Consider the following 57,671-nt stretch of genomic DNA (forward strand, 5'->3'; position numbering starts at 1 on the left):
GTTTACTTCTATTGCAATGGGACTTCTTCAAATCATTTCACTAAAGTGTTCAAAGGATATAAATACTCAAAGTTTTAGGTTTTTAAGAACAAAATCTAAAGCAGTGGTTTCAGAAGCTACAGTTGCTTGTTATCTAAGAAAGAGTATTTTTTCGATTATTGAAAAACATAATAGATTTAGCATAAGTAGAATAATTAAAGACAAGCAAGTTGATCCATTTTTTCAAGAGGATCGACTAGCTTCTTAAGTGAACAAAACTTTTGACTGTCCAGTAAAAGAGAAAATTAAATAAATATAAAAATTAAGGGACAAAGGGGATACAGTTGAAATTTGAATATTTAAAAGGGAGATTAGTATGATAAAATTTATGACAAGAGGAATAGGCATATTATTAATACTATTAGTCACATCTGTAGTGGCAGATTGCAAAGGTGTGGAAATTGTTAGGGAAGAAAGTAAGGACACATATAAACTATCAGATAAAATACATGTGAATGAGGAAGTTCATAATGAGATGCAAAAACCCCTCTTTGCCTATGAATTAAATGAACTTTATAAGTTATGTGTTGTTAATGATAGTATAAATCCAGAATACGAAAATGTATTGATCATGAAAAAAATCAATGGCAAATTTAAAAAAATTGGAGAATTTGGTTTTGATTCATATGGAAATAATGTTATGGATACTAAGAATTATAAAATAAGTAAAATATCTGTGGAACACTCAAAGGAAAATAGTATAGTATATGTTTTTAGAGATGGGAAACTTTATGAAGGAGTAGATATTCTTATTTTAAATAATGAGAACATTGAAAAGAAATGGATATATAGAAATAAAGAGACCCCTAATCTAATGTTTGGACATACAATGTATAAGGATTTACTTAATCAACAGAGAACCTATATATATAATGCGAAAGAAATGGTAATTAATAAATTTACCCAGAAGTTAAAAAATGAAAATCGTAAGGTGCTATATGGGGAGTTTCTAGATGATTCTCATTATATATATGTGGTAACTAATCAAATGGATGAACAACAGGAAAATATATTGATTGTATATTTAAATGACAATGAAATAGCCGAGCGTATATTTGAAAGTGGAGATTTAACTAAAGATGGTGAACCTATAAAAGAGATCAATAAGGTTTCTATTAATAAATTAGATAATAGGGAAAAACCAAATATTTGTGTGATTAGACACAATGAAAAGTACACAAAGGTAGAAATGTTTCAATTCTATGAAAAGAAAACCCATCGTATAGGTGAGTGTAGAAAAGATAATAAAACAGGAAAATATGTGGGCGATGAAAGATATAGATATGTAATGAATGTATCATTCCCATATGACTATTGTAAAGAATCATGTGATTAAAAAAACGCCTTTCTGATCATTTTAGAAAGGCGTTTTTCTATTTTTTTCATTCTAAAAATTCCTTCATAGGTGAAGGGGTATTATATGGGAATTATACCATTTACATATTATCTACTATAGGCGGTTTTACTATGAAGGTTAAAATAGCACCTATTATAGCAAGGACAGCTGCTATCATAAATGTAGGTTTTAACCCCCCAGCATTTGCAACGATTATTGGACCAACTAACGCGGCTGCTCCATATGCTTGATAGACAACTCCGTAGTTGGCACCTAAATTTTTAATACCAAAGAATTCTCCTGTTATTGTTGGGAACACTGCTAAGAATCCTCCAAAGCAGAAGGCAATACCAGCTAGGCAAGCAAAGAAAGTAACATAATTTAATGTAACTATACTCATGGTAATCATGGATATGGCAGTTATTATAAACATCATTGTTACCACTCTTATTCTACCTAATTTATCTGAAAGGGTACCCCATATAAGTCTTCCACCAGTATTAAATAGTGCAATCATGGCAACTGCATTTGCAGCTACAGCAGTTTCTAATCCAGCCAATTGTATACCAATATCTTTAGCAAGTCCTATAACTAAAAGTCCACTCATACATGCAAATAAGTACATTGCCCAAATAAAATAAAATGATTTAGTTTTAATCATTTCCCCAACTGTAAAGACATTTTCCTTAGTATTATTAGGGTTCTTAACACCAGAGCCATATGTAGCTGGTGGAAGTATTAGGAATTGAGATCCAATTAAACCTAGTACAGAATAAATTATGCCTAGATAAAGGAATGTTGAAGAAACTCCCTTATTAACTATAAAATATTGAATTATAGATTTGAAAACTAAACCTCCTAGTCCAAAGGCACCAACTGCTATACCTGTAATGAAGCCCTTTTTCTCTGGGAACCATCTAACACAAGTAGATAAGGGACAAACATAGGCAAATCCAACTCCAGCTCCAGCTATAAGACCATAATAAATATATAATTGGGTAAGGGATGTGGCTGTAGAGGCTAGTATTAACCCTCCTCCATAAAGTATAGCACCAATAGTAGCAACTTTTCTTGGCCCTATTTTATCTTGTAGTCTACCAGAAAAGATAGTTGAGAAAGCAAAGACAAAAACGGCAATTGAATAAGTAAGAACAACCTCGCTTTTCCCCCAACCAAATTTATCCATAAGTGGCTGATTAAATAAACTCCATGTGTAAATAGCCCCTATACACATTTGTAATAATACAGCACCTAATACAACAAACCAACGATTCATTGTTTTGTTAGTCATTATACTCCTCCTTTTTAGTATGAATTTCTTGTTTAACAATGAAAATAACAATAGATTAGATATTTTTTATGCTACTGGTTATTTAAGCATCAAATTAATTTTATAGATATTATATGATTATTTTATGCACAAATGCAAGAAAAACTTATGGAATATTCAATGAATTTATAAGATCAGAGGTGAAAACTTAGAATAGTTAATTTATGGTAGTAGATTTTTTCATGTAATTAAATTGTTTGCTTTTATGCAGATATAGCTTCTAAAGTGTCATGAGTTATCATTATGGGTGTCATTTTTTATTAGAAGTTATTCTTATTATATCATAGGACAATATAAATCAACATATTTTCACATTTTGGTTTATATCTATAAACATGCATAAGTAAATAGTAGACAAATTATAACCTCCTAAAAAATATAGGAGGTTATAATTTGTCTTGTGAAGCGTTCATGTAGAGAATATAAAATTTAAAAATTATTGAAGGATACCTTTTAGTTATTCTTATGTTCTACTCCCCAGGCACACATATAATCTAGTACAGGTTCTAATGTCATACCCTTTTCAGTAATGCGATATTCTACCTTTGGAGGAATTTGCTTATAGTCTTTTCTATATATAAGTCCATCATTGGCTAACTCCTTTAATTGTTGACTTAACATCTTATTTGTTACAGTAGGTATGAATCTTCTAATTTCACCGTATCTTTGAATTCCATTCTTTGACAAAAACCATAGAATAAGGGGCTTCCATTTCCCTCCTACAACAGATAATGTATACTCTATTCCACATTCAGAACTAGTTAGATTTTTAATTTCTTCCATATTTTTTTTCACGCTATATCCCTCCATTTTCAACTGTTACTATTTGATTACAGTATCAAATAAGTAACTAGTAACTTTAAAGTACGTACTTCCTTTAATTATCATATGTATTATAATAATCCTAAATCCAGAAGAAAGCAAATATAAGAGGAGGGATAACTTTGTTTAAAGCAAACAATTTTAATGTGGCATTAGCATTTTTCAAACACATAGCTGGAGAACTAGTGGTACTTTTTATCGTAATAAGTTTTCTGGTAGCATTACTTCAAAGGTATATATCTCAAGAAACCATAAAAAGGGTTTTGACCAAACCACGTAAGGGTCTTCAAAACATAATGGGAGCAGCATTAGGTGCCTTAACACCATTTTGTTCATGTTCCACAATACCTATTCTTGTGGGTCTGTTTAAAAGTGGGGCTCCATTTGGAGGGACCATATCATTTTTAATAGCTTCACCAGTACTTAATCCAATGATTATTATACTTTTTACAAAGTTCTTTGGAATTAAAATCACAGCAATCTATGGAGCATTTACATTTGTATTTTCAGTTTTAATAGGAACATTATTAGAAAAGCTTGGAATGGAAGATCAGATAAAAAATGTTACAATCCAAGGTGGTCATAATGATGAAATAACTTATGATGTCTTAGAAGGAACAAAAATGGAAAAACATATGCAAGTTTTTAAATTTGCAATTAAAGATACTTTCTCATTATTTATAAAAGTGTTACCATTCTTATTTGTTGGTGCAGGGGTAGGGGCATTTATATATGGATTTGTTCCTCAAAGTTTTATTGCTAGAGTTGCAGGACCTGATAATTTATTTGCTGTTCCTGTTGCGGCAGTTATTGGAGTACCCATGTATGTGAGAACAGAAACTATGATTCCAATAGCAAAGGCACTTAATGCATCAGGTATGAGTATAGGTGCAATAATGGCACTTATTATTGGAGGTGCAGGAGCAAGTATACCTGAGGTTACGTTACTTAATACAATATTTAAGAAAAAAATGGTTATAGCCTTTGTTTTATCAGTTTTCTCAGTGGCTACCCTAACGGGATACTTGTTCAATATATTTAATGTAATAGAGTAAATAAAATAAGGGATTAATTTAAAGGAGGAGAAATAAATGGGTAAAGAAAAAAAATCAATCTTAGTCAAATTATTTGGAGGTTCAGGTGGATGCAGTTGTGGTGTTCAAATAGTTGAAGAAGAGAAGAAGACAGATAATAATAAGGGAACTTCAAAGAAAACAAAAAAATAAAGAATAAAGTTGAATCACCTTTCTGCATTAATGGAAGGTGATTTGATTTATGAAAATCCATTGATCAAAAGGAGGTGCCTTTTCACATGTCAATTTCAAATGATGAGATTGAAAATGTTTCTGTAAATCAAATAAAAAAAGCAATTAAAAGAGGTGCTATTTTATTGGATATACGTGCTAAAGAAGATTATAATGCTCTACATATAGAAAATGCCATTAATATACCATAATAAATTTATTTCTAGACGGAATGGAAGAATTAATATTAAAAACAAAGAATAATGTGTCTACTCTAGCCCTGTCAACTAATGAAATGCCTAGGACCGGTTTACAAGCTATAAATGGAATAAACCTTTATTAAGAATACCATAAGTGAATTAGGAGTTTTGATGAAAAGGTTTAAAATATGGACAAAAACACAAAAGGCCAGTATCTCTAAAGATACTGACCGCGCTTGGGCAAGCGTTAGTGTACGATTATTATATCATACTTATGTTGAGTACACAAGAAAATTTAGTTCCATAAATGAAAAATTCTTTTTAGTGAAGTAACCTATTGCCTATGAAAAGGCTACTTTTCTGATATAATATGTAATAAATAAGCAGATTGCTTCAAACAAGTTATATTGGAGGAATAGTATGAAAAAAATTATTATAGTGGAAGATACTGAAACCATAAGAGAAGAACTAAAAATATTTTTATCTAAATATGGTTATGAAGTTTATGCTCCAGATGATTTTAATAATATAATTGAAGATATATCCAGATCAAATGGTGATTTAATATTGTTAGATATAAATTTGCCTGTTTTTGATGGATATTATATATGTAGAGAAGTTAGAAAAAATTCTGACGTGCCAATAATAGTGGTTACCAGTAGAGATAGCCAAATGGATGAACTTATGAGTATGAATTTAGGTGCAGATGATTTCATAACAAAGCCCTATAATACACAAATACTTTTAGCACGTATTTCAGCAGTTTTGAAAAGAACTTCTAAAAGCAATCATGGTGATGTGCTCATGCATAAGGATATTCAGTTAAATATATTAAAGGGATGTGTTATCCATAAGGGAAATATGGAACAATTAACAAAGAATGAATTAAAGATACTTTCCTGCTTGATGAAGAACAAGGGAACCATCGTATCAAGGGAAAAATTAATGGAATATTTGTGGAATTCCCATGTTTTCATTGATGATAATACATTATCTGTAAATATAACTAGACTAAGAAAAACCCTCCAAAAAATAGGTGCAGAAGATGTAATAGAGACTAGGAGAGGCTTAGGGTATATAATGACATGAGTATGAAAGAGTACTTAAAAGAAAGATTTTTCTTTTTATTTATAAATTTCATTGGACTTTTAATTATAATTTCCATTATGGCCCTATTACATGTGGAAAGGGGAGTTATGTTTTTTGCTTTCATCATATGGTTTGGGCCATTAATGAGCTATATTCTTATGGAATTTTTTAAGCATAAAAAATACTATGATAATATGGAAGAGGTAATAGAAAGTCTTGATAAAAAGTATTTACTAGCGGAAATCATGGAAAAACCTGACTTCTTAGAGGGGAAACTATTTTATGAAATATTAAGGGAATGTAATAAAGAAATGCATGAACATGTGAATTATTATAAAAATCTTCAGTTAGATTATAGGGAGTATATAGATAAATGGGTTCATGAAGTTAAAACACCTATTGCATCAAGTATGCTAATTATTGACAATAACAAAAGTCCCATAATGGATAACATGGGTGAAGAAATAAAAAAAATAGAAGGATTTGTAGAACAGGCCTTATATTATTCAAGAAGCAATCATGTGGATAAGGATTATTTAATAAAGAAGTTTAATTTAAAAGAAGTAATAAATAATACTATTAGTAGAAATTCTAAGGATTTTATAAATAAAAGGATAGGTTTGCAAATAGATGACATAGATACTTTTGTCTATAGTGATATGAAGTGGGTTCAATTCATATTAAATCAGATTATAGGCAATTCAATTAAATATGTTAAACCTAAGGAAGGTAAGATAAAAATATATTCAACTACCAATAAAAATAATGTGACCCTTATAATAGAAGACAATGGAATAGGAATTTCACCAAAAGATATTAATAGAGTCTTTGAAAAGGGATTTACAGGAGAACAGGGAAGAAAATACAATAGATCTACAGGAATAGGACTATACCTTTGTAAGAAACTTTGCAATAAGTTAGGATTAGAGATAAATATTGCATCTGAATTAGGGGTAGGAACAAAAGTCCATATGGTATTTCCATTGAGCCAATTTAATTTAGGGATTTAAGGAAGTGTGAGTTTTAATACTTGCGCTTTTTATTTTATGGATGATTATATTACAAAAATGTAACCTTAATGAAAGATAATTAAATATGTAATATTTAAAGAATTTAATATAATGATTTTATTGGAAGGAGGAAATACCTATGGAAAATATATTAAGTGTACAAAATATTGAGAAGTATTATGGGAAAAAAGGAAATGTAACAAAGGCTTTAGACGGAATAAGCTTTAATGTATATAAGGGAGAATTTGTGGGGGTAATGGGACCATCGGGAAGTGGTAAAACCACATTACTTAATTGTATTTCAACTATTGATAATGTAACAACAGGCCGCATTATTGTAAAGGCAAATGATATCACAAAATTAAAACCTAAAAGATTAGATAAATTTAGAAGGGACGAACTAGGATTTATATTTCAAGATTTTAATCTATTAGATACATTAACGGCCTATGAAAATATAGCCTTAGCTTTAACTATACAAGGAAAAAATCCAAAGGAAATAGACGGGCTGATTAAAAAGGTTGGAGAAACATTAGAAATATCACCAGTTTTAAATAAATATCCCTATGAAATGTCAGGGGGACAGCAACAAAGGGTAGCTTGTGCAAGGGCCATAGTTACAGATCCATCTCTCATACTGGCAGATGAGCCTACGGGAGCTTTAGATTCTAAATCTTCAAGACTGTTGCTAGAATCCTTTGAAAGATTAAATAAGGAATTTGAGGCCACTGTGTTAATGGTAACCCATGATCCTTTTACGGCAAGTTATGCTAATAGGATATTATTTATAAAAGATGGTAAGATATTTAATGAATTAGTAAAGGGTAATGATTCTAGGAAAGAATTTTTCAATAGGATCATTGAAGTAATGACCCTTTTAGGTGGTGACGTGAAGGATGTATTTTAAAATAGCTATTAATAATGTAAAAAAGAGTTTTAAAGATTATTCCATATACTTTATAACCCTAACACTGGCTGTATGTATATTTTATAATTTTAATTCTATCCATTCTCAAAGGGCAATGGAAAATATTCATAAAATAGGATTTTTAATAAAAGTCATATCTTATATATCAGTATTCATATCTATTATCTTTGGAGGATTAATAATATATGCTAATAATGCCTTAATAAAAAAGCGTAAAAGGGAATTTGGAATATATGCCACCCTAGGAATGGCAAAAGTTAAAATATGTAAAATATTAATTTATGAAACCCTCATGGTAGGTACCATATCATTAATTGTAGGATTAATACTTGGAATTCTGTTATCACAAGGAATTTCAATATTGACAGGAGAATTATTTCAATTAAATATGACAGAGTATACATTTACTTTATCTATTTATGCTTTTTCTAAAACTTTAATCTATTTTGTAATCATGTTTTTAATAGTGATCATATTTAATACAATTCTAGTTTCAAAGGGTAAATCAGTGGATCTGATTAAGGGAGCAAAGAAAAATGAGAGTATAAAAGTGAAAAATCCAATATATTCATTTGTCATATTCATCCTATCCCTAATTCTTTTAGGAATAGCTTATTATATGGCATGGAAATATTCCCTTACTCCAAAGGATATAAAATTTCCCCTATCGATCCTATGGGGAAGTTTAGGAACTTTATTATTTTTCTTTGGATTATCTGGTTTTGTACTTATTGTACTTAAAAAAAGTAAGAAAATATATTTCAAAGGGTTAAATATATTTGTCATTAAACAATTTAACCATAAGGTTAATACAAACTTCATATCCATGGCAATCATATGTTTAATGCTATTTTTAACTATTGGAATATTAGGATCTAGTTTTAGTGTGAAGCATGAGGCAGAAAAAAGATTGGAAAATATAATGCCCTTTGATGGAGTCATCCAATTAGATATTAATCATAATAAGGGTGGAGTTAGGGATATAAAAGAGGCTTTAAAAATAATTAATATGAATTTTTATGAATCTTTTCAATATGTGGTTTTAGACTATTATGAATCAAATATGAAAATATATGACTTGTTAAATGAATATGGAAATGAAAACTTTAAAAAAGAGTTAAAGGATACTAATTGGAGGAAATTGTATGTTGTAAAACTATCACAATATAATGAAATGAGAAAATTAAGTGGACAAGGCACTGTTAATTTAAAGGAAAATGAGATCCTATTCATAACAAGGAATACCCATGAAAAAAAGGCCCTAGAAAAGTTGATGAAAAGTCAAAAGAAAATAAGGATCGGCAATATGGAATATGTAATAAAAGATAAACACATGAAGGAAGAATATAATGATTTAACTGCCATAGTGCCTGATGTAGCTGTTAAAAATATGGATAAAACTATTGCAATTATGCATATGAAAAGTGTAACTGAAAAGAATAAGGAAGAATTAGAAGAAAAAATTAGAGAGATTAAAGAAAAGTTTTATAGATCCCAGTATGAATCACATGAAGAACTATTAAATAAGTATGGATTTATTATAAGTGCAGAAAGTAAAAGTCAAATATATAAGGAAACCATAACAAGTATAGGACAATTATTATATATAGGAATATACTTAGGATTTGTATTTTTAATAGGAAGTGCAGTCCTATTGGCAATTCAACAATTAACAGAGGCAAGTGATAGTTTAAATAGGTATAAGACATTGAAAAAAATCGGAGCATGTGATCATATGATTAATAAAAGTATATTTCTTCAGATTTTAATCCATTTTATGTTACCTTTTACCTTAGGGTTGATGCATTCTGTAGTAGGGCTACAGATTATTAACCGATTACGAAAGAGTGTAGGTCTATTACTAGGGGTAAAGCTTATTCCCGTTGTAATAGTAATATTAGGTATTATGGTCATATATGGAGTATACTTTTATGCTACCTATTTGGCATATAAGAATATAGTTAAGAATAGTTAAAGATAAGCACATGGGTTTTTAATAGGAAGGACAATACCTAAGCAATTCATCATAATTGATGAAGCTCAAAATCTAACAAAACATGAAGTAAACACAATTGTATGGAGGGTAGGAGAAGGTAGTAAAATAGTTTTAGTAGGTGACCCAGAGCAAATTGATAATCCATATCTTCATTCGTGTAATAATGGACTCACATGTGATCATGAAAAAGTTAGATTATAAAAATCCAGTAGACTAATTTGAAAATTAGTTATACTGGATTTTTATTCTAAGAAGGTAAATTTTTCATAATTACCTAAATTTCTTCATATATATTTTTACAATTAGTTTCCTTTAAGAAGAATCCAGCAATTACACTTATTATAACAGCCACAAGGGTTATACCAAAGGCAACACGATAAACGGAAGCATAATTTTCTACTCCTGACATTTTGTCAAAGGACAATCCAACGGCTAAAGGTAATAGCATACTTCCACAAAAACCACCTATGTTTGCTACTGATGAAGATACTCCCACGTATTTAGGATTATTAACTTCTCCTACAGCAGACCAGCATACTACGTAAGCATAACTCATAAAGCCATTTACAAACATTAGTATCATCATGGCAGTTTTACTTAACTTTCCTATAGTTAATATTAAAAGTGCCCAGCTAAGTGCGTATATTATTCCAGATACGATCATTGGTTTTTTTCTACTAACATATTTATCTGACATGTTTCCAATAACTACAGCTCCTATAGCACTACCCACAACAGCAACAGTAGTAAAACCTGCAGCTTCTACAGTTGTAATATTATAAGCCTTTGTAAGGAAAGATGTTCCCCAAATTCCCATAATAATAACAGATGAACCATAAAAGCCTGCATATGCCACAAGGGGTGGCCAAGTTCTTGGATTTTTAAATACATGCCATACTCCAACTATGACCTCAGAGAAGGTTGTTTTAGTTTCATTAGGATTATTTGGGTTAACTGGTTCATAGCCTAATTCTTCTGGTGTATTTCTTACAATAATATAAATTCCAAAGGCAACAATAAAAGAAACAACACCAATACCTCTAAAGCTCATTCTCCAACCAAATGTTTCAACTAAAAATGCTAGAGGGGTTTGAGCTACAGCACCACCTAAAGTACCGATAAAACAGGTGATTCCTGTCATGGTACCAAGTTTTGATTGTTCAAACCAAGATGACTGTAATTTAAGGATACATACAAATATAACTGATGTTCCAAGACCGATTAGTGATCTTCCTATAAAAAGCATAGTAACAGAATCTGTTAGACTAAAAAGAGTGATACCTATTGCTGCTATAAAAGTACCCACACTTGATGTGATTCTAGATCCTAGAGAGTCCACCAGGATTCCTGTAGGAATTTGCATTATTAGATAAAGCATGGCATATGTGCTAGCAATAGACACAAACATAGACTCAGATAGACCAAATTCCATAATTATGGAATCCTTTACTACGCCCATTGAAAATGCATGAAAATAATTTATTGCATAAGATAGTACGATTATTCCCCAAGCAATCCACTTATAGGAGGATGCTTGATTTTTGTTTGCATTAGTTTTCATAATAGTGCTCATTGATTATTTTTCCAGCTCCTTAGTAAGGAAATCTGCTAGTCTGTTCATTCCTTCAATTATTTCTTCTTCATCTACTGTTGAGAAATTAAGTCTAATAGTGTTTTCATAACCAGGTTCAGTAAAGAATGAACCACCAGGTACAAAACCTACAGATATTTCTTCTATAGATTTTTCTAGAAGTTTAGTTGCGTCAACACCCTTAGGTAAATCTAACCATATAAACATACCACCTTCAGGATTTGTATGCTTAATTGATTTAGGGAATTTTTCTTTTATAATTTCTAACATCATATCTTTCTTTTTCCCGTATACTTTAACAATTTGTTCGATTTGCTCGTCTAAGTTATAAGCTTTAAGATACTCAGCGATTTGAGCTTGAGCAAATTGATTTGATTGAAGATCAATACCCTGTTTTAATACTTCAAAATGATTTGCAATAGCAGTATTACTTATTGAAAAACCTACTCTTAATCCTGGGAAAAGTATCTTTGAAAAAGATCCAAGATATATAACTCTATCTTCTGTATCAAAGGATTTTATAGTAGGTACATGTTCTCCTGAGAATCTTATTTCACCATAAGGATTATCTTCAATAATCATAATATCATATTTGTTAGCTAATTGGACTAATTTCTTTCTTCTATCTACAGACCAAGTCTTGCCTGTAGGGTTAGAGAAGTTTGGAACTGCATAAACGAATTTAACATTCTTTTCTTCTTCAAGGGCTTTTTCAAGTTCATCAATAAGCATTCCTTCGTTATCTGCATCAACACCTCTAAAGTTACACTCAAAGGGAGTATATGAGGATAGTGCTCCTAGGTATGTGGGTTTTTCTGTGATCACAGTATCACCTGGATTTAAGAAAGTCATGGCAGTTAAGAAAATACCCTGTTGTGACCCGGTAGTAATTTGTATTTCTTCTTTTTTACAGTGGACATGTCTTTTAGCCATAATTTTGCATATTTCATCTAGTAAAGGATCATATCCCTTTGTAGCTCCATATTGAAGAGCAACTGCTCCCTTTTCAGATAGGAGTCTATCTGTAACTTCTCTAATTTCATTTATTGGCATAAGAGCTGATGATGGTAAGCCAGCGGCAAAGGATATACAATTTTCTTTACTTCTAATTAACTTACCTGCAGCCCTGATAGCTGATGGTCTTAATGTATGGATTCTATTTGCAAAATTCATATTTTACTCCTCCCTAAATTCAACAAAAATTTTTTGGAGATTATAAACTTCCAGCCGAAGCTAAACATCCAAGGGCAATTGAATTTATTTTTATTTCTTGTGTATCTGAACGTGAACCTAAAATAATAGGGTTTGTAGCTCCTAATACTATACCAGCCCACTTAGCATTGTTAAAGTGTAACCATGATTTTCCTAAAGCATTTCCAGTTTCAATATTAGGGAATACTAACATATCACAATCTCCAGCAATTTTACTATCTATTCCCTTGTGATGGGCTGCATCTTTACTAAAGGCCACATCAAAGGCAATAGGTCCTTCTATGGTACATGGTAGTATTTCACCATTTCCAACCATATCCACAAGTCCCTTTGCATCTACAGTAGATTGAATCTTTTCATCTACCATTTCGTTAGCAGTAAGTGCTGCAACTTTTGGGTTAGTTACTCCAATACCTTTCATAGCGATTAAGGAATTGTTTAAAATATCTTTTTTCTGTGCAAGGGTAGGGGCAACATTTATACCACTATCTGTACAATATAATAACTTATGATATCCAGGCAATTCATAAACGGCAAGCATACTAATAAGACGGCCTGTTCTTAACCCCTTTTCTTTATTTAGTATGGCTCTCATATATACACTAGTGTTAACAAGTCCTTTCATAAGAACTTGAGCTTTACCAGATTTAACAAGACTTACAGCAACTTTAGCTGAATCCTCAGGAGATTCACCTGCTACAATGTCATAAGGTTTTAAACCAATTTCGTCACATATTGATTGGATTTTTTCCACATTTCCTACTAAAATAGGTTTAACAAATCCCATATGAGCTGCAGCTTTAAGGGCTAAAAGTAATTCCTTATCTTCTGCTGCTGCCACACTTATGATAAAAGGATCTAGGGATTTAACTTTCTCAATAACTTCTGAAAAATTTTTCAATGTAAAGTTCATTCCTCTCTATAACAATTTTACTTATACTCTTTTGCTTCTTCTTCACCATTAAGGACACGAAGTGCACCTAGTGCTAAGGCTTCCATTTCTGCTTCGCCAGCAATGATTTCCACAGGGGCTAAATAACCAACTCTTTCTTTTACAGCTTCTGTGATTAATTTTGAGTTAGCAATTCCACCTGTTAAGATGATCTTATCTACTTTTCCACATAAAGTTGCTCCGTATTGTGCAATCTCTTTACTTACTTGATAAATAAATGCATCCATAACTAATTTTGCTTTTTCATCACCATTGTTAATTCTTTCTTCAATTTCCCTTGTATCCTTAGTTCCTAGGTAATCATACATTCCGCCTATAGAACTAACCTTAGAAACCATTTCCTTATAAGTATACTTTCCTGAATAGCAAAGTTGAATAAGAGGGTAAGCTGGTAGTCCACCACTTCTCTCAGGTGAGAAAGGACCATTACATCTTCCACCACTTCCATCAACCATCTTGCCCTTTTTATGAGGTACAACAGAGATTCCTGATCCTAAATGGGCTACTATGAAGTTAAAGTCTGAGTATTTTCCACCCATTCTTTTAGCCATTAATCTACAAACGGCTTTGTGATTAAGTGAATGAAGCCAACTTGGGTATGTTAAATCAGATATACCAGTTATTTTAGACATATCTTCAAATTCATCAACAGAAACTGGGTCTACAATGAATGAAGGTATATTAACTTCATCAGCAATGCTCTTAGCAAGAACACAACCCAGGTTAGAGGCATGTTCTCCACGAATGGCATTTTTAACATCATCAATCATAATATGATTTACATGATAAGTACCACCTTGTATTTCTTTAAGTAGGCCACCTCTACCTACAACACAACCAAAATCTTTTATAGATAAGCCCTTATCTTTTAAAGCAGTTAATACAATATTCTTTCTAAATTCAAATTCATCAAATACAGTATGAAAATCTTTAAGATCTTCAGCCGTGTGACTTAGACTAAGTTTAAATAGTTCATCCTTATCCTCAAAGACGCTTACCTTTGTAGAAGTACCGCCTGGGTTTATAACAAGTATTTTCATGAAATCCTCCTTAAAGTTCATTATGGAACAACGTTCTAGTATCATGATACAATAGAAAAAGTCATAATGCAATAAATATTCAGTAAAACGTATGCGGAATTAAAAGACATGTCATGTTTTGTATTAGAAACTATAGAACAATATGTTCATAAAAGGGCAAATCGATAAAAATAGACATAATAAAACAGATATATACCATTGAAAATTGCAAGGTATTAAAGTATCATAAAGGTATTAATGAAAAAGGAGATTAGTTATGATTATTAATTCAGTAGATAGAGCCCTTGATATAATTATACTTCTTTATGAAGAAGAAAAAGAGATGGGTGTTTCAGATATAGCAGATAGATTGAATACATATAAAAGTACTATACATAGAACCCTAGTTACATTAGAAGGAAAGGGTTTTGTAAAAAAGAATCCTGACACAGAAAAATATTGGTTAGGGATGAAATTACATGCTATTGGCATGTTAATAAATAATAACCTTCCAATTAAGAAGATTATTAAACCTTATTGTGATGAGTTGCATAGAAAATTTGGTGAGGTTGTCAATGCATCTGTTTTAGATAAAAGTGATAAAGACCATCTTAAAGGACACATAATATATAAGGCCTATGATAGCACCCAACTATTAATTGTGAATCCTCCAGAAGGAGCTGGAAGCCCGTGTTATGGCTCGTCTGTGGGGAAATGCTTACTTGCTTTTAATCATATCGATTTTGAAAAATACAAGGATGTAAAACTCATGAAATATACAGACAAAACTATTGACAATTGGGATGAATTAATAGATAAACTTAAAGAAATAAGAGAGAAAGGCTATGCCATAGATGACGAGGAATTAGAAGTAGGATTGACATGCATAGGAGCTCCTGTTTTAGATAAAAATAATAGGGCAATAGCAGCCATAAGTTTGTCAGGTCCTACTCAGAGGATGAGAGCGGGAGACTTTGAAGAAAAAATAAGGGCAGTGGTAGAAACTGCACAGGAGATAAGTAAACAATTTAGATAAAATTTAAATTTTTATAAAAAAATAAATAATGTCTTTTAATCTAAATATTTTCATGAAAATATTTAGATTTTTTTATTTATAGTGAAAATTAAAATTGTAGGAGCAATTAGAAAAAACCCTATAATTCAAAGATTGTAAACTGAAATAATCTTTCTTTAGATTACCCCTAGAGGAGAAAAATCTATACTGAATAAATTGGATTAAGAAGGTTAAAAAATCCAAAGTTGCAGAATGGAGACTATTGACATCCAAATGTTATAATGATAATGTGAAAATAGAACAACGTTTCACAATAATAAATACACATGAAATAAGGAGGTGTTTATTAGGCAAAGTAAGAAAATAGTTAAAAATTTCAGATAAGAAAAAAGAGTAAAGGAGCTTAAAGATGAGTAGCGATAAAAAGGCTAAGGAATTTAAGAAACCGACCTTTGGGTTGGCATTATGTGCACTAATGTCAGTAGTCATAAGTTTAATAGTATGTATAATGGTTTTCAAAACTGTTTCAATTCAGACAGGACTATTATTAGGAATTTTCTTTGTTACTTTAATTTCCAAAACTTTAGGTTATACATTTAATGACCTAATGAAGTTTATAAGCCATAGTATTGGAGAATCCACATTTGGATTATGGTTTTTCTTTGCCATTGGAGCAATAGTAGCTTCATGGATGGCTGCGGGAACAGTGCCTGCAATAATTTATTATGGTTTAGGTATCATTTCGCCAAAGGTTTTCCTACCAGCAGGATTACTTCTATGTAGTGTTACTGCTCTCTGTACAGGAACATCTTGGGGAACTATCGGTACAGTAGGTATAGCATTAGTTGGTATTGGACAGGGTCTTGGAATACCTCTTCCTATAACAGCGGCTATGGTAGTTTCAGGAGCTGCCTTTGGAGATAAAATGTCACCTGTTTCTGATACGCCAAACTTAACATCAATGACTTCAGGTGCGGACTTATACGAATCTATTAAAGCTATGATACAGACCATGTGGCCTGCATATGTAGTTTCACTAGTGGCATTTACCTTTTTAGGATTTAAATATGGTGGAGGACAAGGAAATCTTGCTATCATTGAAGAAACAAGAAATGTCTTAGAAGCCAACTTTAATTTACATCCAATTGTAATACTACCAATAGTAATTTTACTTATATTAAATATTAAAAAATTCCCATCTCTTCCAGCAATGACTGTAGCTGTTATTTCAGGATTATTAGTAGCTATTGTATTCCAAGGAATGAGCATTCCTACAGCATTAGAAACAATTAACTCAGGATTCTCTATAGAAACAGGATCATCCTATGTTGACCCCATATTAAACCGTGGTGGAATTCAAAAAATGTTATGGACTTTCTCTGTTGCATTTATGGCCCTGTCTTTAGGAGGAATTCTAAACAAGGTTGGATATATGGATGCATTAATTTCTGGTCTTATAAAGAGAGCTAAAACAGTTGGTTCATTAAGTTTAATAGTTATGTTATCATCAATGCTATCAACTGCTGCTTTTGGAGAAGCATATTTATCATTCATATTAAATGGTAACCTATTCAAAAAGGAATTCGATAAGAGAGGTTTAAATAGAGCTATGCTTGCTCGTCTAATAAGTGAGGGTGGTTTAATGATGACTCCTCTTATGCCTTGGACAACATTTGGAGCATTTGTTGCTACAACATTAGGGGCATCAGGATTTGAGTTTGCACCATATGCATTCTTAAATTACTTAAGTCCAGTAGTATCAGTGGCCATGTCTTACTTAGGAATAGCAGTAGTGTGGAATAATAAAAATAACAAGGGTGTAAGAAATTTCTCTGATGTGGATTTATCAGATGAACCAGAATTAGCACAATAATAACATATTAAAAAAGCATAAGCCCATTACTATATAAGGTAAATCACTTTTTAATAATGGGTAGTGGGCTTATTTATTAATAAAAATAAATAGTTTAGAAGGTGAAGATTTGAAAGTTATAATTATTGGTAATAGTGCCGCTGGGCTAGCTGCAGCAAAGACTTTCAGAAAATATGATAAAAATAGTGAGTTAACAATAATATCTAAAGAGGCAGGACTGGCTTATTCAAGGGTTTTACTTCCCTATGTTTTAAGGGGAAAAATAGAATATAACAACATCTTCATTAGAGACAAAGAGTATTATGCTGAAAATAATATTGTGTATATGGAAGATGAAGTTTTAGAAATTGATACATTAGATAAGACAGTAATTCTTAAAGGTGACAATAAAGTTTCCTATGATAAATTACTTATAGCCACAGGATCTTATGCAGTAGCTCCTCCTATTGAAGGAGTAAAGAGTGAAGGTGTATATCATATGTGGACAAAGGCTGATTTAGATAAGTTGATTCCATTATTTGATACAAAGAAAAAAGTCGCTGTAATAGGGTCTGGATTTGTTGCACTTCAAGCTGCATGGGCAGCCAAATACAGAGGATTAGATGTAAATGTAATAGAGATAGCAAATAGAGTAATGCCTAGTGTATTAGACGTGGCGGGAGCTAATTTACTTACAGATAAAATAAAAGAAAGTGGTGTTAAGTTACATACTAACACTATAACACAGAAAATAGAAAAGTTAGAAGATGGAAGTTTTGTCCTTCATCTTAAAGATAAAGAACCGATTAAGGCAGATTTTATCATTGTAGGTACAGGAGTTCGTAGTAACCTAAGCTTTATAGAAGGTACAGGAATAGAACATGATAGAGCCATTTTTGTAAATGAAAATATGAAAACTAATATTGAAGATGTATACTCAGCAGGAGATGTGGCTGCAGGACCTACAACTTTTGGAGATAAACATTTAACCCATGCCCTTTGGCCAACAGCTGTAGAAATGGGTGAAGTTGCAGGAGCTAATATGGCAGGAAAAAATATAAAATATAGGGGAAGCTTAAATATGAATGTTACTCAAATGTATGATGTAACAGTTGCCTCTATGGGATTATTTAATGATGATCATATCCATAGTTCTTATGTGTTTGATATGAATGAGCACAAAGGCTATGTTAAAATATGCTATAAAAACGATTTAATAGTAGGAGCGTGCTTAGTAGGAAATTCAGAATCAGTAAAATTATTTGGAAAGCTTAGAACCATAATTAGAAAAAATATTAAGGCAGATTGTGTACCAGAGAAACTTGAAAATTACCTAGATATTAAAATATTTAGTAGCAGAGTATAGATGGAGGTTAGAATATGAAAGTTATAACCATGGACACCACAAAGTGCGTAGGTTGTAGAAATTGTGAGCTTGCATGTGCTTTTGCAAACTCTAAAGCTACTTGTGAAAGAAAAGAATCTAAAATTAAAGTAAATCATTATATAGATGAACATGCTGTTATTCCTATGACATGTCTACACTGTGAAGAAGCCTGGTGTATGAATGTATGTCCAGCAGCAGCAATTAGCAGGGAAGAAGAAACAGGAGCAGTTGTAATTGACAGTAGCAAATGTGCTGGATGTAAAATGTGCATATTAGCCTGTCCTTACGGAAATATACACTTTGATGAAGAAAAACTAGTAAGTACTAAGTGTAATTTATGTGATGGAAATCCAAGATGTGTTGGACACTGTGTAGCTGCGGCTCTTAACTATGAAGATATAGAAGAATATACTGAAAGAACTAGAAAAAAAATAGATATGAGAATTGCTGAGACGTTTAAACATTCATGTAAGTAAGGAGATGTTACTGATGGGAGAAAAGAAGGTAGTCAAAACAACCTGTAGAATGTGCGGAACCCTATGTGGTATAGACGCACATATAGAAGATAACAAAGTTGTACACATTGAAGGTAATAAAGATAGCGTTTTAAATAAGGGAAGAATATGTATTAAAGGAAGTTCAGCTGTTACATGGCTAAACCATCAAGATAGACTTATGAAGCCTTTGAAGAAAAATGAAAATGGCGAGTTTGAAGAAATTGAATTAGAACAAGCCATGGACGAAATAGCAGAGAAACTTCTTAATATTCAAAAGAAGTATGGAGACAATGCTATAGGTGTTTGGAAGGGTGAAGGTATTGACTTTGCACAGCAAGAAGAGTTAGCAAGAAGATGGATCCATGCTGTAGGATCACCAAACTATTTTTCAAACGATACTCAATGTTTTGCTAGTAGATACTTATCTTTCAATTTAGTATACGGTTGTTGGCCACAAGCTGATTATGAAAATTCAAAAATGATAATCAACTGGGGTACTAATGCACCACTATCTCACTCATATTGGATGCAACAAATAAATATGGGTAGGGAAAAGGGAGCCACTTTAGTTGTAATAGATACTAGATATACAGAAATTGCTAGACAAGCTGATATATTCATAAAGATAAAACCAGGTACTGACTCAGCATTAGCCTGGGGTATTATAAGAGAAATGATAAGAAGAGATGAAATCGATCATGAGTTTATAGAAAACTTCACAGTTGGTTTTCCTGAGCTTAAGGAATATGCACAAGAATTTACTTTCGAGAGGGTAGAGGAAATCACAGGAGTTGAAGGTAAATACATCACAATGATGGTAGATGCCATAGCTAAGGCTAGACCTTGTGTTTCAAGTTGGGCAGGTACTGGACTCGAGCATCAATCAAATGGAGTTAACAGTATTAGGGCCGTAACTATGATTGATGCAATAGCAGGAGCTACAGATAGAAAAGGTGGAATGAAAACACCTTCTGGATTTGGAATGAGAGGCCTAACAATTTATGATGAAAAGCCCCTATTAGAATTAAAGCCCATTGGAGCAGAAAAATATCCAGTTTTATATGAAAGAAGACAAGAATGTCACACATTAATGCTAATGGATCAAATACTTAGCTCAAAGCCATATCCATTTAAGGGACTAGTTATGACAGCAGCAAACCCTGTTTTAACTAATGCTAATTCAAATAAGGTGGAAGCTGCATTATCAGAACTTGACTTATTAGTTGTAAAGGACTTATTTATGACTGAAACTGCTAAGTTTGCTGATTATATATTACCAGCAGCTTCTTATTTAGAAAGGGAAGAAGTATTTTGCAACTCAGCAAAGCAAGCTGCATTCATAACAGGAAAGCATATAGACAATGGACTTCAAACTGAATATGAATTATTTAAAGGGCTTGCTGAAAGAATGAATGCAGGAGACTATTTCCCATGGAAGGATGACCATGAATTAACAGAATGGTTACTTGAACCTACAGGATATACAGTAGCTGATCTTAAGACTAATCCAAGTGGATTTATATTTGGTGAATATGAATATGAAAAACATATAAGAAAAGCTGCAAATGGAGAAAAACCATTTAATACTCCTACTGGAAAGGTAGAGTTATTCTCCCAATACCTGGTAGATAAAGGGATAGAAGGATTAGATGGAGTACCAGAATATCATGCACCTGCATATGTGAAAAATAACGAAAAAGAATATCCATATCTTTTAATGACGGGTGCTAGAAAGCAAAAGTACTTCCATGGAAGATACAGAAATATACCTCAATTATATAAATCAGAGCCCCATGGAGCTTTAGAAATCCATCCAGAGGATGCAAAGGAATTAGGTGTAAAAAATGGAGATAGAGTAAGAGTTACATCTAGGATAGGTAGTGTAGATACTTATGTGGAAGTTGTACATAAAAAAGAAATATACAAAGGTGCTGTACAACATACCCACGGTTTTGTAAATGAAAACATTAACAGAGTAACTTACGATGATGTGACAGATTCTATTTCAGGTTTCCCAAGTTTAAAGGCAGTACAGGTGAAAATTGAGAAAATATAATACATTTTATATATTTTATTTTAATATAAATTAATATTAGAGATTAAGAGCTTATTTTCACTAGAAAAAAATCTAGTGGAAACAAGCACTATTTTCCGGGAAATATGAAAGGAGAAACTTATGAGTAAAGTTAAAATTAATGCCAATAGATGTAAAGAATGTGGCTTATGTGTAGTAAATTGTCCTAAAAAGGCAATAAAGTTTAGTGAGGAAATTAACAATTCAGGATATAAGCCTGTAGAAATTAATGATGAACTATGTATCGCCTGTGGAATTTGTTATGTAACATGTCCAGATGGCGTATATGAAATAGCATAAGGGAGGAAGAGTCATGGCAGAAATGTGGAAAGGTAACCATGCCATAGCTGAAGCAGCAGTTAGAGCAGGTTGTAAGTTTTACGCAGGATACCCTATAACACCATCAACAGAGATTATGGAGTATCTTTCATATAGATTACCTGAGCTTGGAAGAGCTTTTGTACAAGCTGAGAGTGAAATCGCAGGTGTAAATATGATTATAGGGGGAGCAGCCTGTGGGTATAGATGTTTAACTGCTTCTTCAGGACCTGGAATCAGTTTAAAGCAAGAAGGTATGTCCGTACTTGCTGATGAAGAATTAGCAGCTGTAGTAATCAACGTAGTACGTTATGGAAACGGACTTGGAACACTATACTCAGCACAATGTGACTACCACAGAGAAACTAGAGGTGGAGGAAATGGTGACTATAGAGTAATCGTTTTATGTCCAGCTAGTATTCAAGAAGCAGTAGAACATGTATTCTTAGCTTTTGATTTAGCAGAAAAATATAGAATAGTAACTATGATTATGACTGAAGGTGCACTTGGTCAAATGATGGAGCCAGTAGAACTTCCAGACTTTATTGAGCCAAAGAGACAACCTTGGGCATTAGATGGACAATATAGCTATAAAAAGATTGGTATATTTGATAGAAATTCAATGACAGAAGCTGTTGAATTAAATGAAAAGCATGATTTAATTAAGGCTAATGAGCAAAGATGGGAAGATGGAGGACTTGAAGATGCAGATTATGTATTTGTTTCCTATGGACTTCCAGGACAAAGTACAAAGGGTGCTGTTGAGCAATTGAGAAAAGAAGGACATAAAGTAGGATTTATAAGACCTATAACAGCTTGGCCTTTCCCAGAAAAAGCATTTGAAAAGATCAATAAGGATGTAAAGGGTGTTATAACTGTAGAAGCTAATGCTACGGGACAGTTAATTGATGATGTGGCACTATTTACAAAGAAAGTAATAAATGACAAAAACGTACCAGCATATTGCTTACCATATGTTTATGGAATACCTGCTATGAAAGATATAAAGAGTGATTTTATGAAAATAGTAGCTGGGGAAATAAAGGAGGTATATTAATATGGCCATGAAGAGAAAGGTTCCTGAAATGATTGACAAGCCTATGAACTTTTGCCCTGGCTGTGGTCACGGAATAGTAATCAGATTAATATGTGAAGTTTTAGAAGAAGTTGGGCAAGACAAGAATGTAATATTCCCAATTGGGGTAGGATGTTCTTCAAACCTTGGAGGAGGACTTACAGCTGATAGATTCCACTGCCCTCATGGTAGAGCATCTGCAGTTGCAACGGGAATGAAAAGAGTATCTCCAGAAAATATTATAGTTTCATATCAAGGAGATGGAGATGCATACAGTATTGGTATAGCTGAAACTATCAATGCAGCTTATAGAAATGAAAAAATTACAGTTATAACTGTTAATAATACAAACTTTGGTATGACTGGTGGACAAATGAGTTGGACTACTATGCCTAACCAAAAGACCACTACGTCTCAATTAGGAAGAGATTGTGAAGTGACAGGAGTTCCAATTAAGTTCCCAGAAATGGTAGCATCACAGTTTAATCCAGCATATGTGGCAAGGGGAAGTGTACATACTCCTGGTGAAATCAACAAGTTAAAGAAATATATTAAAAATGCCATTGAAGCACAAGTAAATGGTGAGGGGTATTCCCTTGTGGAAGTATTATCACCATGCCCAGTTAACTGGGGAATGTCTCCAATAAAGGCAATGGAAAGAATAGCAACAGATCTTGTTCCATATTATCCTCTTGGGGAACTTAAGCAAAGGGAGGCGAAATAGATGAAGGAATTAGTATTTGCAGGTTTTGGAGGACAAGGGGTATTAACTTCAGGTCTTGTTATTGCAGATATAGCAGCAGCAAAGGATCTTAAGGTAACTTGGATGCCTTCCTATGGTTCAGCTATGAGAGGTGGTACAGCAAACTGTACTGTAAAGTATGGAGAAGGAGCAATCTATAATCCATCCTTAGAAGAACCAGATGTATTATTAGCCATGAATAATCCATCATATAGCATGTTTATTAACAAGGTAAAGCCTGGTGGAATAGTACTAATAAATAGTGAACTGGTAACATGTGACTTAGGAAATAGAGATGATATTACTATCTACAAAATTCCATGTAATTCAATAGCTAATGAATTAGGACATGGAAAGGGTGCTAATATAGTTATGACAGGGGCTATTATAAAGGCCACAGGAAGCTTTACAAAGGAAGAAGCTATAGAGGCAATGAACAATATGTTTGCTAAAAAGGGTAAATCAAAATTTGCTGAAATAAATACTAAAGCATTTGAAGCTGGGTATGAAGCCATATAATGAATATTTCAGGGAGCTAGACATTTGTCTGGCTCCCTTTTTAAAAAGGATTTGTATTTTTAGGTGAAATATTCAATTTCTCCATTTTCAAAGTTATCCTTAATAAGACCGATAATATATTCTTTCATTTCAGAACTTTCTTCCTTGGGATATACATGTTTAAATTTCCCATAGGGTCCCCACTTTAACATTCTTTTTTCTTCATTTAAGTCGAGTTCCGTATTAGGAAATCTAGTAAGTATCAATTCTTTGGCCGTGGCAGTGAACCTATGTTGAATAAGTTCAAAGGTAATTTTATCATTGTAGTTATCTAAGTGAGCCTTTAGTTTATGGACTAATTCTTTATAATCTTTTTTCCAATTATCATAAATCATTATGGGAGCAATGATAAAACCTAGGGGATAACCAGCACTTGCGATTTTTCTTGCCCCTTCTAATCTTTCTTCAAAGGTACATGTGCCATGTTCGAATTTATTTATTACGTATTTAGTATTTATACTAAATCTAAATTTGGTATGGTTATTATGTTTTATATTTAAGAAAGAATCCACATTATCATATTTTGTAATGATCCTAAGTCTGCCCTTTTCACTTTCTGCAAAAAATTCAATAGACCTTTTTAAATTTCCAGTTAAATGCTCAAGGGCCACAGGATCTGTAATACTACCTGATTCAAAGGTAGTTATATTTGGAAGATTATTATCCATATGATTTTTTAGCACACTAAGTATTTCATCAATATTTACAAAGACCTTCATAAAGGGCTTTTCACCTTGAGTTGTTTGCAAATAGCAATACTCACAGTGTCCAGGGCAAGAACTAGATAATGAGAATTGATAGTCGGCAGAGGGTTTACAGGGCCTCAATTTTTTTTGTCCATTTATAGTAACATAAATGGTCTTCTTAGCTTTAGCGTAGTTCTCAACAGGTGTTTTACCATCAATAATAACCTTTCTAGATTTAATAATAGGTACATTGTAATTTTCTAGGTGTGCTAAAAGATTTTTTCCCACATGATATTTAAGAATTCTAGGATCTATGTAAGCAATATCTGGTATAAATAATTTCATAGAGTTCACCTCTTTAATAGGTTTTCCATTTACTTATAGTACTATATAGGTAACATATAGTATAAATCCCATAAATATTTTAAAAGAATATGTGGGCATAATAATCATAGAAATGGAGGTGATTATTATGGAGAAAAAGGTTGTTGTTGAAAATACGTTAAAGCCTTATATTGAATTCCTTGAAGAAAGTGGATATGATGTGCATAAATTATATAAAAATGAAAATGCAAGTAGGATAGAATCCACTAAATATGATGGAGTTGTAGTATCAAGTACAAAGAGTATTCCAATAAAAAGGAATTCAAAACTTAATGTACCCATTATTGAAGCAGAAGGAAAAACTCCCAAAGAGGTGCTTGATATATTGATAACTAGCCATGATAATGGCATGAGATAAATATTAATTATAAAAAAAATAAATTAGAGCTAATATCCTATACCAGGTGGATGTTAGCTCCTTTGAGTTTTTATGAATACCTTTAATAAATATATACTCCTGTACCATCATTCATATTATCATATACCCACTTGGCATCATCTACACTTAATCTAACACAGCCATGGGAGAGAGATTGGCCTAGGCGTGAATCAACAATATTCTTTCCCCTAGAATCGAATAAAACCGAATGGAAATAATAATGTCCAAAGAATTTAACTTTGTATTTGGCCCTTACTTTTCCATTATATGAAGTAAGCCATAGAGCCCTTCCAGTAATGGTAAAATTACCTTTTATGGTTGGTGTGGAGGCTTTCCCATCTGTACATACCATTGTTTTAGTAAGATTCCAATTTTTATTTTCTCCCTCAAAAACATAAACCACATTTGCCTTTGTATTAATCCATATATAATAATTTGTTTTACTAGTGAAATCTCTTTCGTTTATAAGGGCTTCTAATTTTTCCTTTTCAGTAAGAACCTCTTCATATATTATAATTTCTTCTGAACATTTACTTGTGTATTTTCCAAACCTATCTTTAACATATAGGACAGCCTTATATGTTCCTGGATTCCTTGGAGTGTAATGGACCCTATCATCATCGCAAAGGAGGCTATCATATACTACAGTTCTATCCTTAAGTATATACCAATGATACCTTAAACTATCTCCTTGGGCTGAAGCTGAAAAGGTAAGGGGTGTATTAACAGGTTCTTTACCACTTTTATCTATCCAAATAGAATTTATTTTAATAGGAGTAATAATATTAATTTCCTCTGATAATTTACTTGTGGTAATTCCATTTTCATCTTTAATCTTCAAAAGAATCTGGTATGTGCCAACTTCATCCATTGTATAATCCAAAAAATTTTCTTCATCATAGTACTTTTTATATAATTCATCAAAATCTTTAAATATGGTCCATTGATAAATTAAATTTTTTCCCCTACATATGGCCTTAAATCTGAATGTAGTTCCAGTTAACTCCATATTACTTTTATCAAAACCTATTGAATCTATCTTTGGGTAAATTTCATCTAAATCTTTCAGATGTTCACTGGAACAACTTATTTTATCCTTTTCTTCAATGGGAGACTCATTGCTTTGTGCATATATTTCATTAGACCATAAAAGCTGTATTTGAACCAAAGATAAAATGAAAATCAGGGAAAAACAAATAATACCTTTAAGTTTACCTAACATAGTACCCCTCCATATTTAGATAATTTCTCTTTAAGGTAAATATATGTGTATTACCCAGGTCCTATGAAAGAATATGTTTTAAGTTTCATATGACTACAAATTTCCTGAAGTAGGCTCACGTGAAGCAAGTTTATAAACCATAAATCTATAATAGAAATAAGTGAAAAATTATGATATAAATATATTATGAGTATAAATATATTCTAAGTATAAAAATATAAGGGGCGGATAAAAATATGAGTAACTTTAAATTATCAACGTATGAACATTTAACAGGTGCAACTAAGCAAACTCCTGCATTTTCATGTGTGGCACAAGGAAGTGGATTTTTTTATGCTAAAAAGGGAGCCATGGTAGCAGATAAAGGACAATTTAAATACGAGAAAATATTACTAGATCCAAATGCTGGTACGGGTTTGGCTAGGGGAATCTTAAATAGTGTTACTCGTAGATTAACAGGGGAAAATATGGAAATTATGAAAGTTACAGGTAACGGAATGTGCATATTAGCATGGCAAGGAAGAAATGTAACTATCGTTCCATTACGACCAGGGGAAGATGTTGGAGTAGAATCAGAAAACATTTTAGCTTTCTCAGGAAATTTAAAATATAGTGTTAGATTCATAGGATCAGGAGTCTTATCTCAAAAGGGACTATTTACTACTAGTTTTAAGAATAATTCAGGTCAAGATGGATACGTGGCTGTAATTACTGATGGAAATGCAATTGTAATGGAAACTCCTTGTAGAGTAGATCCTGATGCAGTCATCTGCTGGACTGGTCCAGATCCAGGACTTAAAGCAGATGTAAATTGGAAGACATTCATAGGTCAAACATCTGGAGAGTCTTATATGTTTGAATTTAATCAAGGAGGACACCATGTAGTGTTACAACCTTCTGAAAGAAAATCTGGCCTTGACATTGGTATTGACAGAGGAGAACAGGTGGGTACCCAATCAAGTGCATTTGGCAATACTCAACAAAACATGAATGATACATTTGGTCAAGTAACAAATACACTAGGAAATTTCTTCGATAGATAAAAAAAGGAGGTAATAAAATGGGATTAAATGGTCTTGGTGGACTAGGAAGTGGAAATAATAACGTAGCACAACAACCTCAGGAACAAACAACAGGTTTAGGAGGTCTTGGTGGATTAGGTACAGGTATGGAGACACAGGCACAACCACAACCAACAAATATGAACACACCTGCTAATCAAAAGGTGTCCCTAAAAAAGGGTCAAAAGGTATCATTAAAGAAAATGGCAGCAGATGCAGGGGTAAATGGAGGAACTCTATCTAAGGTTAAAGTTGGCCTTGGATGGGATACTAATAGATATGATGGTGGGTATGAGTTTGACTTAGATGCATTTACTTTTGCTGTTAAAGCTGATGGTAAAGTAAGAAATGCAGGAGATTTCATATTCTTTAATAATATGAGATTAAGTGATGGTTCTATCCAATTGATGGGAGATAATAGAACAGGAGCAGGTTCAGGAGACGATGAAGTAGTAGAAGTGGATTTAAATAGTGTATCTCCTGAAATTCAAAAGATTGTATTTACTATCATAATAAATGAAGCAGAACAGAGACGACAAAATTTTGGTATGGTTGGAAATGCTTTTGTTAGGTTAGTTGATACAAATACTAACAAAGAATTTTTAAGATATGATCTTTCTGAAGATTATAGTACGGAAACAGCCGTAGTTGTGGGAGAAATATATAGACATAATGGAGAATGGAAATTCACTGCAATAGGAAGTGGATTTAATGATGGATTACCTGCATTATGTGCTTGTTATGGAGTAGATGCAGAATAATAATTTTTATGAAAAATATTAAAAAATTAGGTAGTGATAGAAAATATCACTACTTTTTTTGAAATAATATTGAATATGATTCCTTTCTTCATTATTACTGGGTAATCTCACCACTGTATTTTTAAAATGAGCCTTATGTTTAATTTTTAAAAATTGTTATAGATATTCAACTTTAAGATTTAATTTTATTTATAATTTAATTTAGATTATCCTATATTGTATATTTTGTGAGATCTATATTTTTATAAAATAATATATTTAATTTTCAAGTTGTTTATTTATATAATAAACTTAATAATATGAAATTATAGGATTAATGAGGTGATAGTGATGAAGAAAAATCTTTCTCTTCAAACTAAAATTACTATGCTAATAACCGTGTTAATTCTCGCATCAATAGGCATAAGTATTTTATTTGTAGGAAAATGGTCATTAGATAATATTCAAAAGAAGGTGGAAGATAATATAAAAAATGTATCATTAATATTAGCTAGTTCACCTGATATCAAAAGGGCTTTGAAGGAAAAGAATTCTACAAAGGTTCAAAATACAATCCATAAACTATTAGATAGATTAGATGGAGTAGATATTATTACTATAGCTGATATGAATGGAATAAGATATGCTCATCCAAATCCAAATAGGATTGGAAAACCTTTTGTAGGAGGGGATGAAGTAAGGGTAATAAAGGAAGGGGTAAGTTATATATCTCAAGCTAAGGGGACGCTTGGGATTTCCATTAGGGCCTTTGAACCAATTTTTTATAGGGAAGAACAAATTGGTTTTGTAATGGTAGGAGTACTATATGAAGAGATTAAAGAATTTAGAGCACATGCTCTCACAACCATATTTGGATTTACTTTATTTGGAATAGTTTTAGGAATAATAGGTGCATTAGCCATTGGAAAGAGAACAAGAGATAGTCTTTTAGGTTTAGAACCTGATGAAATTGTGTATTTGTATAAAGAAAATAGGGCTATGATTGAAGCCATAAGGGAAGGTATCATTGCCATTGATGGAAAGGGAAGGATTACTTTAGTTAATGATTATGCCATAAAAATACTAAATATAAATAACAAAAATGTAATAGGAGAATATGTATTAGATGTATTTCCCACAAGTAGATTATTAGACGTTTTAAAAAGTGGAGAAAGTGAGTTTAATGAAGAACAAATCATTAATGATACGGTCATATTAACTAATAGGGTTCCCATGAAGGATGGAGATGAAATTATAGGAGCAATGGCTTCTTTTAATGATAGGACAAAAGTTAAACGTTTGGCTGAAGAGATTACAGGGGTAAGGCAAATTATTCAAGCGTTAAGGGCCAATACCCACGAATTTATGAATAAATTACATGTTATATTAGGTCTTATAAAGTTAAATGAAATAGACGAAGTAAGAGCATATATTAAAGATGTGGTAAAGGAACAGGAGCAAGTAAGATTTTTCCTCATGAAAAAAATAAAGAACCCGACTATTTCAGCAATCATATTAGGGAAGCTAAATAGAGCAAAAGAACTTAGTATTAACATGGAACTAGATGAAAATTCTTATTTGGAAAAACACTATAAAAATATTCAGAATGATAATTTAGTCACTATTATTGGAAATTTACTGGATAATGGAATGGAAGCCATTGTGAAAAAAGAAGAGGATGGGGAGATTTATTTTAGAATAGAAGATGTTAATAATTTTATAGAAATAGAAGTCCATGATAATGGTATTGGTATAGAAGAGGAAAATATAGATAAGATCTTTAAAAGGGAATTTACAACAAAGGTGGATGAAGGAGGCATAGGATTATTTTTAGTTGATAAAACCATGAAACAATTAAATGGTGAATTTTTTGTAGATTCAAAGTACAAAGAAGGAACATGTATTTTGGTTAGAATACCTAAGGAGGGAAAAATATGATTCGTGTACTTGTAGTAGAAGATGATCCTATGTTGGCTGAATTGAATAGAAGATTTATAGAGAAAATAGATGGATTTACCGTTGAATTTGTTGCAAAGAATGGGGAAGATGCCCTTGAGAAAATAAAAAATGATAAAATTGATTTAGTCATATTAGATGTTTATATGCCTAAGATTGATGGAATTGAATTTTTTAGGAGGGTTAGAAAACAAAATAAAATGATAGATTTTATTTTAGTTACAGCAGCAAATGATACGGATAAAATTAAGGAGGCATTAAAACTAGGTGCAGTAGATTACCTGGTAAAGCCCTTCGAATTTGAAAGATTAGAAAAGTCCTTATTAAATTATAAAGTTAGAAAGGATTTATTAATAAAAAAGCCCTTTATTAATCAAAAGGAACTAGATAAACTCTTTATAGGGTCATATGAAGAAGAAAGAGTAAAAGACTTGAAAAAGGGATTACACAAAATTACTTTAAATAGAATAATCAAGTTTTTAAAAGAAAATAAAGAAGAATTATTGTCTAGTGAAATCATATCAGAAAATATGAGTATGTCTAAAGTTACCATTAGGAGGTATTTAGATTATTTAGAGGAAATAGGAAGTATTGAGAAAAAAATAGAATATGGTTCTAGGGGAAGGCCTTCTTATCTTTATAAATATAAATAAAAATAAATAATAAAATAAATAAAACTCTTATTGACAAAACATTGTCTATAAGAGTTTTTTTAATGGGCATAGGGTATTTTTTATTTGAGAAATAATTAACCATATATTTTTTATTTAGAAAAACTTTAGAATAAGTTCTAAATATTAAATAAAGTATGCAAATTATCTATAATTTTAAATAGCAGAAATTAATTTCAAAGGATAGAAGAGAGGAATGAAAAAATGGATTATTCTAAAAAAGCATTAGAGGTTCATGAGGAATATAAGGGAAAAATTAGTGTCATATCTAAGGTTCCTGTTACTAATAAGGAGGAATTAAGTGTAGCATATACACCAGGTGTTGCTGAACCATGCAGAAGGATTGCGGAAAATAAGAAAGATGTATATAAATATACTTCAAAGGCGAACTTGGTTGCAGTTGTAAGTGATGGAACTGCTGTACTTGGTCTTGGAGATATTGGACCTGAAGCTGCCATGCCTGTAATGGAAGGTAAAGCTGTACTTTTCAAAGAGTTTGCAGGGGTAGATGCATTTCCTATATGTGTGGATACGAAGGATGTGGATGAAATTGTAGACCTAGTAAAAAAGTTGGCTCCTACCTTTGGAGGAATTAATCTTGAGGACATTTCTGCTCCAAGGTGTATTGAAATTGAGAAAAGACTTAAGGAAGAATTGGATATTCCTGTATTTCATGATGATCAGCATGGAACTGCCATTGTAACAACGGCAGGATTAATAAATGGATTAAAATTGGTAAACAAAAAATGGGAAGACATAAAAATCGTAGTGAACGGATCAGGGGCGGCAGGATCTGCAATTGTTAAGATGTTGCTGAACATGAATGCAAAGAATATTTTAGTATGCGGCAGAAATGGAATATTATATGAAGGCAAAGTGGGGAATGATGCACTAAAAGAAGAGTTAGCTAAAATTACAAATCCTAATAATGGAAAGGGAATATTAGAAGATGCTATGAAAAATGCTGATGTATTCATTGGTGTTTCAGCTCCAAATGTGGTGACAAAAGAAATGGTAGCTTCCATGAATGAGGATGCAATTATATTTGCCATGGCTAATCCTATTCCAGAGATTATGCCACATTTAGCAAAGGAAGCAGGAGCAAGAATAGTAGGTTCAGGAAGATCTGATTTTGCAAATCAAATTAATAATGTTCTAGCATTTCCAGGAATATTCAAGGGAGCCTTAGCTGTAAGGGCAAGTGACATTAATGAAGAAATGAAGGTTGCAGCAGCTAATGCTATTGCACAAATTATTGATGAGAGTGAATTACATGAGGAATACATCATTCCAAAGCCATTTGATGAAAGAATTGTAAAAACTGTTGCAAAGGCTGTTGAGAAGGCTGCTAAGGATACAGGTATTTCGAGAATATAAAGGAGGAGAGAATATGTCCATATCTTCGAATAAGGAAATTAATAAAATAGAGAATAAGGGATTTCAAATAATGGGAATTTCCCTTCCAACGTTTATAATACTAACAATAGTTGTATTAGGAGCAACTTATATAGGAGCATTACCTAAAGGAATGATTGGCGCATTTCCACTTATGATGATTGTAGGTGCAGTACTGAATGAAATAGGAAATCGCTTACCTATAGTGAAGGAGTATTTAGGTGGAGGAGCAATTGTTATTATATTTGCATCGGCGGCATTAGTAACATATGGAATACTACCCGAAAGCTCAAAGGATATTATGACTAATTTTATGAAGGGTGAAGGATTTTTAAGTTTTTATATTGCAGCCCTTATAACGGGTAGTATTTTAGGTATGAATAGGAAACTTTTAATCAGTGCTTCTGTAAGATATCTTCCAGTTATTATTGGTGGAGTTGTTGTATCATTAGGATTAACGGGACTTACTGGTATGATTATGGGATACGGAGCAAAGGAAGCAATTCTTTATATAGCAATTCCAATTATGGGTGGAGGTATGGGAGCAGGAGCAGTCCCATTATCTCAAATATTTGGACAAGTATTAGAGGTGGATCCAGCACAAATGATGTCAAAAATGGTTCCTGCCCTTGCCTTAGGAAATGCTATGGCTATTGTGGTGGCTGGATTATTAGATAAAATAGGTAAGAAAAGAACAAATCTAACGGGAAATGGGAAATTAATGAAATCACAGGATGCTGTTAAAGAGGAATCAAATGAAGTAATGAATCTTGATTATAAATTGATGGGAATAGGAATACTTCTATCCACTACTTTCTTTGTATGGGGTAAAATATTGGCTAAGTTCATTCCTATCCACTCTTACGCTTTAATGATTATAAGTGTGGCCATTGTAAAGGTATTAGGAATTATGCCTGAGAAATATGAAAAGGGTGCATTTCAATGGTTTAGATTTGTTATGACAAACTTCACACCTGCCCTATTAGTAGGAATTGGAGTAGCATATACGGATTTAAATGCAGTCATTGATTCTTTATCAGTAATATATATAGTATTAGTATTTACTACTGTAATAGGTTCTACTATAGGTTCAGCTGTTGTAGGTCACTTCTTAGGATTCTATCCTATAGAAGCATCTATTACAGGAGGGTTATGTATGGCAAACATGGGTGGAACAGGAGATGTGGCAGTACTTTCTGCAAGTAAGAGAATGGAGTTAATGCCATTTGCTCAGATTTCATCACGTATTGGTGGAGCATTCATGTTAATTTTAGCTACTAGTTTGTTATCAATATTTTTATAGTATAAGGTGAAAGTCTTTCCCTAGGAGTACTGATTTTACCAATACTTGCAAATATATTAATAAAGAGTATACTACCTCAAGGAAGAGTCACCATAGCAAATGAATTAAAAGTGTAAATATTATAATCTTAAGTAATAAAAAATCCTAGGTAAGTTTTAACTTGCCTAGGATTTTTTAGCCTATAAAAATTATCATATATATTTATCATATAAGTTCTACCAATAATATTGAACCGAATGAAGAAAAATGTTAATATTTGTATTGTCAGTAAAAAATTTCAAAATAGAAAGGTACGCCTACTGAAAAAATTATATTAAGACTATGGATATGAGGTGTTTTTAATATATAATTCCAGATTATAGGGTTATTAAGTTATAGTTTAAGTGTTTAGATTGCAGTAGTAATAGTATAAGGGAACCATAGGGTCCATAATCCTAGGTACTAGGACTTTTTATAGAAAAGGATTAGAACTAAATTTTATTATGAAATTAATATATTTAAGAGGAGAACTACATAAGATGAGAAAAATTAGTACAAAGATTATGTTAAGTATTATGGTGTGCAGTATAATTGTATCTGTATTACTAGGTACTTTAAGTATTATTAAGAGTTCTAGTTATATAAAAAAAGAAGCCAATGAAAAATTAGAGTTTAAAGCAGCCGCTGAAGCTGGGATTTTTAATGACCAAATTAGGCAAGTGGAATCAGGCGTTCATACATTAAAATTAGCTGTTATAAATACCTTTGATTTAAGAAAAGTTAATAATGATATTATATACGTGAAAGAAGAATATCATAAAGAAGTAGGTTCTTTATTATCAGACTTTGTTAAGACAACTCCTGTTCAAGGTGTATATTTAACTTTTAATCCAGAATTATTAGGCAATAAAGCTTATGAGATTTGGTATGCAGACGAGAAATTAGATGGAAATGTTGTGTGGGTGGACAGTGACCCAGATGATGATTTGATAGAATGGTTTGAAGATGAAGAAGAAATGGAATATTATTATGCTCCCATAGAAGCAAATAAGGGGATTTGGCTTAGTGTATCTGAGGATATTGTTTTAGGAATAGATGTGGTTACATATAGTGTTCCAATATACAAAAATGATATTTTAATAGGAACTCTAGGAATAGATATTTCCATAGAAGACATAAAAGATAAAATCAAAAAAATGGAATTATACGAAACGGGTTATGGTTTTCTTATGGATATGGATTATGATTACATATACCATCCCAAATATGTTGGAGAAGATGAAACTTACGGTTTAAGGAATGACAAAGATGGGGATTTAACCTTCGTCATAGATGAAATGGATAAAAATAATAAGGGTTATATAGAGTTAAATTTAAATGGGGTAGAAAAGGTATTGGCTTATTCTAAATTATATAATGGATGGACTGTAGCAGTGGAAGTTCCAAAATCTGAAATACTTAAGCCAATAGGACAACATATTAGACATAACGGCTCAAACAAATTTACTTGCATTAAATGCTTCAATAGAAGCTGCTAGGGCAGGAGAAAATGGAAAGGGATTTGCAGTAGTAGCAGATGAAATAAGAAAATTAGCAGAACAATCTGCACAAGCAGCTGCTGAAATACAAAAAGTGGTAGAAAGTGTAAATGGATCGGTGGGGAATTTAGTAAGTAACTCACAAAATATGCTTAAGTATATTGATGAAGATGTTAGTGACGATTATAAAAAATTACTTCAAGTAGGTGAGCAATACCATAAAGATGCAGAATTCTTTAAGGTTATCATAGAAGATTTTAATGAAAATACTTCAAATCTACAAGAATCCATAGAATCAATAACCAATGCCATAAATGAAGTGGCAGTAACAATAAATGAAGGAACTGATGGAGTTGGAAGTATTGCTAATAAAACATCAAATATGGTAGAAGAGTTAACCAATATAAAATCTACTATAAAACATAATTTAGAAAGTGCTAAAAAATTAGTAGATACTGTTTCTGGATTTAAATTGTAGTTAATAATCTTAAGGAATAAAAAATCCTAGTCAAGTCTTAACTTGTCTAGGATTTTTTATTCCTTAAGATTATAAATTTGTTTCCAAACCATAAGGGAATCACCTTCCCTAAGTGAGTTTATCTGTAAATCTAAATTTGCATATTTTGTTGACAGTCTTGTGCCCATTTTCTTGTAGTAAATACTTATTTACAATTTTAACCAATAGTGATATTATATACCTAGTGAAAGGATACATAGATTTACTAGGTATACAATATCACTATTATTTATGTGCTATATTACAATGATTACCTGAAAATGAATAAAAAAAATATTTTACAGAAGGTGTATATATGAAGATTAATAAAGAACTACTCAAAGGAAGTACGGTTATTTTAATTTTAAAGTTTCTTGATCAAAAAAGTATGTATGGTTATGAAATGATTAAAGCAATTGAAAAAAGATCAGAGGGAGTCTTTTCTTTTAAGGAAGGAACTTTATATCCAATTTTGCACACCCTAGAGGAAAATGGATTAGTAACATCTTTTTGGGATGAAAGTGACGGAAAAAGAAAGAGAAAATATTATAAATTGACTAAAAAAGGGAGAGATGAATTAAAAGAAAAGGAAAAAGAATGGACATTATTTAGTTCTACCGTAAATAAAATTTTATGGGAGGGAATTGTATGTCAGTAGAAAATAATAGCTATATTAATGAGTATCTTTCTCAAGTATGTAGTCATGTAAAATATAAAGAAGCCCATAAAGAAATAGGATTAGAATTAACTTCACATATTTATGATGTAGCTGATGAATATATAGAAGATGGTTTGTCTGAGGAAGAAGCTTTTAAGCATGCTATCAACCGTATGGGAGAGCCTATGTTAGTAGGAAAGGAATTAAATGTTGCCCATAAAGGAACACCAGATTGGATTACATTGATTTTAACTTTAACTTTTGTCAATTTAGGTATATTTATAATGTATTTATTAAAAAGCTATAATGGATATGAATGGGCTTTTTATAACAGTATTAGATATGGTTTAGCAGGGACGTTTTGTATTGTTTTACTATATTATTTTGATTATCGTAAATTGAAAAGATATTCATATCATTTATTTGCCGGCACACTACTTATATGTTTAATTACAATATTTAATGGAGAATATGTTTTAGGGAGACCTATGCTTAGGATTTTAGGAAATACTATTAATTTTATAGGGATCAGCCCTTTTTTATTTGTGATTGCTTTAGCAGGGATATTTAGCCAGCGGAATTGGAATGAGGATAATGATGATTTTATTTCAGTCACATTTAAATCTAAAGTGACATTTAAACTGAGTAATAGCCTGTTAAAGTTTTTTTTATTAATGATAATTCCGTCATTTATAATGTTCATATTTCCATCTACGGCATGCCTGATTTTATACTATGTAGGTTTTATGATTATGGCTGTTTTATCAGGAATGAAAAAAAAGTATACTGTTCTTCCAATCGTTGTAAGTATATTAGGGTGTTTACATTTAATCATAGCATATCCTTATAGAATGGTTAGATTGTTTTCTTATATAAACTATTATAAAGACCCTCAAGGAGCAGGATATACAAATATGCAGATACATAATATAATACAATCTGCAAAATTATTTGGACAAGGATTTATTTTTCCTAAACAAACTCTTCCTTTGGTCCATACTGAGTTTTTACTAAATTATATCCTTTATGCATTTGGCTGGACAGGAGTGATAATTTTAATAGGGGCTGTAGGAATATATTTATCAAGAATGATATATATTACTAGTAAAATTAATGATTTGTATGGACAGCTTTTGATGGGTGGTTTACTTAGTATGATTTTTATTGAATTTGCATTTAATATATTGATGAATCTAAACTGTATGCCACTTATTGGTATGTCTCTTCCTTTTATGAGCTATGGAGGAATGTTGAGTATAATACATGCTATATCTATTGGGATAATCCTTAGTGTTTATAGAAGAAGGAGTTTATCTTGTTGTAGGTATAACTAGAGAAGGAAAGAAAAAACTTAGTAGATAAAGACATTTATTAATATTTTTATAGTATAACGGGGTCTCTATATTAAAGGATAGGGATCTTTTATATGTCTGATGGGAATGCTCATTTGTGTAGAAAAAAGTTTGTACAAGAGAGAAAAAGGAATATGATTTTATGAAGTAAATATATGCTAAAATACTAATATATGTTATGTGACAAAGGGAGGTATGTATATTGAGTACTTATGGCATGTATTTTTTTACAATTGTACTCGTTGTAATATCCTTTAAAAAGGATAAGGGAAAAACTAAAAAAGCATTAAGAAAGGCATGGAGAGCATTTTTAAATATATTACCTGAATTTTTAGGTGTAATCATGTTAGTAGGAATACTTTTAGCTGTCTTAGATCCAAATCTAATATCTAATCTATTAGGTAAAGAATCAGGATGGATTGGAGTTGTTATATCAGCCTGTGTGGGAGGAATTACATTAATTCCTGGTTTTGTTGCCTTTCCAACGGCGGCTATGCTTATTAAAAATGGTGCTGGGTATATGCAAATAGGTGCTTTTATATCTGCACTAATGATGGTAGGAGTTGTGACTATGCCCGTTGAAATAAAATATTTTGGAAAGAGGCTTACAATATTAAGAAATATTTTTGCCTTTTTATTTTCATTTATAGTGGCTTATATAATAGGAAGGGTGGTGGCAGGTATATGAAGCTTTTAAAAAGATATAGATTTTTTTTAATAACAGTATTAATAATAGGGATTATGACTATTATTAATAAAAATTTAGGAATGAAGGCCCTTGGTGTTGTTTCATATAGTATCAAAGAGATGATTCTTGTTATACCACCTGTATTTATCCTTTTAGGATTATTGGATGTATGGGTTCCAAGGGAAATGATGATGAAATATATGGGGCAAGGGTCTGGATTAAAGGGAATAGTATTAGCTATCCTATTAGGATCAGCAGCAGCAGGGCCCTTATATGGAGCTTTTCCTGTGGCAGGAGTATTTATGAAAAAGGGAGTGAAATTTAGCAATGTACTCATATTTATTGGAGCGTGGTCAACTACCAAGATTCCCATGTTTTTATTTGAAATGTCAGCATTAGGTGTTCCATTTGCCCTAACTAGATTATTAGTAGATATTCCAGGAATCATATTGATTGCATATATTTTGTGCATGATCATGTCTAAGGATGGGGTGGATGAAATATATAGGAAAGCTGAATTAATGGAGTAATGTATATTAAAAAAATAAATTAGTCATTTCACTGGTTATTTGAATTATTTTCTTCGTTATGGAGTCGTTTACATATGTTTAATATGCTCACTCACCATGCCTTGAAAATAATCTAAATCCCTCAGAGATCTGACTAGTTTATTTTTTTCATATACCTAAGTTTAGATAGGAGATAGTCCCGTTTAAGAAGGGGCTGTTTTTCATATATTATATTCCAAAATCAAATGTCGAAATTTGCGATAAAAAAATGTAGGATTTTTCGTTTTAATGTAGAAATATATATAAGTAAGAGGGGGGCGTTAAAATGGATAAAAGAGTAGTAGAAATAGTAGAAAAAATATTAATTAAGTTAGATAACTTGGAAATGAAAGAAAATAATATGGTTTTACAAGATAATTATGTCAATGAAAATTCTACAGAATCCAAAGTAATGTAGTTCGATTTTCCTATTAAGGTAACAACTATATTCTCTCTTGTATATGAATAGACCTACTAATTGACATGCTAACTATTTAGGAATGTGGTATTTTATTTAGTTTTATATAATTAAAATATGAGGGTTGAAAGTGATTAAATCATTTTCAACCCTTTTTATGAAATAGGATTATAGATTCATCGTGTGAGAATTAGGTTCATATGTCATGTTTATTATGCTGAGCATATGGTTACCCCATAGATTGGTGAAAATTCAAAATATATTTACCTTCCTTTATAAGGAAGAAGCTCTTGTCCAAATGTGGGAATAGAGCTTTTTTTAGTATATTAAAAATTATTTAAAAAGTTATAATTTCCTATTTACAAAATGGAAAGATGAGGATATAATAAATATGTGGTAATGATAATCATTATCGATTAATGAAAATTAGGGCGTATGTATATCTTGCTATTATAAAACGCCGAAAATTTTACGCTTTTAAAAATCTCTTAGACTGGTCATCTAGGAAAGTAAAAAGTTTATTTTGTTAGGGCAGGGAAAAATTCTCGATTTTCCCTGCCCTAATAAAAAATCCATGTAGAGAAATATTAAACTAATGAAATGGCATATTTATCTGATATATTACCGCGGCAAAAATATTAATGATAATATGGAGGGATAATATGGTTAAGATGAGGGGGCCACGTTTTAAGCAATGTAGAAGATTAGGTTTAAATGTATGTGGACATCCAAAGGCAATGAACCGTGCAAAAAAAGGTACTAGTAGGGCTGATAGAAAGCTTTCAGATTATGGACGTCAGCTTCTTGAAAAGCAAAGGTTAAGAGCTTACTATGGAGTGATGGAAAAACAATTTAGAAGATATGTGGAAAAGGCAATGGATTCTCCTAGATTAACTAATGAAGTTTTAGTAGAATTTTTAGAATGTAGATTAGATAATTTAGTATATAGAATGGGATTTGCTAGTTCATCACGTCAAGCCAGACAAATGGTAAATCATGGACATATTCTAGTTAATGGTAAAAAGGTAGATAGACCTTCTTTCAAAGTTAAAGTAGAGGATGAGTTAAGCTTAAGAGAAAAATCACAACAAGTAGGTATGTTTAAAGAAAATTTCCAAGAAGGAAATGGATTTAATCTACCCTATATAGAAATGAATGTGGACAAATTTACAGGAAAATTAACTAGTATGCCAAACAGAAAAGATGTACCTATTGAAATTAATGATCAATTAGTTGTAGAATTTTATTCTAGATAGGGAGAGTAAGGAGGATTTGATAATCCTCCTTATTTGTTTTATGAAATTGCTTAGGATATATTTCCTAAGATTTTTTTTGCCATATCTTATAAAATATAGTATTAAAGTATGATTTTATTCTTTATTTATTCTGGGAAAAATTTAAGTTATAATGTAGGATGAAGGGTGTAGAAGGAGGAAATCATATGAAAAGGAAAATCATAAGCCTATTTAAAATATTAGGAGTACTGTGGTTTTTAAGTTTTATATTAATAGAAGGTTTAATTCTTATAAATGGGGTATCTAAAGAATATAAGGAAGTAGATTATGTAGTAGTATTAGGGGCAGGATTAAAATGGGATAAGCTGTCAGTAACATTAAGGGAAAGGTTAGATAAATCCTATGAATATCTAGAAAAAAATAAACATATACAAGTTGTTGTATCCGGAGGTCAAGGACCTGATGAAGCCACATCAGAGGCTTTGGCAATGGAGAAATATTTAATAAATAAGGGAATATCAAAGGATAGGATAATTAAAGAAGATAAATCTACTAGTACCTATGAAAATTTGAAAAATACTTATGATATTTTAAGAAAGAAACAAAAGAAAGAGAAGATAAGATTAGGTATAGTAACTAATAGATTTCATCAATTTAGAGCAGGCCTATTGGCTAAAGAAATAGGATTTGAATCCTATAGTATAGTATCTAAAACTAAAATTTATCAAATTCCTAAGTATTATATAAGAGAGTATTTTGCCATTATAAAGTCTCTACTTTATGATATTTAAAAAAAGGGAATAAATCACATTTGACATTATAATTAATATATCATATAATACTCCTTACGAATAAGTGCAGATGGTGCAGTATTCTAGTCAGATCATACATTTCTGAAGGCGGGCCTAAAAATCCGTCAGAGGGCATATCGATGAAGCTCCTGGTATTTGCTTACAACGCCCAGTTGAGGGTGAGTGCTGGGAGTAAGAAAAAGAGGGCGATTCACAATGGCATGTGGGCGTGTACCCTTTTTTTCGTGGAGACTTAATAAAAGTAATTTTTTTATTAAGATTAAACCTACAATGTGGTTCAATATGTGCTACGTGTAGAGTAGCCTGCCTTGAGTGGAATATGGGGGATAAATAGTTATGATATTGTTTTATAGGCCAATAAAATAATATTTTTTCCTATTTGAAACCTGTTCTGCAAAAGAGGCTAGGAAATGACTTGACTGTTGAGGAAAGCTCCTAGACTGTTCTTTTGAGATACTTTGAGGATTAAAGTACGGACTAAGTGGTAATCTGGTAATGCATAGCATAGGAAGAAGTAAAGGGAAACCGCTGATCTGGCGACAGACCAGTATCTTCCTGGGAAAACCAACCAGACCTAAGCCGTAAAATTTACTCAAGGTATTGCCATCTGATTACTTCATATATTTAAGATTATAGCTCATCGGAGGGATGGGCTTTTTTCTGTTTATATAAAATATCCTCATGTATTTCAGTCATTGGGAATGAAAGTAGTTGGTACTCATATGGATAAAAATGACAATATCCTGTATAATGTTCATATGACTTATAGATAGGAGGTGGGAATTTTGTTTAAATATTTATTACAGGGAATTATGCTGGGGTTAGCCTATGTGGCACCTATAGGAATGCAAAATTTATATGTGATAAACACGGCTATTAGTAAAAGTAAAAAGCGTGCCTATGAAGTGGCTTTATCTACCATATTTTTTGACATATCCCTAGCTTTAGCTTGTTTTTATGGTGTGGGAATTTTAATTGATAAAAGTTTATTCATTAAAAAAATAATATTATTGGTTGGGAGTATGGCTGTCATATACATAGGATATGGCCTTATAAAATCAGAGCCAGATTTGTCTGGCGAAATGGACTTGGATAAACCTCTATGGCAGGTTATAAGCACTTGTTTTGTAGTTACATGGTTAAATCCACAGGCCATAATAGATGGATCATTATTACTAGGGGGATTTAGAGCTTCATTACCACCAGATAAATCTAATTTGTTTATTATGGGAGTTTGTATGGCATCTGCCCTTTGGTTTTTAGGTATAAGTACCTTTGTATCACATTTTAGCCATTTATTTAATGAAAGGGTACTCAAAAAATTAAATATGGTATGTGGATGTATAGTCATATACTATGGTTTAAAGCTTGGGTATATGTATGTACAATCAATCCTATAAGACAAGGTTTAAATTCTAGATTTCGTATTTATAAACTTGCTTTATGTGAGCCTACTTCAGGAAAATATATTGAAAATCTTTTCCACCCAAGTCCTTGTCACAAGCGAAAGTGTGAATCTTCGTAGATAGGTTCATGAGTCATGTTGGAGTAGCATAAGATGTTGTGACGTTCCTCAATTCCAAAAATTTTCAATATATTTTCCCTTGTAGGCAAGTTACTGTATAAAGAAAACTTAGTATTACGAAATCTATAAATATAAAAATATTGAATAAATTTTTATCATATGTTATAATTTGGGTGCTGGTAAAATTGAATAATATCGGATGATGATAGTGGGAGAAGGCTTATGCCGCCGAAGAAGTGAAACTTTCAGGTGTTTTTTTAAAACGGGACCATTATCGGACGAGTCTCTGGAGAGCCTCTATTAAGAGCACCGAAGGAGCAAGCCCATTTTGTGGGTGAATCTCTCAGGTAAAAGGACAGAGTAAAAGCAGACTGCTAATATATAAGGATATAGACTGCTAGTTACTTCGTATTAAAGAGGCCAAATCATGTGATTTGGCCTTTATTATTTAATGAAAAAAGATTCATTATACTTGACACAATATTACCTGACTAAGGTAAAAAATTGAATAAACTCTTTCTCCTTATGACATATATTTACTTTATCAGCATAAAACCAAAATATAATATATGTGGGGGTATGAGCCAATGGAGAAATTGACAGAAATTTTAAACCAGGTGGACTCCTTTGTATGGGGACTACCTTTATTAATTTTATTAGTAGCTACAGGAATGTATTTAACTTTTAAATTAGGATTTATTCAAATACTAAAACTTCCCTTAGCTATTAAGTACCTGTTTAGTAAAGAGAAGAGTAATGATGAAACACAAGGTGATATTTCTAGTTTTGCAGCCCTGTGTACTGCCTTAGCAGCAACTATAGGAACAGGAAATATTGTAGGGGTTGCCACTGCCATAAAGGTTGGTGGACCAGGGGCATTATTTTGGATGTGGATAGCAGCATTCTTTGGTATGGCCACTAAGTATGCAGAAGGTTTACTCGCTGTTAAATATAGAACTATAGATATTAATGGGGAAATATCTGGTGGTCCTATGTATTATATTGAAAATGGATTGGGAAAGGAATATAGATGGCTTGGAAAAATTTTTGCATTGTTTGGAGTAGGAGTAGCCTTCTTTGGAATAGGAACCTTTCCACAGGTCAATGCAATTACTAATGCAGCAAATTTAGCTTTTAATATACCAATCATAGTAACTTCCATAATACTTACCATATTAGTTGCAGCAGTTACTTTAGGTGGTATAAAGAGTATATCTAAAATATCAGAAATGATAGTACCTTTTATGGCTTTATTTTATATATTAGGATCTTTATCCATAATTTTCATGAATATACATGCATTGCCTCAAACCATAGTAATTATCATAAATAGTGCCTTTTCTGGAAAGGCTGCCACTGGCGGATTTGTTGGAGCTACCCTAATGATGGCCATTAGAAATGGTATAGCAAGGGGTGTATTCTCAAATGAATCTGGACTTGGAAGTGCACCTATTGCAGCAGCTGCTGCTAAAACTAATTCTTGTGTAAGACAAGGGTTAGTATCTATGACAGGAACTTTTTTTGATACTATAATAGTATGTACCATGACTGGTATAGTATTAATTATGACTGGTGCTTGGAGTAGTGAACATGCAGGAGCGGCCATGACAAATTATGCTTTTTCAATTGGTATGCCCATGTTTGGAAAATGGATAGTAACTATAGGTCTTGTATTTTTCGCATTTACTACCATATTAGGATGGAATTATTATGGAGAAAGATGTACAGAATACTTAATTGGAGTAAAAGGAATTAAACCTTTTAAATATACATATATATTATTAGTTGGGTGTGGAGCCTTTTTAAAGTTAGATATGATATGGGTTTTAGCTGATATTGTAAATGGACTTATGGCCATACCAAACCTAATAGCATTAATATTACTTAGTAAAGTAATATCGTCAGAAACTAAAAAGTATTTTAATTCATTAGAAAAGGAAAAAAATAAAAAAATTGCTGGTTAATACAAAGGGCCTAGGTTGAGGGCCCTTTTGAAATAAAAAAAACAATTGATAGAATTATCGAAATAAAAAGGAAATTCTGACAATTTATAGAATATATATAGTGACAAAAATTTATGATAAGGGGAAATGTAAGATGGCGAAACTTTATTATTGTCCTGAATGTAGAAAAATTCATAAGGATGAAGCGAAATGCACTTCTTGTAGTTGTGAATTTGTAAAACCATTAAAAACAAATGCTCCAGTTAATGTTATTGGTACTAAGCAAAAGGGAAGAGTTTTTAAGATCAAAGATGATGAAGTAAGCTTATTAGTAATGACCCAAGGAAATGAAAAATTAATTAAAAAGTATAAATATGATGAAATTCAAAAGGTCATGTAATATGAAAATAAAGAGGGTTTTAAATACCCTCTTATTTTTGTGAACATATTATAGATTTCGTATTTATAAACTTGCTTTATGTGTGCCTATTTCAGGAAAATTACTATATAAAGAAAGCTTAGTATTACGAAATCTATAGGCATATTCAAAAAATAAATTAGTCATTTCACTGGTTATTTGAATTATTTTCTTCCTTATGGAATCGCTTACATATGTTTAATATGCTCGCTTACCATGCCTCGAAAATAATCCAAATCCCTCAGAGAACTGACTAGTTTATTTCTTTCATATGCCTTATTTAACTTCGTATATCCAACCTTCTGGAGCTTTAACATCACCAAATTGGATTCCATATAAAGTATCATAAAGTTTTTTAGTTACAGGGCCTACTTCAGTTTCACTGTGAAATACGTGTAGTTTTCCCTTATACTCTATTCCTCCGATTGGAGTGATAACAGCTGCCGTTCCACAAGCACCAGCTTCTTTAAATTCCTCTAGTTTATCCACATATACATCTCTTTCTTGTACTTTTAGCCCTAAATATTCCTTGGCAACATGCATCAACGAATATCTAGTTATACTTGGTAAGATAGAAGGTGAATTTGGTGTTATAAACTCATCATTCTTAGTAATACCAAAGAAGTTAGCCGCTCCAACTTCTTCAATTTTAGTTTGAGTCTGAGCATCTAAGTATATACAATCTGCAAAACCCTTTTTAACAGCATCTTCGTGGGCTAATAAACTTGCTGCATAGTTTCCACCAACTTTTACATCACCAGTACCATGAGGTGCAGCCCTATCATATTCTTCAGTTATCATGAAGTTTACTGGAGTCATACCACCTTTAAAATAAGCACCAACTGGACAACAGAATACACAGAATATGTACTCAGGAGCAGGTTTAACTCCTAAATTATGTCCAACGCCTATTAAAAATGGTCTAAGGTATAAGGTAGCTCCTGTACCATATGGGGGTACAAAATGCTCATTAGCTTTAACTACTTGCATACATGCATCTATGAATTTTTCTACTGGCATTTCGGGCATAAGTAGGCGAGATGCACTTTTATTAAAACGTTTTGCATTTTCATCTGGTCTAAATAGTTGAATAGTACCATCTTTTCTTCTGTAGGCTTTTAACCCCTCAAAACATTGTTGTCCATAATGTAATCCAGTAGAGGATTCACTCATAGTAAGCATATTATCTTCACTTAGTTTTCCGTCATCCCATTTTCCATCTTTCCAAATAGATATATAACGAAAATCTGTTTTCGTATATCCAAAACCGAGATTTTTCCAATCGATATTTGCATCCTTTTGCATAATATCCCCCCTATAGTAAATTTTTTTGAAATTTAATAGTTAGATTATAATAATATGTTAAGTATTAATAATCTAAACTGGCACAAATGTAATTTCTAGCCATGTTATTATATATTATAACAGATAGGGATTTAATAACATAGGTCATATCCCAACAATATGACTGAAAATTTTCATATGTATAAAAATAATGACAATTCATTGGGGATGAAAGACTCTATTCATAAGAATAGTGTAACCATAAATGGATAAAAAAATTAAATAATAAAAATAGTTAACATAAAAAATGGCATTTAGATAAAATTTCTAAACGCCTTTTTTTATGATTTTACGAAAATTTAAATTTTTATTTAGGTTTACTAATGAACATCTGTGTGAACATATTTCCATATTGTCCACCTTTTCTAATTCCTATTCCAATATGAGTAAAATCTGGACTCAATATATTTTTTCTGTGACCTGGAGAATTCATTAGAGTATCATGAGCACCCTTTACGCTTTGATTACCAGCAATATTTTCTCCTGCCTTAACATAATTTATGCCAAATTTTTTCATCATGTCAAAGGGACTACCATAGGTTGGTGAATTATGGCTAAAGTAATTGTTATCTATCATATCTTGAGATTTAGTCCTAGCCACTTTGGTTAACTCCATATCTACTTTTAAGGCTGGTAAATTGTTTTGAGCTCTAGCTTGATTAACTAAATCCACCATTTCCTTTTCTTGAGCAGTTAATGAGTTGGAATTTGTATCTGTAGTTGGTTGTGTTGTATTATTATTGTTTGTAGCATTTGTACCAGTATTTCCTGATGTTCCACCTGTTCCATTGGCAGTTCCATTACCTGTTCCATAATTTGGTATATTTCCTGGTGTAGTGCCTGGAGTAGTTGGCTTAGTTCCGGGAGCAGGAGCTTTACCTCTATCCATACTATCTGGCACGATTGGTTTACATTGTCCCTTAGGAACAAAACCAATCCTATTGTCAGGAAGTTTTACAGCATACCAGTCACCAACTTGATTTATTACATCAAATGTCTTGTTTTTATCTGATGCTTGAAGGACTGGTGCATCTGGTGAACAACCTGTTCTTACGTTACAATTATCAGCAGTAATTTTTATCTTTTTTATGTCTCCAGCTTTTGAAACAGAAGATGCTACTCCCTTTACAGGTTTTTGAGCAGGATTTTGAGTACAGGAAACTCCAATGATTAATGATAAGACTAAACCAAAAATAAAGAGCATCCTTTTCATGAGAATCCCTCCTTAGATTTTTAAATTTTTGAATACCTATAAAGATAGTATTAGAAAATATATTATTTTTTATTATATAAGTTGCAGTTAGAAGAAAATTCAAAAATAAAGAAAATTATACATTTTTTATTTTCAAGGCTATGAGCCAAAAATATTAAAATTCCTTCCATGTATTTATTTCCAGTTTATTAAAAAAATTCTCTAAGACCGTTTAGAAAATAGTAAAAATATGATATCATATATCTGTGTGAATTTTTATTAAGGAAATAAGGCATTGTTCAAACTTTCTTAATATTTATATGTTAGTATGCTAAAGAATGATTCTTTGATTGGAAGAGGCTGATGAGAGTGGATTTGAAAAAAATAATAAATGAAAATAAAAAAGTATCTATAGGGATAAGTATCTTTGTACTAATGATAATTTCATATACTCTATTTGCTAATAGTGCATATGAAGTTAAGGTAAATGGCAAGGTAGTAGGTATAGTAAAAAATAAAGTTCTATTAGAAGATGAATTAAATAAAATGAAAAAGCAGGTAGAAGAAAAAGTTGGAATTAAAATTGTAGACAATAATAAACTAGAATTTGAAAAAATAAATGCCTCAAAGGATCAATTAACATCTGAGAAAGATATGATTAGCATATTATCAAACTTACTAAATTATGATGTGGAAGGTTTTGCCATAAATATAGATGGGGAAGAAGTTGTAGTACTAAAGGATGAGGAAACGGCTCAAGACGTATTAGAAGAAGTTAAAAAATCATATATGATAGAAGGTAGCAAAATAAAGGAAGCTACTTTTAAGGAAAATGTGAAGGTTGAAAAAATTAAGGTTCCTGTAAACGGGTTAAAAGAAGATCATGAAGCTGTAGAGTACATATTAACAGGTGGAATAGAAGAAAAGATATACAAAGTTCAAAAGGGAGACACGGCTTGGGATATAGCTATTAAATTGGATATGCCCCTAGAAGAAATAGAAAAGGCAAATGAAGATGTAAATATAGAAAGATTAAAAATAGGACAAGAAATAAAGCTTAATGTGCCAAAAACCTATGTTCATGTGAAAACTATAGAATTAGTATCATATGAAGAAGACATAGATTATAATATAGAATATGAAAAATCTAGTGCTCTATATGAGGGAGACAAAAAAATAAAAAAAGAAGGTATAAAAGGAAAGAAACAAATAGAAGCAGAAGTAACAAGTTTTAATGGAAAAGAAGAAAGTAGAACCCTATTAAAAGAAAGTGTAATATCTAAGCCAGAAAAAATGATTGTCATAACGGGTACTAAGAAAAGAGTGTTTAATGTGGCCTCTGGCAATTTATATAATCCTACAAGGGGAACTATGACCTCTAGATTTGGTACTAGGTGGGGAAGAAGACATACGGGTATAGATATAGCAAGTAAAATAGGAACCCCTATTAAAGCTGCTCAAGGAGGAAAGGTAGTATTCTCCGGGTGGAAGGGTAATTATGGAAAATTAGTTATGCTAGACCATGGTAATGGATACAAAACCTATTATGGTCATTGTAGTTCTTTACTTGTTAAAAAGGGAGACATTGTAAAAAGGGGACAATTAATTGCTAAAGTGGGTAATACGGGAAGATCCACAGGACCCCATGTTCATTTTGAAGTGAGAAAAAATAATGTACCATTAAATCCACTTAAATATGTTAAGTATTAAAGTTATGGGATATATCCTATAACTTTTTTTTACGCTATAAAGTATACAGTATATTCAGAAAAAATATTCAAGGTAAATATTGTATAAATTCAAAAAATAGTGTATTATTTAATTAAGGATAGTATGTTAAATAAAATACAAAGTCAAACAAAAAAATATACATATACATCAAGGGGGGCAACAAAAATGATTAAAAAAGCAAAAATAAAAGAGAATACTATAACTGTTTTAATAGCTTCAACTATTAAAAATGTAGAATTTGAAACTAATGTTAAGTTTGAAAAAGAATATGTGGATGAAATAAGTTTTTGTTGTGAAAAGTTTACCAATCTTAATGGCGAAGCAATTAAAAAATATACTAAGCATTTTAAGTGTAAAATCCCACATAATAAGGAAAGGGATGAGAACAATAAATATGTACCTTTAAGAATGGTACTAGGAAACATGGCAAATGCTTTATATCAATATAAACTAGAAGAAGAAAATGTTCATATAAAATTCATATGTGATACTAATGGCGCATATCATAGTTTGAAGCGCTGCATACAAGCTTTAACTAGGGACACACAAGAAGGAGCTTATATATTAGAACATTTAAAAGAATTTAAGAATAAGGAAGAAGTACTAATAATAGATAAGGAATTGAAAAAGGAAGGAAAGGATTATAATAAAATCTTTAATATTAATTTAGAGGAATCTACAGAGGATAAACAAGTTAAGTTAAAAGAGATATTAGTCCAAATGAGAAATCTAGTGGAATCTTTAAAGAAGGATTGTTACCAAGTATGCAATTTAGATGACCTATTAGGGGCTTTAGAAGAAATAGGGGAAGCCTTAGTAGACGGTAATAGGGGAGCTGTAGTATTAATAGATGATGAGAAAAAGAAAGAGACAGTGGAAAAATTAAAAAATATAATGAGCTTGTTAGGAGCTTAGATGGTAAAGGGGTGTTTCTTAGGAAACATCCCTTTATTAATTCTAAACTTGCTTTAAGTGAGCCTACTTCAATATATCTTTCCTTGTAGGCAAGTTACTGTATAAAGAAAGCTTAGGGTTAATAAATCTATATTATTTAATCTCATTGAAAAATATGTAAGAAAAAAGAGGAAATTGACAGAAAATACATAATATTTAATATAGGATTACTACAAATGGAGGTCATTGTTATGAGAAATCAGAAAAAAGAAATTATAGCAGCTATAGATGTAGGATCTAATTCCATAAGAATGAAAATTGCTGAAATTAATAGTGGAGGGGAAATAAAAGAACTTGAAACTTTAAGAAAAACTGTCATGTTAGGAAAGGAATCCTTTTCTTTAGGTCATATCAGCTTTGAAACTGTGGATGTTGTTTGTGAGATACTAAAAGGGTTTAAAGATCTAATGACCCAATATGAAGTGAAAACATATAGAGCAGTGGCCACAAGTGCCATAAGGGATGCAAGCAATAGAAGTTATATATTAGATCAAATTGAAATTAAAACAGGAATCCATATAGATGTATTAAATACATCAGAGGAAAAATTTATTACTTATAAGGGAATAGAAGAAGACCTAGTGAATTTTAAGGAGTTAAAAGATGAAGGTGTTATTATTGTCGATATTGGCACGGGCAGTATTGCCATTACTCAGTATAAGGATAGTCAGTTAGTTTTCACACAAAATATTAAATTAGGGGCCCTTAGAATAAAAGAAACCCTATCTACCCTTGAAGGAAAAACATTGAATTATTATAAAATTGTTGAAGAATTTTTCATTAGCAACATTGATAAATTAGATATGTCCTTATTTAAGGATAAAAAGAATTTTGTTGGACTTGGTGGAGTCATGCAGACCTTAAAAAGTATTGAAAAAAAATTAAACAATAATTATACGGATGATCATTTTTCTAAGGAGGATTTTTTAGGATTATATAATCAATTGATAAATCAATCTCCCTATAAAATTGTGGAGGAATTTGAAATATCCTTTGAAAAGGCTGATATTCTTATTCCTGCATTAATAATATTTAAAAAATTTTTAGAACTTTCAAAAGTGGACAATATATATATATCTACTGTATCCCTAAAGGATGGAGTCATTTGTGATTTAATAGATCACAAGTTTAAGACTGAGAGACAAAGGATATTTATAAACGATATTATTTCTTCTGCAAGATCTCTAGGTAAAAAATATGATTATGATAAAAAACATGCATGTGCCGTTGAAAAATATGGTCTTAAAATATTTGATTCTTTAAAGAGAATTCATGGACTTAGGACCCATGAGAGACTTATTATGCAACTGGCTTGCATTGTCCATGATATAGGAAAATATATTAAATATAATGGCCATTATATTTATTCATATAATATTATTAAGGCTACTGGTATTATAGGTATCTCAGAAAGGGATTTAGAAATTGTGGCAAGTATTGCAAAATATCATAGCACCTTAGTATTATCTGATAAGGATCAGGATTTAAAAGGCCTAGATACGAAAACAAAAATAATCATAGGAAAACTTTCAGCCATAGTCAGATTGGCAGATGCATTAGATAGGAGTCATAAGCAAAAAATAAAGGATATAAAAGTAAAAATAGATAAAAAAGATATTATAATATACATTTATACAAATGAGGATACCTTATTAGAAGAATGGGCTTTAGAAAAAAAATCATATTTATTCAAAGATGTTTTTGGATATAATCCAATACTAAAGAAGAGGATGTGCTAAAGATGAAGAGCTTAAATTATGATAATCCCCAGTATTTCATTAATAGGGAACTAAGTTGGTTAGAATTTAACGATAGAGTATTAAATGAAGGAAGAAATAAAAATAATCCCTTATTTGAAAGATTGAAGTTTTTAGCCATTGTTTCTTCAAATTTAGATGAGTTTTTTATGATAAGGGTAGCATCATTAAAAGATATGGTAAATGCAAAATTTAGTAAGCCTGATCCGTCAGGATTAAGTCCTAAACAACAATTAAAGAGGATTTCCATAAGAACTCATAAAATGGTTGAAAAGGAATACTCCACATATAATAGAAGTATTTTGCCAAATCTTTCAAAAAACAATTTATTTATTGTTAAGCCAAATGATTTAAACGAAACACAAGAAAAGTTTTTGAATAAATTTTTCATAGAAAATATTTATCCTGTCCTAACTCCCATGGCAGTAGATTCAAGTAGACCCTTTCCTTTAATACTGAATAAAAGTTTAAATATAGGTGTCCATGTAAAAGAGGGAGATAAACATATTTTTGCCACGGTCCAAGTACCATCTGTTTTACCTAGATTGATTTCAATTCCAGACAAGGGAAATAAAGTTGTATATATTTTATTAGAGAATGTGATTATGATGTATTTAAATAGTATTTTTAGGGGAAAAGAAATAATAAGGGCCTATCCATATAGAATTACAAGAAATGCAGATCTTAGTATTGAGGAAGAAGAAGCAGAAGATTTGCTAATAGAGATAGAAAAATCCATAAAGATGAGAAAAAGAGGTGCTGCCATTAGATTAGAAGTGGCAAGCAATATGAATAATAGTATGGTTCAATACTTAAAAGAAGTTTTAGAAATTCATGATAAGGATGTTTATTATATAAAGGGTCCAATAGACTTAACTTTTTTAATGAAATTAGCAGGAATGGAAGGTTATGATGAACTGAAATATGCAAGTTATACCCCTCAAATACCACGAGATTTAATAGGTTATGAAGATATATTTAAAGCCATCTCAGAAAAGGATATTTTCCTACATCATCCCTTTGAATCCTTCCAACCTGTTGTGGATTTTATTAAAAAGTCAGCAAAGGATAGTAAGGTATTAGCAATAAAGCAAACCTTATATAGAGTAAGTGGAGACTCTCCCATAATAAAGGCACTAGCAGAGGCGGCAGAAAGGGGAAAACAGGTAACTGTTTTAGTGGAAGTTAAAGCTAGATTTGATGAGGAAAATAATATTATATGGGCAAAGAGATTAGAGGAAGCAGGGTGCCATGTCATATATGGCCTTGTAGGCCTTAAAACCCACTCTAAAATAACTTTAGTAGTTAGAAAAGAAGAAAGTGGTATTAAAAGATATGTTCACTTAGGTACAGGAAATTATAATGATATTACGGCTAGATTTTACACGGATATGGGGATTTTCACATGTAATGAATATATGGGAGCGGATGCATCTGCTGTATTTAATATGCTTACAGGTTATTCAGAACCTCATGAATGGTATAAAATTGAAACAGCACCTCTAGGCCTTAGAAAAAAATTTATTAAACTAATAGAAAATGAAATAAAACATGCAAAAGAAGGAAAAAAGGCAAAGATAATAGGAAAAATGAATTCTTTAGTAGATAAGGGCATTATTAAGGCCTTATATAGGGCATCTAATGCAGGAGTAAAGGTACGTCTCATTGTGAGAGGTATTTGTTGTCTACGAGGAGGGGTAGAAGGTATTAGTGAAAATATTACGGTTCAAAGTATTGTAGGTAGATATTTAGAACATAGTAGAATATATTATTTTTATAATAATGGTAATGAACAAATATATCTATCTAGTGCAGATTGGATGCCTAGGAATCTAGATAGAAGAGTAGAGCTACTCTTTCCTATAGAGAATAATAAAATAAAAAATAGAATTGTTGGAATTTTAAATATTATCATGCTGGATAATGAAAAATCTAGATTTATGGATTGGGAAGGTAAATACTTTAAGATTGACAAGAGGGGTAAGAATATTGTTAATTCCCAAGAATATTTTAGTAAGTTAGCTTGTGAAGGGATTAAGAATATGATCAATAGGGAAGAAACATTTAATTTTGAACCTATTTTATCTAGTAATTATGATGAATAAATATAGATTTCGTGTTCATAAACTTGCTTTATGTGAGCCTACTTCAGGAAAATATATTGAAAATTTTTTCCATTGAAGTCCTTGTCACAAGCGAAAGTGTGAATCTTCTTAGATAGGTTCATGACTCATGTTGGAGTAGCATAGGATGTTGTGACGTTCCTCAATTTCAAAAATTTTCAATATATTTACCTTCGTAGGCAAGTTACTGTATAAAACAAATTTAAAACCCAAAAATCTATAGATTTGAAGAAGGTGGATATAGTGAAAAAAATTGCAATTATTGACTTAGGATCTAACTCAGCTAGAATGATAATAATGAAAATATCTAATAAAAATTCATATAAAATGATAGAACAAGAAAAGGATATGGTAAGACTTAGTGAAAATATGGGTAAGGAAAAAACTTTAAAAGAGCCGGCTATGAATAGGACTATCCATGTTTTAAAATTATTTAAAAGGCTTATTGAAGCCCATAAGGCCCATGTTGTTCATGCTTATGCCACAGCAGCCCTTAGGAATGCTAAAAATCAAGAAGAGTTTTTATTTAGAGTAAAAAAGGAAGTGGGACTAGATTTAAAGGTCATTTCAGGAAAGGAAGAAGCCTACTATGATTTTTTAGGGGTTATTAATACTATTGATAGTAGAGATTTTGTAATGATTGATATTGGTGGAGGTAGTACGGAAATAGGATTGATAAGGGATAGAAAATTAGTTGAATCTGTAAGTTTGCCCTACGGATCTGTAGTTTTAACAGAAAGTTTCTTAGGAGAACATAGGGTATGTCATGAAAAATTAAAGGCATTAGAAGGTTTTATGAAAAAGGAAATGAAAAAATTAAAATGGTTAGAACAGGGAAAAAAATTACCTATCATTGGCCTTGGAGGATCCATAAGAACTGTTGCTAAAATAGATAGAAAGCATATTGGATTTCCCTTAGAAAGACTTCATAATTATCAATTAACCTATGAAGAATTTCAGAGTGCCTATGAAAAGGCAATTCAAGAAAAATTATCAGACAGAAAAAAAGTACCAGGCATTAATAAGGAACGGGCAGATATTATAGCTGGTGGTTTAGCACCACTGAAAGTACTTATGGATATGTTAGATAGTAAAAAACTAATTGTAAGTGGAAATGGGTTGAGGGAAGGTGTTTTTTATGAAAATTATTTAAAAGATTTTGATATACATAATAATTTAGTTTCAGATGTATTAAGACATAGTGTGGAAAATGGTTTGAAAAATTATGATGTGAATATGGAGCATAGTATTCAAGTTAAGAAAATAGGTTTATTATTATTTGATGAATTATTAGATCTGCACAAATTAGGAACTAAAGAAAGACCCATATTAGAAGTGGCTGCCCTCCTTCATGACATAGGTATCTATGTAGATTATTATAATCATCATAAACATGGATTTTATTTAGTATTAAATTCAAGGATCAATGGATTGACTAATAGGGAACTACTTATGTGTGCATTTTTAGTTGGTATGCATAGGAATTTTAAGTTTAAAAAGGACTGGAAAGAATATGATATGCTAATTAGTGAAGATGACTATAATACTATAAGAAAATTAGCCCTTTTACTAAAAATGAGTGAAATGCTTGACAGAAATGAATATGGAAGTGTGAAGGATATAAAGGCAAATATTTCAAAGGAACATGCTAAAATTATTCTTACTAGTAATAATAGCTTAGAACTTGAAATAGAAGCTGCCATGAAGAGTGAAGATGATTTTTATAAATTATTTAAAAGAAAATTGATAATGGAACTTAGGCATATTCAAAAAATAAATTAGTCATTTCACTGGTTATTTGAATTATTTTCTTCGTTATGGAATCGCTTACATATGTCTAATATGCTCGCTCACCATGCCTTGAAAATAATCCAAATCCCTCAGAGAACTGACTAGTTTATTTCTTTCATATGCCTTAAATAATTAATTCATGTTTATATATTTTCACATGGGGGTATCTAAAGGTTAGATGTAAAGGGGAGGAAAATATATGAGTAAAAAATTATGTAAATTAGTAAAAGAGTATTCTATGGAGGATGATTTTAAAAAATATAAAAAATTAGTCAATAAGGGTAAATATATATGTACTAAATGTGGTAGAGTAGGAAACAATGAAGAAAATCTATGTAAGTCAAAAAATTTAAAGAAGGAATCTAAATAAATTAGATATGAGTAAGGAAATATAGATTTATAGTATGAAAATCTGCTTCAGGTAAATATTGTAAAAATCCATATATTAGTGTATTATTAAATACATGATTATATAGGGAGGCGATGGAATGGATTTAAGGGAAAGAGTGTTGGATATAGGGGAAATATTTTCCCATTCCTTTAATGTATTTAAAAATAGGTTCAAAACCATATCGGCCATAATGTTAAGCATATACGTGCCTATTGGTGTATTTATTGGAATATTAACCTTATCTATGGCAAATGATATGTTAATGATACCTACGCTAGTTATGGCACCTATTGCAGCTATTGGAACAGGAATATTAGGTGTGGCTGCTACTGTGGGGGTAGTATATGTAGTTGAGAGCTATTTAATAAGAAATGAGGATTTGCCCTATAAGGAAGCCCTTTCTAAGGCTTTTAGTATAATAGGTGGGTCTATTTTATTGGCTATAGTAGCTTCTCTTTTAACAGTTATTGGGATGATATTATTAATAATACCAGGAATAGCTATTTCTGTGTATGTTATATTTAAATATCAATCGATAGCCCTCAGGGGAACTACCGTATTAGAATCCTTAAGCTATAGTAAAAATCTAGTATCTGGAAATTGGTGGAAGATACTGTTTATAAATATAGTATGTAGCCTTTTAGTATTAGTAGTAACTAGTCCATTTAAAATGCTAGGAGATTCAATTATAGGAC

Annotated in this window: 55 protein-coding genes, 1 pseudogene and 1 riboswitch (1 of these 57 running past the window's edge); of the genes and pseudogenes, 46 read left to right on the top strand and 10 right to left on the bottom strand. The window is 31.4% G+C overall.

The annotated features are described in order from the left end of the window. Both N4A57_RS03900 and N4A57_RS03905 read left to right on the top strand, forming a co-directional pair. Positions 1-247, top strand: a 247-nt coding sequence (locus N4A57_RS03900; protein ID WP_330671440.1) for a hypothetical protein, incomplete at its 5' end; no start/stop codon positions are given. A 108-nt stretch (positions 248-355) separates the two neighbouring features. Next, positions 356-1,375 (top strand): hypothetical protein, encoded by a 1,020-nt coding sequence (locus tag N4A57_RS03905; protein WP_293656268.1) that lies wholly within the window; start codon positions 356-358, stop codon positions 1,373-1,375. A 100-nt stretch (positions 1,376-1,475) separates the two neighbouring features. Here the strand turns inward: N4A57_RS03905 and N4A57_RS03910 are convergent, their stop codons facing one another. After that, positions 1,476-2,666, bottom strand: coding sequence for an L-lactate MFS transporter (locus N4A57_RS03910; RefSeq protein WP_293656269.1), 1,191 nt, complete (start codon positions 2,664-2,666; stop codon positions 1,476-1,478). A 492-nt stretch (positions 2,667-3,158) separates the two neighbouring features. Next, entirely contained in the window at positions 3,159-3,500 is a 342-nt protein-coding gene (locus N4A57_RS03915; RefSeq protein WP_330671441.1) for a helix-turn-helix domain-containing protein, read from the bottom strand. 149 nt (positions 3,501-3,649) lie between these two features. Between N4A57_RS03915 and N4A57_RS03920 the strand changes: the two genes are divergently transcribed. The 8 genes from N4A57_RS03920 (at position 3,650) to N4A57_RS18585 (ending at position 10,195) form a co-directional block, all read left to right on the top strand. Continuing rightward, positions 3,650-4,582: a permease gene (locus tag N4A57_RS03920; RefSeq protein ID WP_293656270.1), complete on the top strand. Its 933-nt coding sequence runs from the start codon at positions 3,650-3,652 to the stop codon at positions 4,580-4,582. Between the two features lie 36 nt (positions 4,583-4,618). Further along, on the top strand, positions 4,619-4,753 hold the full coding sequence (locus N4A57_RS03925) for a hypothetical protein (protein ID WP_293656271.1): 135 nt from the start codon (positions 4,619-4,621) through the stop codon (positions 4,751-4,753). A gap of 86 nt (positions 4,754-4,839) precedes the next feature. After that, positions 4,840-4,983 (top strand): rhodanese-like domain-containing protein, encoded by a 144-nt coding sequence (locus N4A57_RS03930; protein WP_293656272.1) that lies wholly within the window; start codon positions 4,840-4,842, stop codon positions 4,981-4,983. A gap of 408 nt (positions 4,984-5,391) precedes the next feature. Then, a complete protein-coding gene (locus N4A57_RS03935) occupies positions 5,392-6,060 on the top strand; it encodes a response regulator transcription factor (RefSeq protein ID WP_293656273.1) in 669 nt (222 codons plus the stop codon). A 2-nt stretch (positions 6,061-6,062) separates the two neighbouring features. Next, entirely contained in the window at positions 6,063-7,070 is a 1,008-nt protein-coding gene (locus N4A57_RS03940; RefSeq protein ID WP_330671442.1) for a sensor histidine kinase, read from the top strand. 139 nt (positions 7,071-7,209) lie between these two features. Further along, positions 7,210-7,977, top strand: coding sequence for an ABC transporter ATP-binding protein (locus N4A57_RS03945; protein ID WP_293656275.1), 768 nt, complete (start codon positions 7,210-7,212; stop codon positions 7,975-7,977). Beyond that, on the top strand, positions 7,967-9,973 hold the full coding sequence (locus tag N4A57_RS03950; protein WP_293656276.1) for an FtsX-like permease family protein: 2,007 nt from the start codon (positions 7,967-7,969) through the stop codon (positions 9,971-9,973). The genes N4A57_RS03945 and N4A57_RS03950 overlap by 11 nt, the downstream gene beginning before the upstream one ends. Before the next feature lie 21 nt (positions 9,974-9,994). Further along, the gene (locus N4A57_RS18585) at positions 9,995-10,195 is read left to right on the top strand and encodes a PhoH family protein (RefSeq protein WP_334303713.1); all 201 of its coding nucleotides are present in this window, start codon (positions 9,995-9,997) and stop codon (positions 10,193-10,195) included. Positions 10,196-10,268: 73 nt separating this feature from the next. On the opposite strand, the gene N4A57_RS03960 is transcribed toward N4A57_RS18585, so the two are convergent. From N4A57_RS03960 to buk, 4 genes are read right to left on the bottom strand one after another with little or no spacing between them, the layout of a single operon-like run. Beyond that, a complete protein-coding gene (locus N4A57_RS03960; protein WP_293656277.1) occupies positions 10,269-11,555 on the bottom strand; it encodes an MFS transporter in 1,287 nt (428 codons plus the stop codon). Between the two features lie 15 nt (positions 11,556-11,570). Beyond that, complete coding sequence (locus N4A57_RS03965; RefSeq protein WP_293656278.1) at positions 11,571-12,758, bottom strand: aminotransferase-like domain-containing protein; 1,188 nt, start codon at positions 12,756-12,758, stop codon at positions 11,571-11,573. 40 nt (positions 12,759-12,798) lie between these two features. Next, a complete protein-coding gene (locus N4A57_RS03970; RefSeq protein WP_293656279.1) occupies positions 12,799-13,710 on the bottom strand; it encodes a bifunctional enoyl-CoA hydratase/phosphate acetyltransferase in 912 nt (303 codons plus the stop codon). A 17-nt stretch (positions 13,711-13,727) separates the two neighbouring features. After that, on the bottom strand, positions 13,728-14,789 hold the full coding sequence (buk, locus tag N4A57_RS03975) for a butyrate kinase (RefSeq protein WP_293656280.1): 1,062 nt from the start codon (positions 14,787-14,789) through the stop codon (positions 13,728-13,730). A gap of 256 nt (positions 14,790-15,045) precedes the next feature. On the opposite strand from buk, the gene N4A57_RS03980 reads away from it, so the two are divergent. The 9 genes from N4A57_RS03980 (at position 15,046) to N4A57_RS04020 (ending at position 24,247) form a co-directional block, all read left to right on the top strand. Continuing rightward, positions 15,046-15,804, top strand: coding sequence for an IclR family transcriptional regulator (locus N4A57_RS03980; protein ID WP_293656282.1), 759 nt, complete (start codon positions 15,046-15,048; stop codon positions 15,802-15,804). Between the two features lie 388 nt (positions 15,805-16,192). Further along, complete coding sequence (gene nhaC / locus N4A57_RS03985) at positions 16,193-17,656, top strand: Na+/H+ antiporter NhaC (RefSeq protein ID WP_293656283.1); 1,464 nt, start codon at positions 16,193-16,195, stop codon at positions 17,654-17,656. A gap of 109 nt (positions 17,657-17,765) precedes the next feature. Then, positions 17,766-19,001, top strand: a complete 1,236-nt coding sequence (locus N4A57_RS03990; protein ID WP_293656284.1) for an NAD(P)/FAD-dependent oxidoreductase — start codon at positions 17,766-17,768, stop codon at positions 18,999-19,001. Positions 19,002-19,015: 14 nt separating this feature from the next. Further along, on the top strand, positions 19,016-19,498 hold the full coding sequence (locus tag N4A57_RS03995; protein WP_293656285.1) for a 4Fe-4S dicluster domain-containing protein: 483 nt from the start codon (positions 19,016-19,018) through the stop codon (positions 19,496-19,498). Positions 19,499-19,511: 13 nt separating this feature from the next. Beyond that, positions 19,512-21,575 (top strand): molybdopterin-containing oxidoreductase family protein, encoded by a 2,064-nt coding sequence (locus N4A57_RS04000; protein ID WP_293656286.1) that lies wholly within the window; start codon positions 19,512-19,514, stop codon positions 21,573-21,575. A gap of 120 nt (positions 21,576-21,695) precedes the next feature. Then, positions 21,696-21,893 carry a 4Fe-4S binding protein gene (locus N4A57_RS04005; RefSeq protein ID WP_293656287.1) on the top strand — a complete coding sequence of 66 codons (198 nt, stop codon included), beginning with the start codon at positions 21,696-21,698 and terminating at the stop codon, positions 21,891-21,893. A gap of 13 nt (positions 21,894-21,906) precedes the next feature. After that, a complete protein-coding gene (locus N4A57_RS04010) occupies positions 21,907-22,968 on the top strand; it encodes a 3-methyl-2-oxobutanoate dehydrogenase subunit beta (protein ID WP_293656288.1) in 1,062 nt (353 codons plus the stop codon). Position 22,969: 1 nt separating this feature from the next. After that, a complete protein-coding gene (locus tag N4A57_RS04015; protein WP_293656289.1) occupies positions 22,970-23,710 on the top strand; it encodes a thiamine pyrophosphate-dependent enzyme in 741 nt (246 codons plus the stop codon). After that, positions 23,711-24,247 carry a 2-oxoacid:acceptor oxidoreductase family protein gene (locus N4A57_RS04020; protein ID WP_293656290.1) on the top strand — a complete coding sequence of 179 codons (537 nt, stop codon included), beginning with the start codon at positions 23,711-23,713 and terminating at the stop codon, positions 24,245-24,247. Between the two features lie 59 nt (positions 24,248-24,306). Here the strand turns inward: N4A57_RS04020 and splB are convergent, their stop codons facing one another. Then, on the bottom strand, positions 24,307-25,317 hold the full coding sequence (gene splB, locus N4A57_RS04025; RefSeq protein WP_293656291.1) for a spore photoproduct lyase: 1,011 nt from the start codon (positions 25,315-25,317) through the stop codon (positions 24,307-24,309). A gap of 127 nt (positions 25,318-25,444) precedes the next feature. On the opposite strand from splB, the gene N4A57_RS04030 reads away from it, so the two are divergent. Continuing rightward, complete coding sequence (locus tag N4A57_RS04030) at positions 25,445-25,714, top strand: YkuS family protein (protein WP_293656292.1); 270 nt, start codon at positions 25,445-25,447, stop codon at positions 25,712-25,714. An 82-nt stretch (positions 25,715-25,796) separates the two neighbouring features. On the opposite strand, the gene N4A57_RS04035 is transcribed toward N4A57_RS04030, so the two are convergent. Next, positions 25,797-26,957, bottom strand: a complete 1,161-nt coding sequence (locus N4A57_RS04035) for a L,D-transpeptidase family protein (RefSeq protein ID WP_293656293.1) — start codon at positions 26,955-26,957, stop codon at positions 25,797-25,799. A gap of 236 nt (positions 26,958-27,193) precedes the next feature. Between N4A57_RS04035 and N4A57_RS04040 the strand changes: the two genes are divergently transcribed. The 19 genes and pseudogenes from N4A57_RS04040 to N4A57_RS04125 all read left to right on the top strand — a co-directional run bounded on the left by N4A57_RS04040 (position 27,194) and on the right by N4A57_RS04125 (position 45,675). Then, positions 27,194-28,000, top strand: a complete 807-nt coding sequence (locus tag N4A57_RS04040; protein ID WP_293656294.1) for an AIM24 family protein — start codon at positions 27,194-27,196, stop codon at positions 27,998-28,000. Between the two features lie 17 nt (positions 28,001-28,017). Further along, a complete protein-coding gene (locus tag N4A57_RS04045; protein WP_330671443.1) occupies positions 28,018-28,779 on the top strand; it encodes a TerD family protein in 762 nt (253 codons plus the stop codon). 330 nt (positions 28,780-29,109) lie between these two features. Continuing rightward, positions 29,110-30,696 (top strand): ATP-binding protein, encoded by a 1,587-nt coding sequence (locus N4A57_RS04050; protein WP_293656295.1) that lies wholly within the window; start codon positions 29,110-29,112, stop codon positions 30,694-30,696. Further along, positions 30,693-31,367: a response regulator gene (locus tag N4A57_RS04055; protein WP_293656296.1), complete on the top strand. Its 675-nt coding sequence runs from the start codon at positions 30,693-30,695 to the stop codon at positions 31,365-31,367. Before N4A57_RS04050 ends, N4A57_RS04055 begins: the two co-directional genes overlap by 4 nt. A gap of 222 nt (positions 31,368-31,589) precedes the next feature. After that, the gene (locus N4A57_RS04060) at positions 31,590-32,762 is read left to right on the top strand and encodes an NAD(P)-dependent malic enzyme (RefSeq protein ID WP_293656297.1); all 1,173 of its coding nucleotides are present in this window, start codon (positions 31,590-31,592) and stop codon (positions 32,760-32,762) included. Positions 32,763-32,775: 13 nt separating this feature from the next. Beyond that, the gene (locus N4A57_RS04065; protein WP_293656298.1) at positions 32,776-34,083 is read left to right on the top strand and encodes a 2-hydroxycarboxylate transporter family protein; all 1,308 of its coding nucleotides are present in this window, start codon (positions 32,776-32,778) and stop codon (positions 34,081-34,083) included. A gap of 518 nt (positions 34,084-34,601) precedes the next feature. After that, positions 34,602-35,600 (top strand): PDC sensor domain-containing protein, encoded by a 999-nt coding sequence (locus N4A57_RS04070; protein ID WP_293656299.1) that lies wholly within the window; start codon positions 34,602-34,604, stop codon positions 35,598-35,600. After that, a pseudogene (locus N4A57_RS18495) lies at positions 35,587-35,709 on the top strand (methyl-accepting chemotaxis protein); the annotation flags it as partial. The gene N4A57_RS04070 and the pseudogene N4A57_RS18495, both read left to right, overlap by 14 nt. A gap of 39 nt (positions 35,710-35,748) precedes the next feature. Then, positions 35,749-36,078, top strand: a complete 330-nt coding sequence (locus N4A57_RS04075; RefSeq protein WP_293656300.1) for a hypothetical protein — start codon at positions 35,749-35,751, stop codon at positions 36,076-36,078. 334 nt (positions 36,079-36,412) lie between these two features. Then, a complete protein-coding gene (locus N4A57_RS04080) occupies positions 36,413-36,754 on the top strand; it encodes a PadR family transcriptional regulator (protein WP_293656301.1) in 342 nt (113 codons plus the stop codon). After that, positions 36,745-38,088, top strand: a complete 1,344-nt coding sequence (locus N4A57_RS04085) for an FtsW/RodA/SpoVE family cell cycle protein (protein WP_293656302.1) — start codon at positions 36,745-36,747, stop codon at positions 38,086-38,088. The genes N4A57_RS04080 and N4A57_RS04085 overlap by 10 nt, the downstream gene beginning before the upstream one ends. Before the next feature lie 220 nt (positions 38,089-38,308). After that, positions 38,309-38,794 carry a permease gene (locus N4A57_RS04090; protein WP_293656303.1) on the top strand — a complete coding sequence of 162 codons (486 nt, stop codon included), beginning with the start codon at positions 38,309-38,311 and terminating at the stop codon, positions 38,792-38,794. After that, positions 38,791-39,324: a permease gene (locus N4A57_RS04095; RefSeq protein ID WP_293656304.1), complete on the top strand. Its 534-nt coding sequence runs from the start codon at positions 38,791-38,793 to the stop codon at positions 39,322-39,324. Before N4A57_RS04090 ends, N4A57_RS04095 begins: the two co-directional genes overlap by 4 nt. Positions 39,325-39,628: 304 nt before the next feature. Next, positions 39,629-39,760: a hypothetical protein gene (locus N4A57_RS04100; protein WP_293656305.1), complete on the top strand. Its 132-nt coding sequence runs from the start codon at positions 39,629-39,631 to the stop codon at positions 39,758-39,760. A gap of 662 nt (positions 39,761-40,422) precedes the next feature. Next, positions 40,423-41,016 (top strand): 30S ribosomal protein S4, encoded by a 594-nt coding sequence (gene rpsD / locus N4A57_RS04105; protein ID WP_293656306.1) that lies wholly within the window; start codon positions 40,423-40,425, stop codon positions 41,014-41,016. A gap of 185 nt (positions 41,017-41,201) precedes the next feature. After that, the gene (locus N4A57_RS04110; RefSeq protein ID WP_293656307.1) at positions 41,202-41,786 is read left to right on the top strand and encodes a YdcF family protein; all 585 of its coding nucleotides are present in this window, start codon (positions 41,202-41,204) and stop codon (positions 41,784-41,786) included. Positions 41,787-42,592: 806 nt separating this feature from the next. Next, on the top strand, positions 42,593-43,207 hold the full coding sequence (locus tag N4A57_RS04115) for a LysE/ArgO family amino acid transporter (protein WP_293656308.1): 615 nt from the start codon (positions 42,593-42,595) through the stop codon (positions 43,205-43,207). Between the two features lie 401 nt (positions 43,208-43,608). After that, positions 43,609-43,701: riboswitch (glycine riboswitch) on the top strand. Between the two features lie 218 nt (positions 43,702-43,919). Beyond that, positions 43,920-45,296 carry an alanine/glycine:cation symporter family protein gene (locus N4A57_RS04120; protein ID WP_293656309.1) on the top strand — a complete coding sequence of 459 codons (1,377 nt, stop codon included), beginning with the start codon at positions 43,920-43,922 and terminating at the stop codon, positions 45,294-45,296. A gap of 133 nt (positions 45,297-45,429) precedes the next feature. Beyond that, on the top strand, positions 45,430-45,675 hold the full coding sequence (locus N4A57_RS04125; RefSeq protein ID WP_293656310.1) for a hypothetical protein: 246 nt from the start codon (positions 45,430-45,432) through the stop codon (positions 45,673-45,675). Positions 45,676-45,969: 294 nt separating this feature from the next. Here the strand turns inward: N4A57_RS04125 and N4A57_RS04130 are convergent, their stop codons facing one another. After that, a complete protein-coding gene (locus tag N4A57_RS04130; protein WP_293656311.1) occupies positions 45,970-46,998 on the bottom strand; it encodes a branched-chain amino acid aminotransferase in 1,029 nt (342 codons plus the stop codon). A gap of 346 nt (positions 46,999-47,344) precedes the next feature. After that, on the bottom strand, positions 47,345-48,250 hold the full coding sequence (locus tag N4A57_RS04135) for a CAP domain-containing protein (protein WP_293656312.1): 906 nt from the start codon (positions 48,248-48,250) through the stop codon (positions 47,345-47,347). Between the two features lie 348 nt (positions 48,251-48,598). On the opposite strand from N4A57_RS04135, the gene N4A57_RS04140 reads away from it, so the two are divergent. From N4A57_RS04140 to N4A57_RS04170, 7 genes are all read left to right on the top strand, one after another. Next, positions 48,599-49,939 carry a peptidoglycan DD-metalloendopeptidase family protein gene (locus tag N4A57_RS04140; protein ID WP_293656313.1) on the top strand — a complete coding sequence of 447 codons (1,341 nt, stop codon included), beginning with the start codon at positions 48,599-48,601 and terminating at the stop codon, positions 49,937-49,939. Positions 49,940-50,125: 186 nt separating this feature from the next. Next, a complete protein-coding gene (locus tag N4A57_RS04145) occupies positions 50,126-50,875 on the top strand; it encodes a hypothetical protein (RefSeq protein ID WP_293656314.1) in 750 nt (249 codons plus the stop codon). A 230-nt stretch (positions 50,876-51,105) separates the two neighbouring features. Beyond that, on the top strand, positions 51,106-52,653 hold the full coding sequence (locus N4A57_RS04150; RefSeq protein WP_293656315.1) for a Ppx/GppA phosphatase family protein: 1,548 nt from the start codon (positions 51,106-51,108) through the stop codon (positions 52,651-52,653). 2 nt (positions 52,654-52,655) lie between these two features. Beyond that, entirely contained in the window at positions 52,656-54,776 is a 2,121-nt protein-coding gene (locus N4A57_RS04155; protein WP_293656316.1) for an RNA degradosome polyphosphate kinase, read from the top strand. Between the two features lie 261 nt (positions 54,777-55,037). Further along, complete coding sequence (gene ppx, locus N4A57_RS04160) at positions 55,038-56,576, top strand: exopolyphosphatase (protein WP_293656317.1); 1,539 nt, start codon at positions 55,038-55,040, stop codon at positions 56,574-56,576. A gap of 208 nt (positions 56,577-56,784) precedes the next feature. Beyond that, on the top strand, positions 56,785-56,955 hold the full coding sequence (locus tag N4A57_RS04165; RefSeq protein ID WP_293656318.1) for a hypothetical protein: 171 nt from the start codon (positions 56,785-56,787) through the stop codon (positions 56,953-56,955). A gap of 118 nt (positions 56,956-57,073) precedes the next feature. After that, positions 57,074-57,671: the 5' portion of a hypothetical protein gene (locus N4A57_RS04170; protein ID WP_293656319.1), read on the top strand. 146 nt of this gene lie beyond the right edge of the window; only the first 598 of its 744 coding nucleotides appear in the window; the start codon lies at positions 57,074-57,076; the stop codon falls past the right edge of the window.

The organism is Anaeromicrobium sp. (assembly GCF_025210435.1).
Taxonomy (GTDB): Bacteria; Bacillota; Clostridia; order Peptostreptococcales; family Thermotaleaceae; genus Anaeromicrobium.

Coding starts and splice junctions, on each gene's coding strand:
- N4A57_RS03935 (WP_293656273.1), top strand. CDS start 5,392: ATGAAAAAAATTATTATAGTGGAAGATACTGAAACCATAAGAGAAGAA.
- N4A57_RS03940 (WP_330671442.1), top strand. CDS start 6,063: ATGAAAGAGTACTTAAAAGAAAGATTTTTCTTTTTATTTATAAATTTC.
- N4A57_RS03930 (WP_293656272.1), top strand. CDS start 4,840: ATGTCAATTTCAAATGATGAGATTGAAAATGTTTCTGTAAATCAAATA.
- N4A57_RS04020 (WP_293656290.1), top strand. CDS start 23,711: ATGAAGGAATTAGTATTTGCAGGTTTTGGAGGACAAGGGGTATTAACT.
- N4A57_RS03925 (WP_293656271.1), top strand. CDS start 4,619: ATGGGTAAAGAAAAAAAATCAATCTTAGTCAAATTATTTGGAGGTTCA.
- N4A57_RS04120 (WP_293656309.1), top strand. CDS start 43,920: ATGGAGAAATTGACAGAAATTTTAAACCAGGTGGACTCCTTTGTATGG.
- N4A57_RS04065 (WP_293656298.1), top strand. CDS start 32,776: ATGTCCATATCTTCGAATAAGGAAATTAATAAAATAGAGAATAAGGGA.
- nhaC (WP_293656283.1), top strand. CDS start 16,193: ATGAGTAGCGATAAAAAGGCTAAGGAATTTAAGAAACCGACCTTTGGG.
- N4A57_RS04155 (WP_293656316.1), top strand. CDS start 52,656: ATGAAGAGCTTAAATTATGATAATCCCCAGTATTTCATTAATAGGGAA.
- rpsD (WP_293656306.1), top strand. CDS start 40,423: ATGGTTAAGATGAGGGGGCCACGTTTTAAGCAATGTAGAAGATTAGGT.
- buk (WP_293656280.1), bottom strand. CDS start 14,789: ATGAAAATACTTGTTATAAACCCAGGCGGTACTTCTACAAAGGTAAGC.
- N4A57_RS03905 (WP_293656268.1), top strand. CDS start 356: ATGATAAAATTTATGACAAGAGGAATAGGCATATTATTAATACTATTA.
- N4A57_RS03945 (WP_293656275.1), top strand. CDS start 7,210: ATGGAAAATATATTAAGTGTACAAAATATTGAGAAGTATTATGGGAAA.
- N4A57_RS04030 (WP_293656292.1), top strand. CDS start 25,445: ATGGAGAAAAAGGTTGTTGTTGAAAATACGTTAAAGCCTTATATTGAA.
- N4A57_RS04010 (WP_293656288.1), top strand. CDS start 21,907: ATGGCAGAAATGTGGAAAGGTAACCATGCCATAGCTGAAGCAGCAGTT.
- N4A57_RS04165 (WP_293656318.1), top strand. CDS start 56,785: ATGAGTAAAAAATTATGTAAATTAGTAAAAGAGTATTCTATGGAGGAT.
- N4A57_RS04070 (WP_293656299.1), top strand. CDS start 34,602: ATGAGAAAAATTAGTACAAAGATTATGTTAAGTATTATGGTGTGCAGT.
- N4A57_RS03965 (WP_293656278.1), bottom strand. CDS start 12,758: ATGAATTTTGCAAATAGAATCCATACATTAAGACCATCAGCTATCAGG.
- N4A57_RS03995 (WP_293656285.1), top strand. CDS start 19,016: ATGAAAGTTATAACCATGGACACCACAAAGTGCGTAGGTTGTAGAAAT.
- N4A57_RS04055 (WP_293656296.1), top strand. CDS start 30,693: ATGATTCGTGTACTTGTAGTAGAAGATGATCCTATGTTGGCTGAATTG.
- N4A57_RS03910 (WP_293656269.1), bottom strand. CDS start 2,666: ATGACTAACAAAACAATGAATCGTTGGTTTGTTGTATTAGGTGCTGTA.
- N4A57_RS04135 (WP_293656312.1), bottom strand. CDS start 48,250: ATGAAAAGGATGCTCTTTATTTTTGGTTTAGTCTTATCATTAATCATT.
- splB (WP_293656291.1), bottom strand. CDS start 25,317: ATGAAATTATTTATACCAGATATTGCTTACATAGATCCTAGAATTCTT.
- N4A57_RS04000 (WP_293656286.1), top strand. CDS start 19,512: ATGGGAGAAAAGAAGGTAGTCAAAACAACCTGTAGAATGTGCGGAACC.
- N4A57_RS03960 (WP_293656277.1), bottom strand. CDS start 11,555: ATGAAAACTAATGCAAACAAAAATCAAGCATCCTCCTATAAGTGGATT.
- N4A57_RS04150 (WP_293656315.1), top strand. CDS start 51,106: ATGAGAAATCAGAAAAAAGAAATTATAGCAGCTATAGATGTAGGATCT.
- N4A57_RS04100 (WP_293656305.1), top strand. CDS start 39,629: ATGGATAAAAGAGTAGTAGAAATAGTAGAAAAAATATTAATTAAGTTA.
- N4A57_RS04040 (WP_293656294.1), top strand. CDS start 27,194: ATGAGTAACTTTAAATTATCAACGTATGAACATTTAACAGGTGCAACT.
- N4A57_RS04085 (WP_293656302.1), top strand. CDS start 36,745: ATGTCAGTAGAAAATAATAGCTATATTAATGAGTATCTTTCTCAAGTA.
- N4A57_RS03970 (WP_293656279.1), bottom strand. CDS start 13,710: ATGAACTTTACATTGAAAAATTTTTCAGAAGTTATTGAGAAAGTTAAA.
- N4A57_RS04050 (WP_293656295.1), top strand. CDS start 29,110: ATGAAGAAAAATCTTTCTCTTCAAACTAAAATTACTATGCTAATAACC.
- N4A57_RS04045 (WP_330671443.1), top strand. CDS start 28,018: ATGGGATTAAATGGTCTTGGTGGACTAGGAAGTGGAAATAATAACGTA.
- N4A57_RS04095 (WP_293656304.1), top strand. CDS start 38,791: ATGAAGCTTTTAAAAAGATATAGATTTTTTTTAATAACAGTATTAATA.
- N4A57_RS04075 (WP_293656300.1), top strand. CDS start 35,749: ATGCTTAAGTATATTGATGAAGATGTTAGTGACGATTATAAAAAATTA.
- N4A57_RS04015 (WP_293656289.1), top strand. CDS start 22,970: ATGGCCATGAAGAGAAAGGTTCCTGAAATGATTGACAAGCCTATGAAC.
- N4A57_RS03980 (WP_293656282.1), top strand. CDS start 15,046: ATGATTATTAATTCAGTAGATAGAGCCCTTGATATAATTATACTTCTT.
- N4A57_RS04035 (WP_293656293.1), bottom strand. CDS start 26,957: ATGTTAGGTAAACTTAAAGGTATTATTTGTTTTTCCCTGATTTTCATT.
- N4A57_RS04130 (WP_293656311.1), bottom strand. CDS start 46,998: ATGCAAAAGGATGCAAATATCGATTGGAAAAATCTCGGTTTTGGATAT.
- N4A57_RS04110 (WP_293656307.1), top strand. CDS start 41,202: ATGAAAAGGAAAATCATAAGCCTATTTAAAATATTAGGAGTACTGTGG.
- N4A57_RS04060 (WP_293656297.1), top strand. CDS start 31,590: ATGGATTATTCTAAAAAAGCATTAGAGGTTCATGAGGAATATAAGGGA.
- N4A57_RS04005 (WP_293656287.1), top strand. CDS start 21,696: ATGAGTAAAGTTAAAATTAATGCCAATAGATGTAAAGAATGTGGCTTA.
- N4A57_RS04145 (WP_293656314.1), top strand. CDS start 50,126: ATGATTAAAAAAGCAAAAATAAAAGAGAATACTATAACTGTTTTAATA.
- N4A57_RS04080 (WP_293656301.1), top strand. CDS start 36,413: ATGAAGATTAATAAAGAACTACTCAAAGGAAGTACGGTTATTTTAATT.
- N4A57_RS04125 (WP_293656310.1), top strand. CDS start 45,430: ATGGCGAAACTTTATTATTGTCCTGAATGTAGAAAAATTCATAAGGAT.
- N4A57_RS03950 (WP_293656276.1), top strand. CDS start 7,967: ATGTATTTTAAAATAGCTATTAATAATGTAAAAAAGAGTTTTAAAGAT.